The organism is Epibacterium ulvae (genome assembly GCF_900102795.1).
GTDB classification, from domain to species: Bacteria; Pseudomonadota; Alphaproteobacteria; order Rhodobacterales; family Rhodobacteraceae; genus Epibacterium; species Epibacterium ulvae.
Genome location: NZ_FMWG01000007.1, coordinates 173,015 through 229,523 on the forward strand (window position 1 = coordinate 173,015; position 56,509 = coordinate 229,523).

The window sequence follows — 56,509 nt, forward strand, 5'->3', positions numbered from 1 at the left end:
GTTCTGGACAGGCCCACGCCTATGCGGCCACGGGCGAAGATCAGGACCATCTGGCAACCTCATCCGCTGGGCATCTTGGCATTGTCACCGCCTATAACGATATGCTGTCTGCACATCAGCCCTTTGAAACATACCCTGCAAAAATCCGTGACGCCGTGCGCAGCGCGGGCGGCACTGCGCAGGTTGCAGGCGGCGTGCCTGCAATGTGTGATGGCGTGACCCAAGGGGAAGCGGGGATGGAGCTGTCCTTGTTTTCCCGCGACGTGATCGCCATGGCAACGGGCGTCGCACTTAGCCACAATGTGTTTGATGCCAGCGTCTATCTGGGGGTCTGTGACAAAATCGTGCCCGGGTTGGTGATCGGCGCGCAGTCTTTTGGCCACTTGCCAGCCGTGTTCCTGCCCGCAGGCCCGATGACATCGGGTCTCAGCAATGATGAAAAGGCCAAAACCCGCGTTGCCTTTGCCAAAGGTGAAATCGGACGGGATGCATTGTTAAAAGCCGAAATGGCCGCCTATCATGGCCCCGGCACCTGCACCTTTTATGGTACGGCCAACACCAACCAGATGCTGATGGAGTTTATGGGGCTGCATTTGCCCGGCTCCTCTTTTGTGACGCCCGGCACCCCCCTGCGTGAGGCGCTTACAAAAGAAGGCGCAAAACGCGCGCTGTCCCTGTCGGCGCTTGGCAATAGCTATACACCTGTCTGTGATATTCTGGATGAAAAAGCCTATGTAAACGGCATTGTGGGCCTGATGGCATCGGGCGGGTCAACCAACCTGCTGATCCACCTTGTGGCAATGGCCCGTGCGGGTGGTATCATTCTGGACTGGCAGGATTTTTCAGAACTCTCTGATGTGGTCCCGCTGCTCGCCCGTGTCTATCCCAACGGGCTGGCTGATGTGAACCATTTCCATGCTGCCGGTGGTCTGGGATATATGATCGGCCAGCTTCTGGGCGCTGGTTACCTGCACCCGGACACTAAAACTGTGGCAGGCGATGGTCTTGAAAACTATACGCAAGAACCTTTCCTTGAAAATGACGAATTAATCTGGCGCAAGGGCACAGAGAGCAGCCTGAATGACGCCATAGTGCGCCCCGCCACAAATCCGTTTCAGGCAACAGGCGGGCTGAAACGCCTGCATGGTTCTTTGGGCACGGGTGTAATCAAAGTATCTGCCGTTGCCGAAGAACACCGGGTCGTCGAGGCACCTGTCCGTGTGTTCCATGACCAAGATGCGGTAAAGGCGGCATTTAAAGCGGGAGAATTCACCGGCGACACGATTGTTGTTGTGCGCTTTCAGGGACCAAAGGCCAACGGCATGCCGGAGCTGCATTCACTGACCCCGATGCTGGCGATCTTGCAAGGACAGGGCAAAAAGGTTGCGCTGGTCACAGATGGGCGCATGTCTGGCGCATCCGGCAAGGTGCCGGCTGCGATCCATGTCGTTCCCGAAGCTTTGGACGGTGGCCCAATTGCCAAACTGCAAGACGGTGATCTTGTCCGTATGGATGCGATCAGTGGAAACCTTGAAATCCTGACCGACGGCGTGTTGGAGCGCGCAGCGGTCACTGCGGACCTTTCAGCCAATGAATTTGGTACGGGCCGCGATCTGTTTACTGCCTTCCGCCGCAGCGTTGCCTCGGCTGATGAAGGCGCAAGCGTATTTGGAGTATAACCCCATGCCAATCACCCCAACAGAAGCCAGCGCGCAGGCTCGCGAAATCTGCGGTCTTGCGCCAATTGTCCCCGTGCTTGTGGTACATGATGTGACCCATGCCCGCCCTCTCGCCGAAGCATTGGTGGCCGGTGGCCTGCCTGCGCTGGAAGTCACGTTGCGTACACCGGCGGCCTTGGATGTCATCGCTGAGATGGCCAAAGTTGAAGGCGGCGTTGTTGGCGCGGGCACGCTTGTGACCCCTGATGATGTCACCAAAGCAATCGAGGCAGGTGCAAAATTCGGCGTCTCGCCTGGTGCAACCGATCCATTGCTGGATGCCTGCGAAGCACAGGGGCTGCCGCTTTTACCAGGGGCGGCAACGGCGTCTGAAGCCATGGCGTTGCTTGCGCGTGGCTATGACATGCTTAAATTCTTCCCGGCCGAGGCCTCGGGCGGTGCCCCTGCCCTAAAAGCGATTGGAGCACCACTGCCGCAAATTTCGTTCTGCCCAACAGGCGGGGTGAGCCCGAAAAACGCTGCGACCTATCTGTCTTTGTCCAACGTCGTCTGCGCCGGCGGCAGCTGGGTGGCCCCCAGCGATCTGGTCAAAGCAGGCGATTGGGCTGCGATCACTTCGCTTGCAAAAGAAGCCAGCCAGCTGGCCCGTGCATAGAGTGATCTGAAAGAGGCTTTGGGGCGATCTTGCCCCAAAGATCAGGAGGTCGGCCCTGACGTTTGACGCGTCATGAATGGGACCAGCACAGTCAAAAGCAGCAAGCGCGCCAGATGATGCGCTGCAACAAACGCAGGATCCATACCTAAGGCGATGCCGATTGCAGCCATCGCCTCAACTCCGCCAGGGGCAAAAGCAACGATCCCCTGTGGCCAGGACACGCCCAGACCAAATGCCACCACTGCAACGGCCAAAAGCGTCACTGCAATGTTGACACATGTAATCCAAAGCCCTGCCACAACAGCGCGCCGCAGTTCAGCCCATTGCACTCCAACAAAACGACTGCCGATCAAAGCGCCCATGCCCATCAAAGATCCTGCAACGATAAAATCGGGAAGACGTCCTGGGGTTACGTCGGTGGCATGACCAAAGATGCTCACCACCATCCCAGCAAGCAGAAAGGCGGCGGGCAACCGCAATCGGTTCAATACCAAACCTGCAACAACAGCGGCCCCCACAAGCAATGCCATTGGAAGGACCGGCATGAGTGTGGCTGGTAAAATTGTACGTCCTGTTGCGCCAAACAGGCCTGCAACAAGGGCTGGCACACACAGGGTGAGAAACAGCACGCGAATGCTCTGGCTGATGGCCACCATCGGAACATCAAGCCGCGCGTCTGCTGCAATGCTTAGAACATAGCTCAGATGTCCAGGCGCCGCCGCAAGTGTTGCTGTGCGGCGATCATATCCAAACCATCTGCTTAACGTTATTTGCGACACGCTCATTGCAAACACAAGGGCGACGGCCAAGACAGCAATACTCAGCGGCCAATTGATTGCGCTGCGCAGCATCTCGGGGGTAACAGCAGTTCCGATGTTAATGCCCAACAGGCACAAGATGAGATTGCGCACAGGTAGGGGCAAAGGCACGCGTGCGCCCAGCAGGCTGGAAATGGATACGGCAAGCGCAGATCCAGTCAGCGGCGCAACTGGAAATCCAATCTGATGGAATACAAACGCACCAAGGCACGCAGACGCAATCCCGATAAAGGATCTAACAGTGTCAGAGATCTGCATTCAGTATCATTCGCCTTTCGCGCCCTGCTCCTTGGGTTGTGATACCTTGCGCGCCTTACAACGTCCAGTTCTGGAGCATCACGCGAGAGGCGATCTCATCGCGTTTCATACCTAGATCATGCAGCTGCGCATCGGACAAGGCACTGAGATGTTGGATGGTTTGCAACTGAAAACGTGCACGCATGATAGCTTCGATACCCCGCACAACTGCAACAAAAGGAAACACCGTGATCGATGCAATGTTCCACATTGCAGACGGGACAGTTTGGGTCGCAAATGATGTCATGTCACTTTACTCCTCAGACAAATTGGCTCTCCCTGAAAAAGATTTTACATCAATCACCCCATTATGAGCACGCCCGACTTAGTCATAGCCGCCATGCGTCTGGTGGGCTGTGCAACATGAAGCACCAGTTAGACAGCACCGGGTGCGCAAGGCAGCAGCAAGCGCAAGGCTCAGACCCGGTGCATTAGGCGCTCAAAGATACAAGCGCCTCACAGACCCGCTCAGGTGCGTAGACGTCTGGGCGGTCAGGAGACACCAGTGGAACGCTAAGACAGGGGACACAAAACCGGTCTTCAACCTCTGCCCGCTCTTGTGGGGTAACATGCGTCGGATCGCACAGCACCGCGGACAACAGATCCGACACTGCAGGTTGCGCCAAGAAATCAGCACTTAGAACAGACAAAAGCGCCTCGACCTTGGCCGCGAGGGTCATCCCCGGACACTCGGGATCCGTCCCCAATCCGGGAAGATAAAGCTTTGGCCCTTTATGGTCTGCAATTGCCTGCCCTGTCCCTGCGGGCAAAAGCGCTGCAAACAGACTGCTATACAGGCTTCCCGGCGCATAACAAATCAGATCTGCGGCTTGAATATGGGATCGATTACTATGGGGCAGCGGCACAGTTTCACGCGCCACCCGTTGTCCATGACGCATCAGATAGAGGTCTGAAATCGGGGACGCAATCGGGGGCACCTCTTTTCCGGTCATCTGGCGTTGGCCGATGATTTCCTGTCCGTTCTCCAGTACCGCCGCCAGATCCAACGTTTGGTCCACCGCCGCATGAACCCGCCCTTTTACATCCACCAAACGTGACATCAACTGCAGTGCGGGTTCCAATGTCCGGCCCGTCGAAAGATACCCCCCGGTCAGGATCAAATTACCGATGCTTGCGCCAACAAGGTTAAATCCAGCCGGACAAGCTGCGGTGAAGCCGTGCAACAATTCAAGGATCGTCCTCCGCAGCCTGTCATCAATATGCGCGAGCAACGGATGCGTTCCGCGTAAAAGGTCTGAAAACTCAGCCTGCAAGAGGTCATCCGAACTGGTCTTTGGCAATCTATGTGTGAACAGCCGATAGACCTCTGGTTGCCCTGAACCCTCTTCATTTGCGAGCGCCATCAAACGGCTACGCAGGTCACCGACCGCCGGCATATCAAAGGTATTACGCAACACTTGCGAACTGCCACCACTGTCAAACGGTGTGATCAAATGAACCGAATTATATGTGTATTGCTTCAGATTTCTCGCGATTTCATTCAACGCGCTTCCGCCACTAAAAAACAAAAGCTTTGGTCCAAGCTCCGGCTGCGCTTTTGCTTCTGCAATCCGACCTGCATCTGGCACAACCGCCTGACGGTTCAGGGTGATGTTTACCACGCGCTGTAACTCTCCACACCTCGGGCCTGGACCTTCTGCGTGTCTCAAGCACTCATTAACGTCCCCTACCCTAAGGCCTTCCTTCCTGCGCAACAATAGCATCAGCCAAAGGGTGGACGGACATCGGCATCATGTTGCTCCTCCATCAAAAACGCCTGCCCGACACAGGGTCGAGCAGGCGTAAATTTTACATACGTTCAACGTGGTACGTTGAAGACGGATTGGTATCAGTCGCGGCTTTCTGGCGTCTCCACCAGATTGTCCAACTCTGCTCCAAAGGCGTCTTCATCCATAACCGGCGCTGCCAAAGCCGCAGCAGCTGCTGCTTCTTCACGGCGAGCTTCCAGCACAACATTGTCACGCGAGACGGCAACCTGACGCATACGCTGCGTTGCCCCACCCGTACCGGCTGGGATCAGACGGCCCACGATGACGTTCTCTTTCAGGCCAACCAGTTTGTCGCGTTTGCCCTGAACCGAAGCTTCGGTCAGAACGCGGGTGGTTTCCTGGAACGACGCCGCCGAGATGAACGAACGGGTCTGCAGCGATGCTTTGGTGATACCCAAGAGGATCGGCTCGCCTTTGGCTGGGCGCTTGCCGCGCGCAATCGCCTTTTCATTGGCCAGGTCGAACTCTTGTTTGTCCACGTGCTCACCTTTCAGCAGCGTGGTTTCACCAGAGTCTGAGATCTCCCACTTTTGCAGCATCTGGCGAACGATCACCTCGATGTGCTTGTCGTTGATCTTCACACCTTGCAGACGGTAAACATCCTGAACCTCGTCGATCATGTAGTTCGCCAGAGCTTCGACACCCATGATGGACAGGATGTCATGCGGCGCTGGGTTACCATCCATGATGTAATCACCCTTCTGGACGAAGTCACCTTCCACAACTGGGATGTGCTTGCCTTTGGGCACCATGTATTCGACGGTCTCCATGCTTTCATCTGCAGGCTCAATCGAGATGCGACGCTTGTTCTTATAGTCGCGGCCAAAGCGCACGTAACCATCAATTTCGGCGATGATCGCGTGGTCTTTTGGACGACGCGCTTCGAACAGTTCCGCAACGCGCGGCAGACCACCGGTAATGTCTTTGGTTTTTGCACCTTCACGCGGAATACGCGCAACAACGTCACCGGCGTGGATGGTCTGGCCATCTTCACACGACAGAATTGCATCCACAGACATTGGGTAGGTCAATGGATTGCCTAGATCATTGCGAACTGGTTCACCGCTACCATCCACCAGAATAATCTCTGGTTTCAGATCCGACCCCTTAGGTGCTGAGCGCCAGTCGATCACGATCTTCTGGGTCATACCGGTTGCTTCGTCGGTTTCTTCGCGCACAGCAAGGCCAGCGACCAGATCGACATATTTCGCAACACCGGCTTTTTCGGCGATGATTGGAAGCGTGTAAGGATCCCATTCATACAGTTTGTCGCCGCGCGAAATCGCCTGACCTTCTTTGACGAACAGCTTGGAGCCGTAGCCCAGCTTGTGGCTGGCGCGCTCTTCGCCGTGCTCGTCCTGAATGATCAGTTTCATGTTACGGCCAACAACCAAGGTCTCACCGTTCGAGTTTTCCAAGGTGTTGGGGTTCTCGAATACGATCTTACCTTCTTGTGAAGCTTCCTGGAAGGACTGCTGACCACCCTGCGCAACACCACCAATGTGGAAGGTCCGCATGGTCAGCTGTGTACCGGGTTCACCGATTGATTGCGCCGCGATAATACCAACCGCTTCGCCTTCGTTCACCTGCGTACCGCGTGCAAGGTCACGACCATAGCACATGGCGCAGACGCCCTCTTCGCTTTCACAGGTCAGCGGTGAGCGAATACGGGTGGACTGAACACCTGCTTCTTCAACAGCGTCCGCCATGCGTTCGTCGATCATGGTCCCTGCAGCAACAATCACCTCATCGGTGCCGGGGCGACAGATATCATCCGCTGCAACACGACCCAGAAGACGCTCGCCAAGGCTTGCAACCACTTCACCATCATTGACAGCCGCCTCAGCGGTGATCGCACGCTCGGTGCCACAGTCATGCTCGCGCACGATGCAGTCTTGCGCAACGTCAACCAGACGACGGGTCAGGTAACCGGAGTTCGCAGTTTTCAAAGCGGTATCTGACAGACCCTTACGGGCACCGTGGGTGGAGTTGAAGTACTCCAGAACGGTCAGACCTTCTTTAAAGTTCGAGATGATCGGGGTTTCGATGATGTCGCCGTTTGGCTTTGCCATCAGACCGCGCATCCCGCCCAGCTGTTTCATCTGTGTGACCGAGCCACGCGCACCAGAGTGGGCCATCATGTAAACCGAATTTGGTTCCATAACCGCGCCATCGTCATCGCGTTTATCCGCAGAGATGGTGCCCATCATCGCATCGGTGACTTTGTCGTTACACTTTGACCATGCATCGACAACTTTGTTGTACTTTTCACCCTGCGTGATCAGGCCGTCCATGTACTGCTGTTCAAAGTCTTTCACCTGATCGCGTGTTTCATCAACCAGTGTCCATTTGTCATCAGGGATGACCATGTCATCCTTACCAAACGAGATACCGGCCTTGAACGCTTCACGGAAGCCCATGGTCATGATCTGGTCACAGAAGATAACCGACTCTTTCTGACCGCAATAACGGTAGACAGTATCGATGACCTGCTGAACTTCTTTCTTCCGCAGAAGGCGGTTTACCAGTTCAAATGGAGCTTTGACGTTTTTCGGCAGGAGCGCACCCAACAGGACACGGCCTGGTGTGGTTTCAAAGCGTTTTTGAACCTCGTTGCCTTCTTCGTCGATCTGAACGATCCGTGCGGTGATTTTCGTGTGCAGGTGCACTTCACCCGCGTCCAGCGCGTGCTGCACTTCTTCGATCGCACCAAAGACCTTGCCTTCGCCTTTCATGCCCTCACGTTCAAGAGTCACATAGTAAAGACCCAAGATCATATCCTGTGACGGAACAATGATCGGCGCACCGTTCGCAGGTGACAGAACGTTGTTGGTGGACATCATCAGAACGCGCGCTTCCAGCTGTGCCTCAAGGCTCAGCGGGACGTGAACCGCCATCTGGTCACCGTCGAAGTCCGCGTTAAACGCCGAACAGACCAGCGGGTGCAGCTGGATAGCTTTACCTTCGATCAGCGTGGGTTCAAACGCCTGAATACCAAGACGGTGCAGCGTTGGCGCACGGTTCAGCATGACAGGGTGTTCGCGGATGACTTCGTCCAGAATATCCCAAACTTCGGGACGCTCTTTTTCCACCAATTTCTTGGCTTGCTTCACAGTCGAAGACAGGCCTTTGGCTTCAAGACGGCTGTAGATGAACGGCTTGAACAGTTCGAGCGCCATCTTTTTGGGCAAGCCACATTGATGCAGCTTGAGTTCAGGACCAGTCACAATAACCGAACGACCAGAGAAGTCGACGCGTTTCCCCAAAAGGTTCTGACGGAAACGACCCTGCTTACCTTTCAACATGTCAGACAGCGATTTCAGCGGACGCTTGTTGGCGCCAGTGATCACGCGGCCACGACGACCGTTGTCGAACAATGCGTCTACAGATTCCTGCAGCATCCGCTTTTCGTTACGAACGATAATATCAGGCGCGCGCAGTTCGATCAGACGCTTCAAACGGTTGTTCCGGTTGATCACACGACGATAAAGATCGTTCAGATCTGATGTCGCAAAGCGACCACCATCCAGCGGCACCAGTGGGCGCAGTTCTGGTGGGATCACAGGGATCACGGTCATGATCATCCATTCAGGGCGGTTGCCGGATTCCAAGAAGGATTCCACAACTTTCAAACGCTTGATGATCTTTTTGGGTTTCAGCTCACCGGTCGCTTCGGCCAGTTCAGCACGCAGCGTTTCCGCTTCGGCTTCCAGATCAATCATCGACAGCATTTCACGGATCGCTTCCGCGCCAATGTTGGCGGTGAAGGCATCCATGCCGTACTGGTCTTGCGCGTCCATGTATTCTTCTTCGGTCATCATCTGGCCGAACTGCAGGTCGGTCAGACCGGGTTCGATGACAACGTAGTTTTCGAAATACAGAACCCGTTCCAGGTCACGCAGGGTCATGTCCAGCATCAGGCCGATGCGGGAAGGCAGCGATTTCAGGAACCAGATATGGGCGACGGGTGACGCCAGTTCGATATGGCCCATACGCTCACGGCGTACTTTTTGAAGCGTAACTTCAACACCACATTTCTCGCAGACAACGCCGCGATATTTCATGCGCTTATATTTGCCACACAGACATTCATAATCTTTGATCGGGCCAAAGATACGCGCGCAGAACAGACCGTCACGTTCGGGTTTGAATGTGCGGTAGTTGATGGTCTCAGGCTTTTTGATTTCGCCATAAGACCATGAAAGAATACGTTCAGGCGATGCCAGCGAGACTTTGATTTCATCAAAGACTTTTGGCGGCGTCAGCGGGTTGAACGGGTTGTTAGTAATTTCCTGGTTCATTGGATGTCCTTTGCAGGCTCTGTGCAGCTAAAGAAGTGCACTGAATGGGTAATGACTGGGAGAAAACGGTTGGTCTCAATAGGCGCGAAGGACGAATCCTTATCAACACCACAAGCGACACGCACCTTTTTCTGCGCGGTTTCGATTGAAGAGAAGGCCCCGACACGAACCACGCCGCTATCGGAACCGTCTTGAAACTCAATGGCTGTGCAGCCCGAAATTGCGACCGACGCGAAACCAGTCACTAACTTCGGCAACACTGCACAACCAAAGCGTTGCATTACTCCTCGCCCTCCGCATCCAGGAGTTCCATATTCAGGCCGAGGCCACGGACTTCTTTCACCAGAACGTTGAACGATTCTGGGATGCCCGCTTCAAAGTTGTCCTCGCCCTTGACGATGCTTTCATAGACCTTGGTCCGGCCTGCAACGTCGTCCGATTTAACGGTGAGCATTTCCTGCAGGGTATAGGCAGCGCCGTAAGCTTCCAGAGCCCAGACCTCCATTTCCCCGAATCGCTGACCACCGAACTGCGCCTTACCACCCAATGGCTGCTGGGTAACCAGCGAGTATGGGCCAGTTGAACGCGCGTGGATTTTGTCATCCACAAGGTGGTGCAGTTTCAGCAGGTATTTAATACCCACGGTCACAGGACGTGCGAATTGTTCACCAGTGCGACCATCAAACAGGATCGATTGACCGCTTTCCGAGAAGCCAGCACGGATCAGAGCGTCGTTGACGTCATCTTCCTTGGCCCCATCGAAAACAGGTGTCGCGATTGGAACACCACGGGTCACGTTGCCCGCTGCTTCCAACAGCTCGCCTTCGTCCATATCAGCCAGACCTTCAGCGTAGACGTCATCGCCATAAGCATGTGCCATGGTTTCACGTACAGGCGTCAGATCACCCGAGCGGCGATATTCCTGCAGCGCATCGTCAACCTTGATGCCCAGACCGCGTGCGGCCCAGCCCATATGGGTTTCAAGGATCTGACCAACGTTCATACGCGATGGAACACCCAGCGGGTTCAGACAGAAATCAACCGGTGTACCATCTGCAAGGAACGGCATGTCTTCCATGGGAACAACTTTGGAGATAACACCTTTGTTCCCGTGGCGACCCGCCATTTTGTCGCCCGGCTGCAGCTTACGCTTCACCGCGATGAAGACTTTGACCATCTTCATCACACCTGGTGGCAGATCGTCGCCGCGACGGACTTTTTCGACCTTGTCTTCAAAACGCGCATCCAGAGCACGTTTCTGTGCTTCGTACTGCTCGTTCAGAGCCTCAACCACCTGGGCTGCGGCTTCGTCTTCGACGGCAAGCATCCACCACTGACCGCGCGGCAGCATATCAAGCAGCTCTTCAGTGATGGCCGCATTTGGTGCAACACCCCGTGGGCCTTTGACGGCGGTTTGACCCAAAAGCATACCATGCAGACGCGCGTAAATGTTGCGATCCAGAATGACGAGTTCGTCATCGCGGTCACGTGCCAAGCGTTCCACTTCGTCACGTTCGATCTGCAAGGCACGCTCGTCTTTTTCCACACCGTGGCGGTTAAAGACGCGGACCTCAACCACGGTGCCATAGTCACCGGGCTTCACGCGCATAGAGGTATCTCGCACGTCTGAAGCTTTTTCACCAAAGATCGCACGCAGCAGCTTTTCTTCTGGAGTCATTGGCGATTCACCTTTGGGGGTGATCTTACCAACCAGAATATCGCCGGGTTCTACGTCAGCACCGATATAAACAATGCCTGCCTCGTCAAGGTTGCGCAGCGCTTCTTCACCAACGTTTGGAATATCGCGGGTGATTTCTTCTGGGCCAAGCTTGGTGTCACGGGCAGCGACTTCAAACTCTTCGATGTGAACCGAGGTAAAGACATCATCACGTGCGATACGTTCCGAAATCAGGATCGAGTCTTCATAGTTGTAACCGTTCCAAGGCATAAACGCGACGACCACGTTTTTACCCAGAGCCAGTTCACCCATATCCGTTGACGGCCCATCAGCGATGATTTCGCCTTTAACGACAGTGTCGCCTACTTTTACCAGCGGACGCTGGTTGATGCAGGTGTTCTGGTTCGAACGCTGGAATTTGCGCATGCGGTAGATATCTACGCCCGCATCCCCCAGTTCCAGGTCCGAGGTCGCACGAATAACGATACGCTGTGCATCAACCTGGTCGATAATGCCTGCGCGTTTCGCCTGAATCGCAGCGCCTGAATCGATCGCCACTTTTTCTTCGATACCGGTGCCAACCAGCGGCGCCTCTGCACGCAGCAATGGAACCGCCTGACGTTGCATGTTCGAGCCCATAAGAGCGCGGTTCGCGTCGTCGTTTTCGAGGAACGGGATCAAAGAAGCCGCAACAGAGACCAACTGCTTTGGGGACACGTCGATCAGATCAACTGCATCACGGGACGCCATGGTGTAGTCGCCCGCTTGGCGGGTGTTGACCAGCTCGTTGTCAAAACGACCGGTTTCATCCAGCTTCGCGTTCGCCTGCGCAACAGTGTGGCGCATCTCTTCGGTGGCGGACATGTAGTGCACTTCATCCGTCACCTGACCTTCGATCACCTTGCGGTAAGGTGTTTCGATAAAGCCATATTTGTTGACACGAGCAAAGGTCGCCAAAGAGTTGATCAGACCAATGTTTGGACCTTCCGGCGTTTCAATCGGACACATCCGACCGTAGTGGGTCGGGTGAACGTCGCGCACCTCAAAGCCTGCGCGCTCGCGGGTCAAACCGCCGGGGCCAAGCGCCGAGAGACGACGCTTATGCGTCACTTCAGACAGCGGGTTGGTCTGGTCCATGAACTGCGACAGCTGTGAAGAGCCGAAGAATTCACGCACAGCCGCAGCCGCTGGTTTCGCATTGATCAAGTCCTGAGGCATGATCGTGTCGATTTCGACAGAGGACATACGCTCTTTGATCGCGCGCTCCATGCGCAACAGACCAACGCGGTATTGGTTTTCCATCAGTTCACCAACCGAACGCACACGACGGTTGCCGAGGTGGTCGATGTCATCGATGTCGCCACGGCCATCACGCAGATCAACCAGCGCTTTGATGCAAGAGATGATGTCTTCCTTGCGCAGGGTGCGCATGGTGTCTTCGGCATCCAGAGCCAGACGCATGTTCATTTTCACGCGACCAACAGCAGACAGGTCATAACGCTCGCTGTCAAAGAACAGGGTCTCAAACAGTGCAGAAGCGGCTTCAACGGTGGGTGGCTCACCCGGACGCATCACACGGTAGATATCCATGAGCGCGGTATCGCGACCCATGTTCTTATCCTGCGCCATGGTATTGCGCATGTAAGGACCAACATTGACGTTGTCGATGTCGAGAACCGGAATATCGGTGATACCCGCATCCAACAGCTCTTTCAAAGAGCCGCCGATCAGATCGCCGTCTTTGTCATATTCCAGCGTCAGCTCATCACCGGCTTCAACATAGATCGCGCCGTTTTCTTCGTTGATGATGTCTTGGGAGACATATTTACCAACGATATGATCAAAAGGCACCAGCAGTTCAGTGATATTGCCTTCGTCGATCATCTTTTTCACGGCACGAGGCGTAACTTTCTTGCCTGCTTCGCAGATGATTTCGCCAGTGCCGGCATCCACCAGATCATAGGTAGGACGTGTGCCACGCACGCGTTCTGGGAAGAACGGAGTGACCCAGCCCCGGTTCTTTTCCAGCTTAAAGCTGACGGTGTTATAGTAGGCATTCATGATGCCTTCCTGATCCAGCCCCAGTGCATAAAGCAGGGTGGTCACAGGCAGTTTACGACGACGGTCGATGCGCGCGTAAACGATATCTTTTGCGTCGAATTCGAAATCCAACCAAGAGCCGCGATACGGGATGATGCGGCATGCAAACAGCAGTTTACCGGATGAGTGTGTTTTGCCTTTGTCGTGATCAAAGAACACACCAGGAGAACGGTGCATCTGAGACACGATCACACGCTCGGTGCCATTCACAACGAAGGTACCATTTGGCGTCATCAAGGGCATATCGCCCATAAAGACGTCTTGTTCTTTGATGTCTTTCACCGATTTTGCGCCGGTGTCTTCATCCACATCAAAGACAATCAAACGCAGTGTAACCTTCAGCGGTGCGCTGTAGGTCATGTCGCGTTGCATACATTCTTCAACGTCGTATTTTGGTTTTTCCAGATCGTACTTCACGAACTCCAAAATGGAGGTTTCGTTGAAATCCTTAATTGGGAATACGGACTGGAACACGCCCATGATGCCTTCGCCGTCTGTCGGCTGTGCTGCATCACCAGAGCGTAGAAAAAGATCATAAGAGGATTTTTGCACCTCAATGAGGTTCGGCATTTCCAAAACTTCACGGATTTTGCCGTAGTATCTGCGTAGACGTTTCTGGCCAAGGAACGTTTGAGCCATGTCAGATATCACCTTTCGAGTGTTCTCACCAGAACAAGAGCACCGCCGGGCCCCGGCACCTTGTCCATACGAGACAGTGGGGTTGGATCAATTCATGGCCGTCGTCCCGAATGGCGGCCTCCCGATCCTGCAAACCTCACCTTAGAAAAAACCCTTAACAAAAGGCCTTTACTGAGACAGGTTAGGCTGGACCTAGGGTTCCCTAGATCCAGCCAATAACTTGGGAGCATTGCTACAACTTCTAAGCGAAATTGAAAGCGATATTTTCTCCCAAATAAGCGCTTAGGCCAGCTCGACTTCCGCGCCAGCTGCTTCCAGCTTCGCTTTGATGTCTTCTGCTTCGGCTTTATCAACGCCTTCTTTGATCTTGCCGCCTTCTTCAACCAGACCTTTGGCTTCTTTCAGACCCAGGCCGGTGATGCCGCGTACTTCTTTGATCACGTTGATCTTAGATGCGCCAGCGTTCTTCAGAACGACGTCAAATTCGGTTTTTTCTTCTGCTGCTGCGCCGCCAGCGTCGCCACCAGCTGCCATGACAACTGCGCCGCCAGATGCGGGCTCGATGCCATACTCATCCTTCAGGATGGTTTTCAGTTCTTGTGCTTCCAGCAGGGTAAGACCAACGATGCTTTCCGCGAGTGCTTTCAGATCAGCCATTTTATCAGCTCTTTCCGTATAAAGTGTGTGTTTTTCCAACGTGTTGCCTAGGCCCACGCCAGTCATTCAGTTCCAACCGCTTATGCAGCTTCCGACTTTTCTTCGATGGTCGAAAGGATGCTCGCGATGTTGCTTGCAGGTGCGCCAATTGCGCCAGCGATGTTCGAAGCAGGTGCGCCCAGCATGCCTGCGATCTGAGCAATAAGCTCTTCGCGCGAAGGCAGTTTGGAAACGGCTTCAACACCGGCACGATCCAGTGCGTTTTCACCCATTGCACCACCAAGGATTTCGAACTTATCGTTCTCCTTGGCAAACCCTTCCGCGACTTTCGCAGCAGATACAGGGTCTTCGGAATAGGTGAGCACGGTCATCCCTGTCAGCAGGTCAGACATGCTTTCACACGGCTTACCCTCGAGGGCGATTTTGGCGAGCCTGTTCTTGGCAACACGCACAGAGCTGCCAGCTTCGCGCGCACGCGACCGCAGATCCTGCATCTCGGCAACTGTCAGACCAGCGTAGTGGGCTACGACCACAACGCCAGAGCTTTCAAAGATCTGGCCGAGTTCCTCGACCACCTGCTCTTTTTGTGCTCTATCCACAGTTCTCTCCAAGTTTTGGGATACCTAGATATCCCGGCTCATGATTTGCCAGACCTTGTCACCAAGGCCGGGCGTTCAGGTCCGTTTTACGGGATGAGCCAAAATCACCCGAGGGCTAGAAATCCCTCGATCTTTTTGGTCGTTACCCGTCTCAGGAGGGAAATTAAGACCCGATCGACAGGCCACCCACCATCTTGGACGAATGCAGCAGCGCATACGACGAATCGCACGCTCAACTACAAGGCTGTCCTTAACGCCAATTGAAGGTTTTTCCAAGGGGCAATACCGCCAAGAACCACAGCAGTCCCTGATCGCAACCAAAATGCTGCGCTACGCGTTGATCCAACTTCACCACACGCCATGCCGCTGCCATGCGCCGCAACTCTAAACGCGCCAGAGCGCGCAAGGCCCGATGCGGCGCTTTGAGAACTCGCCCCAACTTATCCTCTTACCCTCTCAACCCTGCGTGTCTTGCAAAAGTCACAGCCTCGACACCACAAAAAAGGCGGCACCCTTTTGGGCACCGCCTCGCAAGCATCTATTCAGGAATAGATTACTCTGCTGCTGCGTTGTCGATATCGACAGTCACGCCAGGACCCATGGTCGAGGACAGAGCGATTTTCTTCATGTATGCGCCTTTGGCACCGGAAGGCTTCGCCTTGGAGACGGCCGCAACAAAAGCACGAATGTTTTCAACCAGCTTAGCCTCATCGAAGGACGCTTTACCAACGCCTGCGTGCACAACACCGCCTTTTTCAGCTTTGAACTGCACTTCGCCGCCCTTGGCTGCTTCCACAGCCGCTTTCACGTCCATGGTCACGGTGCCAACCTTAGGGTTTGGCATCAGGTTGCGTGGGCCAAGGATCTTACCAAGACGACCAACGATTGGCATCATGTCAGGCGTTGCGATGCAGCGATCGAAATCCAGGTTGCCGCCTTGTACAGCTTCCATCAGATCTTCTGCGCCCACAACATCTGCGCCAGCTGCTTTCGCTTCGTCAGCTTTTGGGCCACGTGCAAACACAGCAACGCGCATCGCTTTACCGGTGCCGTTTGGCAGACCGACAACGCCGCGTACCATTTGATCTGCGTGACGGGTGTCAACGCCCAGGTTCATCGCGATATCGATGGTTTCGTCAAATTTGCTTGTCGCATTGGCTTTGATCAGCGCAACAGCTTCTTCAACAGTCACCAGGCTTTTGCCAGCGAAAGCTTCGCGCGCCGCGCGGGTACGTTTACCGAGTTTCGCCATCTTACTTCACCTCGATGCCCATAGAACGGGCGGAGCCCAGGATGATCTGCATCGCCGCTTCGATATCATTGGCGTTCAGATCTTTCATCTTTGCTTCGGCGATTTCTTTCACCTGCGCAACGCTCACGGAACCAACAGTCTCACGTGAGGGGTTGTTTGCACCGGATTTCACCTTTGCGGCCTTCTTCAGGTAATAAGACGCAGGAGGCGTCTTGATGTCCATGGTAAAGGACTTGTCCTGATAGTAGGTAATCACGGTTGGGCACGGCGCGCCGGGCTCCAGTTCCTGTGTTTTTGCGTTAAACGCTTTACAGAATTCCATGATGTTGATGCCGCGCTGACCCAGCGCAGGACCTACTGGAGGCGATGGGTTTGCTTTACCTGCAGGAACCTGCAGTTTCATTGTACCAGCAAGCTTCTTGGCCATTTGGTGTTCCTTTCAACTCGGAGAAAACGCGTCTTCTCCAGCTCAATGTTGCGTGGTCCGAACCTTAGGTCGCGACCCAAGGGTCTTCCACAAGAGAATCTCGCCTGAAGACGATGAGGTGCCACTACACGAACAAGCAACGTTTGGCAAGCAAGGCGCTTTACAACCGCATAGAGCCCAATTTTAGAGTTCTGCGATCAACATTAATGCCCGCTTAGCTGGTCACATTTGAGCTCCAACGTTTCTGGCGAAGCCTCTTCTATGTATCGACCAATTTCAGTGCAAAACCGCTAATGGAAATCTTGGCGGCCAACGGACGCATTAACCCACCAATTCCCGGATTAAAGCACTAAGTTATAGGTTGATTAATTTTATTAAATTGCAATTTTAAGTTTAATCAAAGATGTAATAGTTCTATTGCAACAACAGAGAATTCAAATGCAAGAAAACACAATCGCATCCAGTCACTTAGGCATTTCCGACAAGTCCACTCACGCAGCCCCCTCCGCACTAAATATGGCGAACTTGGTCGTGCTACATTGGGCAATCTATTGGGTCATGAACGGCCTCGACAAATTTCTAAACAGAACTGATATCAGCCTCTTTACATGGTTTGGCAAAGACCGCACAGAACAGTTTTCTGGCTATCTCGAGCGGACAGATATATCGATATCTCTACTCGAGCCGATCCTCTACGTGACAGGAGTACTGGAGCTTCTGGTTGCGCTGCCGCTACTTATGGTCCTAACAGCGGCATGCAACCAGCGCCCCATCAGCCGTAGACTGTTTGAACATAGTTTTTTCTGGGGAACCTTAATCTTTACCGGCTTTTCCTTTTTCGATGTTATATTTGGCGACCGAGCTGAACTTTGGGAACATGGAACGTTCTTCATCGGCCTGCTACTTAGCTACAAACTCGCGAAAGAGGCCTATACCGAGAATGGGCAATTTGAGTAGCTGCACTGAAGCAAGCAGAGGCGAGACTATCGCAACGGCAAGAAGTCCCGCAACCAACTGGCTTTTATTTTCCCATAAGGATCAAAGCGCTCCTCAAAAGTAGGTGTGCCTTAAAGTCATCCACGGCTAAGCAGCCACTTACAAGAAAGCAATGAATGGCTGCTTCATCCTGTAAAGCCGTAATAAGCAAAAAACGTCGCGATGCTTCGTGCAACGCGACGTTTCCAATTCTAAACTGCAGTAGGTGGTTAACCCTGCTTTGTAACCTGAGTAAAGTCCAGCTCAACCGGAGTTTCGCGACCAAAGATAGATACGGTTACTTTAAGCTTCTGATTTTCGTCATCCACGCCTTCAACCATGCCGTCAAAGTCTTCAAACGGACCGTCGTTGACCTTAACCTTCTCACCCACTTCAAAGGTGATCAGCGTGCGTGGTGCCTCGATGCCCTCTTCGACACGTCCCAGAATACCCTGAACTTCTGCGTCGCGCATCGGCATTGGGCGACCTTGTGGCCCCAGAAAGCCTGTCACGCGGTTGATCGAAGAAATCAGATGATAGCCATGGTCAGACATTTCCATGTGTACCAAAACGTAGCCGGGCATAAAGCGACGTTCTGTCGTCACTTTTTTACCGCGGCGAACCTCGATCACTTCCTCGGTTGGGACCAGAACCTCGTCGATTTCATCTTCCAGACCCTGCTCAGCCACCGAAGTGCGAATCTGTTCTGCGATTTTCTTTTCGAAGTTCGAAAGCACGCTGACCGAATACCACCGTTTCGCCATGAACTGATCGTCCTTTGTGTTTCTGGCCGGTCTCTGCCGCGCCAACGATTGCAAATATATCGGTCCGAAAACCAAAATCCATGAAATGCGGCTTAACGCTTTTTCCAAGCATAACACGCCGATGTCAAAGGTTATCGGCTGACCTACTCTGCTCCCGCAGTGAGATCAAGAGGGCAACACCCTCTGGCACTGAAAAGCCATCGCAAAACAGGAAAATCTGATAAGATTTCTTAGAACATTCCCAAAATGCCCTGCAGACCGGTGCGGATCAACAGGTCAACAAGGGCAAAGAATACAGCGGTCAGCGCAGCCATGATGAAAACCATCACGGTGGTCAACAGAACCTCGCGACGGGTTGGCCAAACGACCTTAGCGATCTCGGCACGGACCTGCTGGATGAACTGGACTGGGTTGATGGTGGCCATAGGGTGGCATCTCTTTGCTAGGGGATTCACTCAATCTGTTGCGATTTAACGGGTGTTGTCGGAAAATTCAAGTCCCTGACCACAGCCTGCCCCATCACCGCGTAGATACAAATTCACGGTCTCGTTTCATCTGATAATTTATATCAATTCTATCTTAATTTTCACAGCATATACCTAAAGTCATCGCGATCAACCCCGGGTTGGAACCGCATTTGAGTACAGAATGATGACGAGATAGGACAGCATGACCGCTTCAGTATCGATGACCAACGCCCGCAGCCTGGAACAAGATCACAAGCTTGAAGATGCAGCGAAGGCTTATGGTGAAATTTTATCACGTTACCCGCAAAATGAAGATGCGCGCGCTGCGCTCGCCTCACTTCGCGACCGGATGCAGCATATCGATGAGCCGCCACGCGACATTCTGGACACCATCACCAACAACTTTGAACGCGGCGACATTGCTGCAGCGGCAAGCCAATGTGCGAGTGAGCTCAACCGGTATCGCAAATCTTATGCGCTGTGGGCCACTTTGGGGCATTGCCACCTGAAGCGCGGCGCCCTGAACGAGGCAGCAACCTGCCTGAACAAAGCCATTGAACTGGGACCTGACAAGGCCGATGCTTATGCATTCATGGCGCTTGTCAGCCATCGCCAGGGCAATTTGGCGAACGCAACCGCGCTGTATCGCAAGGCGCTACAGCTTGACCCACAACATTTCTTGGCCCTACAGGAGTTGGGGCAAATACTGCTTCGGAGCGACACGCCGGATCAGGGGATCACCCATTTACAATCCGCCTGTACACGCGCACCCGAAAATGCACGTGTCCAATTTGCGCTCGGCTGTGCACTGCGACAAATGGGGCGATTGCAAGAAGCGGAAACCGCTTTTTCCGCCGCGCTGAGAGTAGATCCCGACTACACTGCAGCGCTCGCAAACCTCGGAGAATTGCGCCTGCTGAAAGAAGATTATGAGAGCGCTCTGGATGCCTTTTTACAAGTGTCTCAAAAAGAACCCCAGAATGACCGGGCACGTGCGGCAAAATTTCATGCAATGGCGCATCTAGGCGACTGGTCCTGGACGTCAGAGTATGCCTCGCAACGTCGCTATCTCGGACTGCAAGGTACCCCCTGCAATCCACAACATCTTGTCCATTTAGAGGACAACCCCGACCTGTTGCGATTACGCACCCAGGCTTTTGCCGCTCAGGCTTTTCAGGTCAGCGCAAGTGCCATTCCAACCAAGCCCAGCGCTGCAACCCGTCTCAAACTGGGGTATTTCTGCTCGAATCCACATCAGACCGACACATCAGCGGCACTAGAGACGCTGACATTGGGTCATGACACCTCACAGTTTGAAATCTTCCTTTACACAACTGTAAGCGATGAAGTCGATCAGGATCTTCCGATCGAGGGGGTGGAGCACCACAGAGATTTCTCAGGCGCTGGGGAAGCCGAAATTTTGGCCCAGATCACGGCCGACCAGCTGGACATCGCGATTGATCTCAACGGCTATACCAGCGAAATGCGCAGCCCTTTCTTTTCTCAACGTGTTGCACCACTGCAAATTGCCCTACCGGGGTATCCTGGCACCATGGGCAGCACGCAATATGATTATCTTATCACTGACGCAAAAGCCTGCCCTGCCGGGAGTGAGCGCTATTTTGATGAATTTCTCGTTCGCATGCCCCATAGCGCACATGTGCCGACACCTGATCTAGCGACCGCGGCGCCCAGCAAAACACGCACTGAATGTGGCTTACCTGACGACGGCTTTGTTTTCTGTTCCTTCAACGACGTCTCGCAAATAGACAAAAACCTGTTCGGCACTTGGATGGAACTACTCAAAACCGTTGAGCATAGCGTCCTCTGGCTCGGCCGCACCTCAGAGATCGCACAAACAAACCTGAAAAACGCAGCAGAGAGTTATGGCATTGATACAAAACGGATAGTCTTTGCTGCGGACGTGGAAAGCGAACAACAGCGCCACCTCGCAGACCTGTTCCTTGATACCATTGTCGTAAACGGAACAACAAAAGTAAGCGAAGCGCTATGGGATGGCCTGCCCGTTCTAACCGTTGCAGGCAAACAATTGGCGGCACGCACCAGCGCAAGCAAACTTCAGACCCTGCAGCTGCATGAGCTGATCGCGACTTCGCTCAGCGCTTACAAAACCGCAGCGCTGTCCCTTGCGAAAAACCCCGAAGAACTCAAATCCCTGCGCAGGCGCCTGGCACAGAACAAAGCGATAAGCCCTCTCTTTGATCGCCGCCAGTATCTGAAAGATCTTGAGCGTGCTTTTGACACAATGATCGCGCGTCATCGCCAAGGTTTACCGCCAGATCACCTTGATCTTGTAAAAGCCATGCCTTCCGGCGCTGTAGCGCCTTTGTCACGCATTGCCTGACGCAAGCAATCACAACATAAATCATTGGACAGAAGACCCCGCTGCTCATGCAACGGGGTCATTTTCGTGCCGTCCCCGAAAACTCCGGGAAACAGGCCGCATCGACGACCGCAAATTATAACCGAACCAACATTGCACAATTGGCCTGCAAGCCTGTCGCATTGTGGCGCATTCAAGAGCAATTCGTTTGGCGGGTATTTATGCAGGTAAACGCCTTAAGACGCCAATTTATTCAATTTTTTCAAGCATGAATGGCGGAAACGAAGGGATTCGAACCCTCGAGACGGTTTCCCGCCTACTCCCTTAGCAGGGGAGCGCCTTCGACCACTCGGCCACGTTTCCGCTGACCCGTATATTGATCAACGCTCAGAGAAACAAGAGCTATTTTCCATTTTATTCGGTCAGATTATCAGGGCTCGAAACACCGCAGTTTATCAGATCGCACCCTCTCTCATAACGCCGCCTTAGAGGCGTTCACGTGGAGGAACAAACCGGTAGAGATACACCACAAGGGTCTCGGAAGAGGTTTCAAATTCTCCCCGGCATCATCCGCGCCGCGCGCGTTGGCTTAATCAGGCGCTTTGACCGCTTGAAACAAAAAGCCATCAAAAGCCGGGTCATCCACATCTGAAAGATCCATCAGCGTTTCTCGAACGTGGTCTAGATGTTGCCACATCGCGGTTCGCGCGGCATTTGGGTCTTTTGCACGCAAGGCCGCGAGGATTCGTTGATGATCCTCCAGCCAATTGCGCCGATAGCCCACATCAAAGATCCGGCTGTGAAGCTTTGCCCACATCGGGCTTTGATCGCGCTTGAGCCAAAGTTCATTTACCATATCAACAAGCACTGAATTTTGCGTCGCTTCCGCGATCAAGCGGTGAAACAGTTCATCTCCTGAATGATCCGCGCTGCCTGTTTCGATATCCTTTCGCTCCAGATCAAGAGCGTCGCGCATGCGAATAATGTCATTTTTCGTGACCATATCCGCGGCAAAAGCGGCAATTGCGCTTTCCAGTAACTGCCTTGCCTGCAGCAGTTCAAATGGGCCAATATCATCCTGTGACTGCGTCACTGGCTTTGTGGGGGGCTTTGCCAGATAGGTACCAGAGCCTTTTCGAACCTCCACAAGAGCATCAATTTCCAACATCAATAATGCCTCTCGCACCAGCGCACGTGAGACAGAGAGCCGCTCTGCCAGCTGGCGTTCAGGCGGCAGGCGATCCCCAACATCCAATCCAGTCTCATGGATGAGATCCTTCAACGCATTGGCGACGTCTTGATATCGGCGATGGGCGCTCATGATTGCTGTTGATCTCCTACAATGTGAGGGATGGCGTGTATTTTGAAAACTCAATTCATGACAAAAGGTACTCTGCCCCAATTGGTCAACCAAAGAGTATGCAATCTACCTATATCGGTCATCATTGGAAAAATTAAGCTGCAACTTACCTCAGGCTTCTGAAATTGGTTGACCAATTTTGAACCATGCATAAGGGTGTGCGAGATGAAAAGGGATCGCTGAACGGTACCGGATGCCGAAAACTTATTTCGCGCCACTGTTCAGATTTCAAGCGCGTGGCAAGACCGACATGATCAGTATATTCAACCTGTACGGCCCGTCCCTCTTTGGCTCTGAAATATGGCCAAGCTTTACCCATGACAGGAGAGCACAATGAAGAACCTAAAATCATGGGTGCTTGAAACGCGCAGGGCGAACGGTGTCAGCCTACGGGTGGAGCAAAGTCACCTGCTGCACATAGATGTGCTTGACGAAACCCTATTTCGGGTGTCGTTGCAAAAGGATGCCACATGGCGGCTTTCGCGGAGTTGGACGATTGCACCGGTAGGAATAGAGGCGCCATGGGACGGGCGCAGTCGGGATGATCTTACAGGTTTCCCCTGCCCGCGCCCCGAGATCGTAACACATGAGACAGAGATCTGCCTTTCAACGGATACGTTGCGGTTGAAAGTGAAACACCCGTTGCAAATGATCTGGGAGGCAAAGATTGACGGGCAATGGCGTGAATTTGTAAGAGACCGTGCAACCGGTGGCCTTCACCTAGGTCTTCGCGATCATGCACATGCGCATTATCTCGACCGTATCTCGGGTGAACCCGTCTTTGGTCTGGGTGAGAAAACCGGCCCCCTCAATAGAACGGGCAAGCGGTATGAGATGCGAAACCTCGACGCTATGGGGTATGATGCGGAACATACAGATCCACTGTATAAACACGTCCCCTTTACGATGACACGAACCCAAAACGCCGGGTGCTGGTCGATCTTTTACGACAACCTTGCCGGATGCTGGTTTGATCTGGGAAATGAGCTGGACAATTATCACGCGCCTTATCGTGCTTATCGCGCAGAAGATGGGGATCTTGATTTCTATATGTCATGGGCACCAGAGCTTTTGGAGCTGGTCAAACGACAGGAACAACTGACAGGCGGAACAGCATTTCCACCACGCTGGAGCCTGGGGTATTCTGGCTCTACCATGTCTTACACCGATGCTGATGATGCACAAGCGCAGCTTGAAGGGTTCCTATCAAAGATCAAGACCCATGACATTCCCTGTGATAGCTTCCAGATGTCTTCAGGGTATACGTCAATCGGTGACAAGCGGTATGTTTTTAACTGGAATGATGGTAAGATGCCCGATCCCCAAGGGATGGCCAAACGCTTTGCCGATCAACAGGTGCATTTGATTGCCAATATCAAACCCTGTCTGTTGCAAGATCACCCGCGCTATACTGAGGTGGCAGAGGCAAAGCTGTTCATTCAGGCAAGCGCTGAGGCCGATCCACAAGAAGGGCCAGAGCGGTCTGTGTTTTGGGATGATGAGGGATCACACCTTGATTTCACCAATCCTGATACCGTGCAATGGTGGAAAAGCAATGTCACATCCGCACTTTTGGAGCGTGGTATCGGCTCAACTTGGAATGACAACAATGAATATGAAATCTGGGATCATCATGCACAGTGTTCTGGGTTTGGCACCGGCATCGATGTAGGCCTGATGCGCCCGGCTATGCCCATCCTCATGACCCGCGCCTCATTAGATGCACAACAGGCATTCGCGCCTGAAAAGCGGCCGTATTTGATCAGCCGCTCTGGCGCGCCGGGTTTGCAGCGCTATGCACAGACCTGGAGCGGGGACAATCGTACCGAATGGAAAACACTGCGCTGGAATCAGCGCCTTGGTCTGGGGATGAGTCTGTCTGGCTTCTACAATATCGGGCATGATGTCGGCGGATTTTCAGGCCCGTGCCCTGAGCCTGAACTCTTTGTGCGCTGGGTTCAAAACGGTGTGTTCCACCCTCGTTTTACGATCCATTCTTGGAATGATGATCGCACTGTAAACGAGCCTTGGATGTATCCTGAGGTCACCGATCTTATTCGGGACGCGATACGCCTACGCTATCGTTTATTACCCTATATCTACACCTGTCTCTGGCAAGCTGCCACGCAAAGCGAACCAATGCTGCGGCCCCTGTTTCTGGATTTCGGCCATGATCCAGAAACCTGGAACGAAAGCGATAGCTTCTTATTGGGGCGTGATTTACTGATCGCAACCGTACTCGACAAAGGGGCGCAGGCACGCGCCGTTTATTTGCCCCAACATGAGGGCGGCTGGTGGGAGTTTCACAGCGGTATATGGCATGCAGGCGGACAATGGATCGAGGTGCCGGTGACGCTTGCAACAATTCCTGTATTTGTGCGTGGTGGTGCCGTGATCCCAATGGGCGAAGGTGCTGACCGCGCCTCTCCAACCTCTGAAAAGAAACGCATTCTGGCCGCGTTCCCTGCGAAAGGCACGGCACTAACATCCAGCCCGCTCTATGAAGATGACGGCATATCGCGCACGCCGGAATGGTGTGTAACCCATATCGATTTGGAAAGCGACGCGACAGGCTTGCACCTTTCCACACGGCGTGACGGCAGTGGAACACCTGTTTTGAGCGACGCGACGATCGTACTGCCCGCAGATGAAACGCGCGCACTTGTGACACCCAAAGAGATCTGTTTATGAGCCGTACCCTGCCCCAATCCCCCTACCCGCGCGATAGGTTGAAACCACGTATCCTGCATCTTGGGTTTGGCGCCTTTGCCCGCGCGCACCCTATGGTTTACCTGCATCATGGGCTGGCTCAAACTGGCGGCGACTGGGGGGTGGTAGCGGCACGCCTGAATTCCGGTATTGAAGCGCTAAGCGCTCTGGATGCAGCGCGCGGGCTTTATCATGTCGCAGAAGCCGACGGCGATATGACCTGCCTGCACCAGATCGGCACGGTGATTGGCACCTGCCATCCGGCGCGGGATGGCGCGATGGCTGTGCCTGACTTAATCGCCACGCCTGACCTTTCAGTGATTTTGCTTACCATTACTGAAAAAGGCTATTGCAGCCACGATGGCAATTTGGATCTGTCTCACCCCGGTGTACAGGCTGATCTTGCCGGGAATACGCCATGCACAGCAATTGGAACCCTTGTCGCAGGGCTAAGACAACGCCGCGCTGCTGGGCACGGCGGGCTGACGCTTCTGTCTTGCGATAATCAGCCGGACAATGGCGCCCTTACACGTGCTGCTGTTGTTGGCTTTGCCAAAGAACAGGATCCGGCACTTGCCGACTGGATCGAGGCTGAAGTGCGTTTCCCTTCATCTATGGTGGACCGAATTGTACCGGCAATGACACCAGAAAGCTATAATGTGATTAAGGGCTCCCTTGGTCACGCTGATAAGAACGCCATCCTGTGTGAACCCTTTCGGCAATGGGTAATCGAAGACAACTTCGTCGGCACCCCACCGCCTTTTGAAGCAGGTGGTGCGCTTCTGGTGAAAGGTGTGCAGCCCTTTGAAGACATGAAACTGCGGTTGCTGAATGGGGCGCATACCACGCTGGCCTGGCTCGGTCCGTTTTTGGGGTATGAAACTGTTGCAGACTGTATGTCGGATGCGGACCTGCCTCAAGTTTTGCGGCAGTTGATGTTGGCAGAGCAGGCATCAACACTGACGTTGCCCGAGGGAATTGATGTTGAACACTACGCTGACGAATTGCTGCAGCGGTTCACAAACACGCGTTTGCAACACAAGCTTGTGCAAATAGCGGCCGATAGCAGCCAAAAAATGCCACAGCGTCTGTTCGCTCCGATTGCCTGCAATGTTGCTGCTGATCGCCCTTGGCCTATTTCTGCCCTCGCAATTGCAGCTTGGATCTTGGGGTTGCGAGATCTTGCACCAATCGCCGATCCCCATCAGACGCCCTTGCGTGAGGCCGCACAGCAATATGACCCTGTTGCGGCTGTTTTGGCCCTGCCGGGTCTTGTGCCGGATGCGCTGCGCACCAATGCAGCGTTCATGTCCAACGTCAACCTAGCCTTTGCCGCCCTCGCCCGCGATCCGCGCGCTGCAATCAAACAGGCCCTTTTGGAGGATCACGCATGAGCCAGTTTCTAAATCAGGATTTTCTGCTGGATACCTCCACCGCCCGTCGCCTGTTTCATGACGTCGCACGCGACCTACCAATTGTGGATTATCACAATCATTTGCCACCAGCTGAAATCGCCGCGGATCGCCAGTGGGACAATTTGGGCGAGATGTGGCTCGCCCATGATCATTATAAATGGCGTGTCATGCGATGGGCCGGGATCGAAGAATCCCGTGTTACTGGCGCTGCGGGGTGGCGTGAAAAATTTGATGCCTTTGCCGAAGCAATGCCACGCGCAGTTCTCAATCCTGTGCATCATTGGTCGCACCTTGAGATATGGCGCTATTTTGGCCTTGATGGAACGGCTTTATCGCCAAAAACGGCTGACAAGGTCTGGCAGGTTTCAAAAGAACAACTGGCGATGCAGTCATGTTCGGCACAAAATCTGTTACGCCGTATGAAGGTTGAACTGGTCGGAACCACAGATGATCCGATCGATGATTTACGCCATCATGCAGCGCTTCAAACATGCGATATAAAAGTGGTGCCAACCTTTCGCCCAGATAAATCCGTGCAAGTTGAGGCAACCGGGTTTGCGGATTATATCGCACAGCTCGAAGCCATAACCCATCCCATCCAGAGCTTTGACGATCTGGTAGCCGCGCTGATACAGCGACTTGATCACTTCATTTCCCACGGCTGTCGAGCGGCAGATCATGGAATTTCTCTTTTGGATGCGGCGGAGATACCCGGTGCGCACGCACTGGATGCAGCATTAAAAACCGCGCGCGCGAGGCAGCCCGTTACACCGGAACAGGCCGCCAGTCACCGCGCAGCTTTGTTTGATGCACTGGGGCGCGCCTATGCAACACGCGGTTTGGTGATGCAGTGTCATATGAATGTCGTGCGCAACGGGTCTTCTCGATTGTTGACAACCCTTGGTCCAGATGCCGGGGGGGACAGCCCGCGCGATACAGACATGGCCGGCCCTTTGAACCTTTTACTGGATCGGCTCGACCGCGATGACGCACTGCCACGTATGGTGCTTTATGGTCTGGACCCGGCGCGCAACCCCATTCTGGCGGCAACAGCAGGCACATTTCAAGACGGTTCAGTGCCGGGTAAAATTCAACCCGGCGCGGCATGGTGGTTCAATGACACATTGGAAGGAATGGAAGCACAGATGCGCACGTTGGCACAGGTTGGACTGTTGTCGACTTTCTTGGGAATGCTGACCGATAGCCGATCCTTCCTGTCATTCCCCAGACATGAATATTTTCGCAGGCTAGCCTGTGGCATGATCGGCCGTTGGGCAGAAATGGGTTATATGCCTTCTGACCAAGATACGCTTGATCACCTTATACGAGGAGTTTGCTATCAAAATGCACGCGATTGGTTTTTGGATACATAGCTATCCATTATCTCACCGGGTTAAGCGATTCGCTATCAGACTATAAAATGTCGATTTTCAGAACGCTGTACGTAATTTCCTTGCGCCAGATCGGTAGATTTTTGCCAATTTGACGCAAAGATATAAATACAACTAGATCGCCCTTTTTTCCAAACGGCATCTCTTTCCAGGCCAACGCATAGCGTTTTCACTGTGCGCGTATTCCAATCACCTTATGGATTTGTTTTACAAAGGAAATACAACCAAAACTGCTGCAGTGATTTTTGAGCCTTACTCCCTACTTCGTGCCAACGTTACGTTAGCGAACCTGTACAAACGCAATGCCCCATTTAAATCATGCCTTTCAAAATCATCATAAACTTAACGTAGTTGTTAAGATTTTCGCCAGCTTTCAATGATCATAACGGTGCAAGTGTAGATTTGTTGTCGATGGAGTAAAGGCGTGTTTTTTAGATCTCGAAAAACTGCAAAAGAAGGCTCAGCCGAAAGTGTTGACGTATCACTTTTGGTCATGCTCGACCGAACACAGGCCACCATTCAATTTGAGCCAGATGGAACTATTCTGTCTGCGAATGAGAATTTCTTGACGGCACTCGGCTATACTTTGGATGAGATTGTCGGCAAACATCATTCGATGTTCGTCTCGCAAGAGATTTCCCAGTCTGAAGAATATCGCACTTTTTGGCGTGATCTCGCAGGTGGGAAAGACATGTCAGACCAATTCCCACGCGTGGCAAAGGATGGCCGAACGATTTGGATACAGGCGACCTATGCTCCAATCTTTGATGATGCTGGGAATGTTACCAGGGTCGCAAAAATTGCAAGCGATATCACGAAGCGTCGGGAAAGCCTTGCAACGATTGCAGAAGGCCTAGAAGCCCTAAGCGAAGGCAACTTATCCCATCGCGTTGAACTATCCGATTTCCGCGACGTTGCATATCTGGGCCAGGCGTTTAATAGCTCGGTTGAAAAGCTCGGACAGACAATGGGGACCGTATCAGAAGTGGCAGGCGCGGTGCAGCGCACGGCTGGCGAGATCGGTCAATCTTCTGGTGACCTTGCGCAGCGTACCGAAAGTCAGGCTGCAACCTTGGAAGAAACCGCTGCCGCGATTGAGGAGCTCACCGCGACGGTGCGCTCTTCTGCGGAAGGAGCTCGCCAGGTCGAAGATATTGTCAGAACTGAGCAGCAAAAAGCCTCTGAAAGCGGTGAGATCGTCACTCAGGCAATCAACGCTATGTCTGAGATTGAACAATCTTCAGATAAAATCGCAAATATCATCTCTGTGATTGATGACATTGCTTTCCAGACCAATCTTCTGGCCTTGAATGCGGGTGTTGAAGCCGCCCGCGCTGGTGAAGCAGGGCGCGGTTTCGCGGTTGTTGCATCTGAGGTCCGTGCCCTTGCGCAGCGGTCATCTGATGCTGCTGGCGAAATCAAAAAGCTAATCAGCGACAGTAATCGTCAGGTCTCTAATGGCGTTGATTTGGTTGGTCAGGCAGGACAAGCGTTGCACCAGATTATCGAAAGTGTCAGCGCGATCTCAAGCCATGTTGGCAGCATTGCCACGGGCGCGGAAGAGCAAGCAACAACGCTTAATGAGGTAAACAGCGGCATGACCGAGTTGGACCGCGTCACACAACAAAACGCTGCGATGGTTCAAGAAAGCACAAGCGCTGCACAAACGCTCAACAATGACGCGCAACGGCTTGGCCAAGAAGTGTCCGTCTTTAGTGGGCAGGCCTCTCGTCCGGCAACCCCTTATGTCAATGAAGTGCCTGAACGTATTGCAGTGAATGACCCTCAGCCACCAGCTCCGACAGCGCACGGTTCGCTTGACAGTGCTGTCGGCTGGGACGATTTCTGACCCATTCGACATCTCAACGAGAGATTCCACGGTATTTCGCCTAAGCGAAATACCGTTTTTCCTAAGCTGCGACGCGCAGCAAAGCGATGTCACATTGACAAGGTGATTATGGCAAAGATGATCAATGGACTTGCTCGCATACATGAACACAGACAGTTTTAAATTGCCTTCCCGTTCATCTGTAGAACTGTAGGTCATCATACTGGCTCACTTAAGAATACCTCAGGGCCTTTAGGACCAGAAAACTATCAATGCAGATCACGACGACATGAGCCCTGTATGATAGCGCTTGCGTCAGGTTTAGCTTGCCCAAATCGCCTGCACTCAATGGAAACATTAGACTTCGTCTCTGATGCCTTCGCAGATAGCCAGCGATTCCGCGCTCTGTGCATCGTGGAGGATTGAACACGATAAGCCTTGGCAACGCAGGAACGGATTCTACACCACACTGGCCCGGATCAGTGGACTGGGTCACGCATTGCAGGGCGAAAATAAACGCGCTTAACTTCAAAACAATGATGCGGTAGCCTCCAATCCAAAATCGTATCAGCGATACCACATGCACTGACGACGGGCAGGTCGTGGAAATCGCAACGGACTCAATCAGGAACCAAACGCCTTTACGGTGCTTGCGCCACCGTCAATTGCCACAACTTGTCCAGTGACAAAGCTCGCACTAAACGATGTGAGCACGGTCGCCATCGCAGCAACTTCGCTCAGGTGGGCAACGCGGTTACTGGGTGTCACATCAAGCCAACCTTGTCGTGAACGGGAATCCGGGCTCATCCCGCCATCAATCGCACCTGGCGCAAGGACATTGACACGAATGTTTTGTTCCGCAAGTTCAGCAGCCATTACGCGCGCTAAAGAGGCGATCGCCCCCTTACTTGCGGCATATGCACTACGGCCTGGGACCCCAAGTTGCCCATGGATCGATGTTATAAATACGATACGACCCCCATTGGGTGACATATGTTTCACTGTGCGCTGAGCGACCCGGAAAGCGCCCATCATATTGATATTCAAGTGTTCAGCCAGTTCACCATCATCTAGGTCACAAAAAGCAGCGGTTTTCATAATTCCAGCTGCGTGTATGAGAACGTCGACACCTCCGAGCTTGTTGACTGCCGCGTCAATCGCACCGTTCACTGAAAGACGATCCGCCACATCCACTTCGATGAAATCTGTATGCTCACTGCGTGGAGGGCGCCGATCAAGACAAATCACCCGATCTCCTCGCGCAACCAGCGCAGATATAATTGTCTGACCTAAGGCGCCAGCCCCACCGGTCACAATCGATCTTAATGGGTTTTCATCGTTCATAATTTCGACAACCTTTCCAACAGTCTTATCACCTGAGAATGCTAGAAATCATATTATGATAAAGATCACCATATCATTATCTATTTACACCGCACTATTTCCTATCCTAGGGTGTCAGAAATTCACCGATAAGATCCTGGAGAGGGGTTGTGCAGAAACAAAAGTCAGTCATTGCGGCTTTATCGGACGAGTTGCGCCGAGACATCTCTCTTGGGGTAATCAAACCGGGTGACCGATTAAACATCGAGAGCTTAAAGCGCAGCTATGGCGTGTCCCATCCATCAGTCCGCGAAGCGCTCTCGATGCTGGTTGGTGAAGGCTATGTATTCTTTGAGGAATCAAAAGGATTTCGCGTACAGCTGCCATCGAAGGATGAGATGCGTGATAGTATTCGTGTCCGGGCAGAGCTTGAAGCGTTGGCATTCGAATGGGCCATCGCGCGCTCGGATCTGGATTGGAGATCTCGGATTGTGGCCGCGCATTACGCGCTTTCAGAAGTTGAAGAGCAAATGGTTAAGAATTCGCGCGACATGGTTCTGGAATGGGATATGCGCAATCGCGAATTTCATATGATGATTTCTGGCAACTGCGGATCTCAGAAATTGATAGAATTGATCAAAATGCAATATGATCAAAGCCGACGCTACCGGCTGATGGCGCATGCAAACGACCACAGTGAAGTTTCTCGGTCACGCTGGATTATCAAAAGTGGTGAAGAACACCGCTTACTCAAAGATGCGGTTTTGGCCGCCGATGTCGTTGCCGGTCAGAATGTTCTGAAGAAACATATTACCAAAGCCCCACTGCATGTGGTTGATGAGCCGAATTCTCAGTTAGATAATACAATACAAACAAGGGCATAACGCGTTTACAATAAAGCCCTCAACAAAGGAGGATCACATGATCTCGAAACTAAAATCCCTTGCCGTTGGCGCAGCATTGTCGCTGGGCCTTGCAGGTGGTGCTGTCGCACAGGACATCCAGTTCTTTAGCATTGGTACTGGTGGCACAGCCTTTACATATTACCCAGTGGGTGGCGTAATCGCGAATGCGATTTCCAAACCTCCAGGGTCACGCGAATGCGGTGAAGGCGGTTCTTGTGGTGTTGACGGTCTGATCGCATCAGCTGTGTCCTCTCGTGGTTCCGTTGACAATGTGAACGCAATTCTTTCTGGCCTGCGTAACTCTGGTTTCGCACAGTCTGATGTAGCCTATTGGGCCTACACCGGCACTGGCACCATGGAAGGCAACGAGCCTGCCACAGAACTGCGCACCATTGCGGCTCTGTTTGAAGAGCACATCCATCTAGTGGCTCTGGCTGACAGCGGCATCAACTCGGTTGCGGATCTGGCGGGCAAAGCCGTATCTCTGGACGAGCCAGGCTCTGGTACGTTCGTTGACGCATCCCTTATTCTGGGCGCAAACGGCCTGAGCATCGATGATGTCAAAGCCGAAGCACTGAAAGGCAATGCGGCAGCAGAAGCCCTGCGCAACGGTAAGATTGACGCGTTCTTCGCAGTCGCTGGCTACCCAACCGGTGGCATCGTAGAACTGGCATCTTCTGCCGACATCAAACTGGTTCCAATCGATGGCGCAGGCGCTGCGGCTTTGACCGAAAAATACGGCTTCTTTGCTCAATCTGAAATCCCAGCGGGTGTCTATGAAGGTATAGATGCCGTGTCCACCGTATCCGTTGGCGCGCAGTGGTTCACGTCTGCGAAAGAAGACGAAGAGCTAATCTACAACATCACCAAAGCTTTGTGGAACGATGAGTCCCGCAAACTGCTGGATGTAGGTCACGCAAAGGGTGCGACCATCACGCAAGAAACCGCACTGAACGGTGTCGGTGTGCCACTGCACCCAGGTGCAGAGCGTTTCTACCGCGAAGCTGGTCTGCTTAAATAAGATGTAAACATATCTGGAAAAGGGTCTGTGCGGTTTGCTCGGACCCTTTTTCATATGAGAGTGCGTGTCGATCCCTGTGTGACATAAAGGGCGTTTCGAAACGCGAAAGTCCGCAAATTCAAAGGATACCCGAATGAGCGACAAAGAACTCACCGCCGAAGAACTCGCGGCCATTGAGCGGAAGTATGATTCTGAATCTGCTTTCCGGCCGACGGGTTCGAAAATCGGCAAAGTGATCACTGCTGCTTTGGTGGCGATGACCCTCTATCATGTGTACCAGGCTGGATTTGGCACCACCAACGAGCTGATGCGTTTCGGCGTGCATCTGGCCTTTGTTCTAGGCCTGACATTCCTGCTGTTTTCCTGGCGACGCAGCCCCGATACGTCTATGCCACCAAAGGTGTGGTACCGCATAGATGGTGTCAACATTCTTGATATTATTCTCGCGCTGTTGGCGGTCGCCGCCGCGATGTATCTGCCCTTGTTGCCGCTTGACGTAGCCGCAGCTCGCGCGGGTAATCCGAATGCGATGGATACCTTTATGGGGTCGGTCGTGTTGCTGTTCACACTCGAAGCCGCGCGCCGCTCGATTGGTCCAACTCTACCAGCGATTGCGCTTATTTTTGTGCTTTATGCAATCTTTGGACGCTACGCACCCGGACCGTTGATCCATGCCGGCGTCTCTTGGGCAGGCTTTGTTGATGGGATCTATGGCGCGCAGGGCATTTATGGCATCGCGATTGGCGCGATGGCAAAATATGTGTTCCTATTTGTGGTCTTTGGCGTCCTGTCAACCCGCATTGGTCTGGGGGCTTTGTTCATCGATATGGCGACCGCTTTGGCGGGACGCTTTTCTGGTGGCCCTGCCAAAGTGGCGATCTGTGCATCAGCCTTTATGGGCTCGATCTCTGGTTCCTCAATTGCCAACACCGTGACGACGGGTTCATTGACCATTCCAGCCATGAAAAAAGTCGGCTACCCGCCGCATTTCTCAGGCGCGGTAGAGGCAACGGCCTCCACCGGTGGACAAATCACCCCACCCGTCATGGGGGCTGCCGCCTTTATCATGGTTGACTACCTGAACATTCCACTACGTGATGTTCTGGCCGCGGCCTTGTTCCCCGCCTTGCTGCACTATTTTGGCATCTTTGTCATGGTGCACCTGGAGGCGAAAAAGCTGGGCCTGCGTGGCCTGCGCGCCGAAGAGCTGCCCAAAGTTGTACTGGTGCTGAAAGAGCATTGGATGGCGCTGGTCCCGTTGATCGTGTTGATCTACTCAATCTTCTCGGGGCGGACACCTGATTATGCTGGTGTGAATGCTATCATTGCCTGTGTGGTCGTAGGGTTTCTGAAGCCAAACAATCGACTGACTATACCCGACCTTTGGGACTCCCTTGCGGTGGGGGCACGCAATACAATTGCAATTGGGACGGCAGCAGCCTGTGTTGGCATTATTGTCGGTGTAATCACATTGTCTGGCTCCGGTTTCCGGATTGGTGCAATTGTGATCACCACAGCCAATGACCTAGCTGGATTCTTCTCGGCATTGCCATTGTTCAATTACTTTGAATTGCAACAATGGGCGCTGTTCTTCTCATTGGTATTGGTCGCGATGGCCTGTATCGTGATGGGCGCAGGCGTACCAACCACGGCAACATATATCATTCTGGTCTCGGTAACAGCAGGTGCTTTCCAGATTCTGGGGGTTGAACCACTGGTCGCGCATTTCTTCGTGTTCTATTACGGAGTTCTGGCCGATATCACACCTCCCGTCGCATTGGCAGCTTATGCGGCAGCTGGAATCGCTGGATCCAACCCATTCAAAACCGGGAACACCGCGTTCAGACTGGGCATCGCAAAAGCGTTGGTGCCTTTTGTGTTTGTTTACTCGCCTGCACTGTTATTGGTCGCAGATGGGTTCACATGGGCCGCTTTCACCATCACACTGGCGGGTGCTATGATGGGGATCGCATCCTTGGGTGTGGCCTTCTCGGGCTATCTGATGGCGCCATTAAGCAAGCTAGAACGCTATTGGATTGGTCTGGTTTCTGGCCTGTTTATCGCACCGGGTCTGGCCACTTTTGTCATTGGCCTTGCACTTCTGCTCCCAGTCATAATTTTACAGATGAGAGCGCGCAACAAGCAGCACTAAGAAAACAACTACAAACCCTGGACCTATTCCCAGGGTTTGTAATTATCCGAATAGTTATTTGTTGAACAAAATTTCCAGCTTTATGCAAAAATTGTTGACGCAGAATTCGCGTGCTCACGACTGTGGAGTGGTGGCTGATGGCACGACATTTAAATTCAAGGAAGCAACCTATCGTGTGATAGCGTTTTCAGACAGTCAACAATCGGAGCGACCTTGGCAGTAATCACAGTTTAAACCTTAGGGGTCGCATAAAACAGGTTGGAGGCAGCACGCAAACAGTCGACATCTTTCCTAGGCTTAGGCACCTCTATTATTTGTACGAAACTGGCCTTTAAGCGCTGTTTCAGCGCGAACACGCGCATACCTTCGGCGGCTCACCGGAATAATATCCCCATTGTCTAGCTTTGCCCGATAAGCGCTACCGTCTACATCAATTTGCAAAACATGACGGTATCGAACCCAATGAGACCGATGGCATTGAATACCCCGAAATCCCGTTAGAACCTTAACGGCTTGAGAAAACGGCATATGGACAATTGCCTGCCCTGCTTTGGTAACAACAAGAATATAATGATCCTGCGCCTGAATTCTTATGAGATCTTGTTCAAGATGATGTGGAACTTGTGGCAACACAGTTTGCAGGACCGGCTCTGTGCTCACTTTGTGCACCAAGGATTCGCGTAGTTTTTTGGTGAGCGTCACTGTGCGCGCGGCGAACAGAACGGTTATCGCAGCAAGGCTAATGGCGGGATGAAGGATGTCCAGCACTTCTTGCAAATAGGCGTAAACTAAGACTGTATGCTCTGCCTCCTGTTCCTCAACGCCAATTACGGTGTCAATCATCAGTGAGGGAAAGGCCAATATGAACGGCAGCGAGATCACAGATAGGATTAAAGTCCAAGGTGCCTGCAACCCCGCAATGATCCCGATTGAGTTTACCGAAATCATGATCATCATCGACACAAATAAGTGCAGGAACCAATGCACAATGGCTGCGACAAAACCCAACCCTTGCGTCCCTTCAGGGCCAAAGCCGGACAACGTAACCGCTCCGATCAGGGAGTAGAGTGTCGCGAACTTCAGCAAGTCGGGCCAACTGGTAAAATTCTCAGGGATCGTAAAATGATCCGCAACTTGCTTTAGGGCAATTGGCACGATTGATGCCAAACGTTTGGAAAACTTCATATCTTTGATGCGCTCGCTTTTAGAGAACCTAACTGCGCCAATGGTTCTCAAATATACACATAGCAATGTTTATTTCGCCAGCGGTAGATAACTGACCGTTCGCGCAAGCCGTTGGCGAGTTGACGCATGAAAGCGACCACAAACGAAACTTACCTAGTCTGCCCCCAGAATTCCCTGACATGTCGTTAAGCAATCAGGACCTCCTGATGCCTCGTATTTAGAAAACCATCCAAGTGGAAACATGAAAATGGGTTACCCTACTATGTCGATCGGAGTTGCGCTTGTCGCAACGTCGGTTGCAGCAACACAAGTCGTCGCACAAGAAGTGGAGTCGAGTTGGGAAGGACACATCGGTATAGGCCTACGCCACGAACCCGTCTATTCAGGTTCAGATAAAACCGAGAACTCTGCAGCGTTGGATATCAATCTGACGTGGAACAACTTGCTGTTCGTGAGTTCAGAAACTGGCGTTGGTGCTTACCTGCTAAACGCTGAACGGACAGGCGGAGATTTCACACTGGGGCTCGCCGTCGGATATGACGCCAATGAGCGCTTGGTTGCGGATGATAATCGCCTAAGCGGCCTGCGAGATGTCAAAGGCAGCCCAACGCTACAATTGTTAATGGAATATGATTTGGGGCTCGCTGACGTCGAGCTGAACGTATCGCGCGCCTTTGGTAGTGATGGCCATGAAGGGCTCACGGCGGAGTTGAGCGCCAACTTCGAATATCAACTAAGCACACGAACCTACCTTGGCTTTTCGCCCTCAATTACATGGGCCAATTCCAACTATATGACTGCGCTTTATGGTGTTTCTTCCGGGCAAGCCGCAAACAGCAGTTTTTCCAAACACAAAGCGGGATCTGGTATCGAGAACGTCGGCGTGGAGCTAAGCATAACACATTTGCTCAACGACAGTTTCGGCCTTTATGGCGCTGCGGAGTACAGCGCGTTGCAGGGTGATGCGAAAAACAGCCCGGTCACTTTTGACTCGTCACAGCTAGAGCTGACCACAGGTATCGTATTCCGGTTCTAACATTTCTTTGCCAGAGCAGCCGAAGGCGCTCTGGCGTGTTCTCCCTGAATTTAAGAGACGCAACGGGTCCTATCTGTGGCCTCGTCACTGGAGTAGTCAGCTATGGCGCAATTTTCTCTTTCCGATTTGTATGGGTACTTTCGCTTTCTGCGGATACCTATTATCGTTTTTGGGCTTTTGTATACATTGACCGACACCAGAATTGGTGTGCATGCGGTTTTTGAGGTGATCAACTTTGTTTCACCAGATGAGCACCCGCAATATATGCCGACCAACCCAGCAGTGCCGGAAACAGCGACACTTAAACCTGTTGGGATTCTCGATTTACCAGATAGCGTCGAACAGCCCTCAGGGCTGAGTGTTGGCGAAGATGAAAATCAACTTTTTCTCGTGACAGATCAGGCCGAACTATTTGAACTGAAAGGCGATACGCTGACCGTCGCATCACGTGTTCTGATGAAAAACGTTCCCCTGGTATTTCGACAGGGAACAATTGAAACAGTAGCTATCGGGGCGGGCAAAGTCTTTGTCTCAGGAGATGGCGGCACTATTCAAGTTTGGAAAAAGCTAGGTGTGCATTGGCACCACCAAAAGGACATTGTTCCCAGCGGCCCCGATGCGGCCCAGGTAACGTCGCTTTCAGCGATGACCTATGATGAGAACAGTCAGATGTTGCATTTTGGGACTGAAACTGGCGTGCTGGGCGCAATTGACACGCGCAATGGTGAGGTCTCTATCCTCGTCCTAAAAGGCGCGAATAAGCCTGAACGTAGCCTTCGAGACCTAGAATTTGTCGGCATGGACATTCGTGATGGGCGTTTGTTTGTGCTAACAGCCACGATCCCGTCAATTCTTGAAGTAGATCTGGCAACCGGCTGGATCAACAACCTCTACCTTATTGCAGGTAATTCAGACCCAGCAGGTTTAGCACTTGTGAATAACCTGGCTCTGGTTTTGCAGGATCACGAGTACACAGAACCCTCCCCCGGCATCAAGGCTTATCAGATCCCCAGCCTACGTGAGGGTGGGACAGGTTCATGATTTTGGGAACCTTCCGAACGCAAAAAAACCAAATAAATGATCTCACGCAGAAAAGGAATTTAGCCGTGAAACCCTTAAGTTCAGCTGCAACTTTTCAGCCGAGCTGTTGCACGCCTCAGATTGCGGAACCCCCTGTGAATATGAGTGGAATGCCACGTCAGGCAATTACGCTGTCACGATATGAGGTGATGGTGTTGCTGGGTGGGCTAATCGTCTTGGGCTGTGTTCGACTGGTTGGAATGTTCCTTGTTCCACTCACCGATACAACCGAAGCGCGTTATGCAGAAATTGCCCGAAAAATGGTAGAGACACAGGATTGGATTACACCTCAGTTTGATTACCAAATTCCGTTTTGGGGTAAACCACCACTACACACCTGGCTTTCAGCATTAGGAATGGAGCTGTTTGGGGTCAACGCATTTGGGGCGCGTATTTTGATCTTTACTTGCGCTATTGTGCTCTTGTTTCTGCTCTTTCGATGGGTTCGTCAAAACCTCGGCTCTGGCGCTGGATTATGCGTGGTTTCTGTTCTGTCCAGCTCAATTCTGTTTTTTGGAGCCAGTGCATTTGTCATGACAGATCTGGTGCTGGTTTTTGGAACAACCCTTGTAATGATGTCACTGTGGCAAGCGATGTGTGCCGAGGCCCCCCGGTCGCGGGCAGCATGGCCTGCTTTTGTAGGCCTCGCTATTGGGTTGTTGGCCAAGGGACCAGTCGCGTTGGTTTTGTGTGTAATCCCGATTGCTCTCTGGGCTCTGCTCAGCGGGCAGACTCGTAGCCTACTCCGCGTGCGTTGGGGCACTGGAGCGTTGTTAACCCTGCTCTTAGCTTTACCTTGGTATGTTCTGGCAGAGCTGAAAACCCCCGGATTTCTAAACTACTTTCTTGTTGGTGAGCACTTTGAGCGTTTCACTGTTCCTGATTGGCAGGGAGACTTGTACGGATCAGGGCATGAACGCCCGAAAGGGGCGATCTGGGCAGACTGGACGCTAGCATTTCTGCCATGGTCTTTATTCCTCATTCCACTGATTTTAAAACCCTCCCGTCTCAAATCAGCATTCGTTTCGGACCGATCCGGTTGGCTATTGTATTTGCTGTGTTGGTCGCTATCGCCGATGATCTTGTTTACTTTGTCGGCCAACATCCTGGCCGCTTATACCCTCCCCTCTTTGCCAGCAGCCTCAATTCTGATTGTCTGCCTGTATTCTGTTATATGGTCAGGCGCTGACCAAAGCATAATACGTGTGTGTTTTGCGGGTGGTCTTTTAGGCATCCTAGCGGTCTGGACCATCATGGTCACCTTAGCGCATGTACAACCTGATGCGCTGAAATTGCGGAGTGCAAAAGTGCTGGTCAGCACTCTAGGCCAGATTGATGAAGACGCAACGCTCTACTATTTGGGCCGCCGTAGCTACTCTGGTGAATTTTACACACATGGCCACGCGCAGGTTATACCGGATCTCTCCCAACTTAACGATCACATACAGGCTCTTGCGGTTCCACTACACAATGAAGCGTCTGATCTTGAAAAAATCGCGGATGATTTTGAACGCATCGGACAATTTGGCCGCCACGTTTTATTTTATCGCTCTCTGCCTGCATCGGAGGTCAAACAATGAATTATTCAGAGCAATCTCTGTTGCAATTTCCAGCAGCCCTGCAGGACACAGATCCACAGCCTGATTTAAGCTTTGTTATTCCGGCGTATAACGAAAGCGAAAATATCCAAAATACTCTATTTGGTATTTCTGAAGAAGCGAAGCGACTGAAGAAATCATTTGAAATTATCGTTGTAGACGATGGAAGCACCGATGATACTTTCGATCGCCTGATCTGTCTTGGCGACGAATTACCATTATCGGCTATTCGTCTGTCGCGAAACTTTGGCAAGGAACAGGCCATGTCTGCAGGTCTGATGCGGACATGCGGCAAAGCCGTCGTCATCATGGATGCAGATTTGCAGGAGCCTCTTTCGACCTTGCAATGTTTGATCGAGCGTTTCGAGCAAGGATACGATGTGGTCTATGCGGTACGGGCTCATCGCGATGACGAGAGCCAATTGAAACGGTTTTTAACAACCGGATTCTACCGCCTTCTCAGTTTGGGAAGCGAGTGCCCTGTCCCGCCCAACGCCCGGGACTACCGTATAATGGACCGACGCGTCGTCGAGGCGTTGGTTGCGCTGCCTGAACGCAACAAGTTCATGAAAGGGTTATTCAGTTGGGTTGGGTTTAAAAGCTGTGGCGTACCAATCGAATTGCGTTCCAGACAGGCAGGTTCCAGTAAGTTTAGCTTGCGGAAGTTGTTCAAGCTTGCCCTGACCGGGTTAACGGCGTTCTCAGACTGGCCGCTACGTATTTGGACGGTGATTGGCTTTATCTTCGCCAGTATATCCATGCTGTTCAGCTTTTGGATTGTCATTAAAACCTTGCTCTGGGGCGTGGATGTTCCAGGTTTTGCAACGACGACCACCGCGATTTTCTTTCTTGGCGGGCTGCAGTTGATTTCTATTGGCGTGATCGGAGAATATCTTTCTCGTGTGTTTTCTGAGGTTAAACAACGTCCCGGCTTCATCATTGCCGAAGAATACAAATCAAACTCTGAAATATGAAAACTCTATTTCAAATTATACGATTTTGTATTGTCGGAGGTGCCGCAACGATGCTGCACTATGGAATAGCCATATCCATGTTGATGCTGGATATGGCTGTTTTTTGGGCCAATTGGATCGGCTTCTTAAGTGCGTTTGGATTGGGTTTTGTCGGTCATGTGTTTTTCACTTTTCATGACTGCCAGACCCGAAAATTGAGTGCACTGACCAAGTATGCTTTTGTATCAATCACAAGCTTTCTGTGTGGCCAATCCCTGCTGACAGTGGCCATGCTTTTTTATAGGATGCCCGATGATTTAGCGCTGTCTCTTGTGATCATATTGACCGCGACAATCAACTTTGTACTTAGTCGCAACTGGGCTTTTGCAGTGGCTTCACGACCTGGCAAGGGGGCTGACTGACCTGAGCCCTTAAAGTATCAACAACGTCGCGAACTTGGCGAACAGCGCAACTGACCACGCCAGTCTCGTCGCAGGAACATTGGGCCATAAAGCGTCTCCCTCGTCTGAGTGTTTGGACAAATGGCTGGTTCAACTAAGAGAGCGTTACGCTTAACTGGTCGTTTTGCTCTGGTGTGGCGAATGATACGCGTCGCAAACACGGCAGTTCACGTATTGCTCACATTTAGCTGTGTACACCCATTTGTGTGGTGCCATAGAGACCCTTTGACAATACTTCAGTTGTGCACCCGTTGATAAGAGGTATCCATGCTTCGCTTTCTTTTCTGCGCACTCATTGTGGCAACCCCGGTACAGGCGGATAAGCTTGATGCCTTTGCAGCTGAACGCTTGAAAGACGCTGTTCTGCTGTTCGATCAAGAATTCCGCAATGACGAAACCGGGCAGTATTTGGATTCGATCCGATTGGACGACAGGAACGGATCACCGCTCTCCTCTATTGCGGCCAGTGGTATGGGCCTAATCAGTCTGGCTATCGGTGATGCAACCGGAGTAATCCCGGATGCCGAAATCAAGGCCGAAACGACATTAAAACATCTATTGGGCTTGAACAACGATACCGATTTTGCGGTCGAACGCTCTGTAAACGGTTGGTATCGCCATTGGTTCAATGTCAACACAGGTGCTGTGCCAAAAGGCAGCACAGAAAAGTACTCGACCATTGATACAGCAATTCTCAGCGCAGGCGCGGCTATCCTTGGGAATTATCTGATCGACCAAGCTGAACGAGACAACACTCCAATTCCACAGGCCGCTCTTCTGGCACAACAACTGGTGATGTCGATCAATTGGACAACAGCGATCCGGGATCCTCAACGGGGCTCGATACATCTCGTATTTTATGGAGCCGATGCCGAGCGTCCAACCGACAACGTCGCGACCATTCCATTTGATGAATACGCTCTGTTGCCCTGTATGGCAGCCCGTTTCGAAAACCTAACCCGCAATGAAGGCGATGCAACGTTGTTCTGGCACAGCCACTTTGGCGATGTTGAAGAACTCCCGATGCCGCAACACGAAAACTTCACCCTCTTGGGAAAACCGAGCGGCAACGTGCCGTCACATTTTACCCATCAATTCGCGTTCTATCTGTGCGGCGACTATGCACGCGATCCAGCCTTTCTTGATGAATTGCGCGAACTTAAGAAGGCCGATCGCCAATGGTTTGAAAGCAAAGGTGCAACGGCGGGTTTGTGGGGACTGGGTGCCGGATCCGAGATTGTTTTTGATCAACACAACCGTATTGAAAAATACCGATATGGGGTGGCACGACTGGGGCAGAATCCCAATAAAACTGCATCGCCTGCGATCATGGCTGGCTTTTTACCTGTGGACGTGACGGACGGCACGCAGACCATCTTGGCTGAGCTTAAAGCACTTTGGGATACTGGTGCTTGTCGCTACGAACATGAAAACCTTGAATTCATGTGGAGATGTTCGGTCAAGGATCCCAGTCTACAAGTCAAACGGCTTGAAGCGATAGATTTTTCGACCTGGATGTTAGGGCTTGCGACAGCGCATCCAAATGTCGGGCTGGAATTTTTTCAGGATTACGCCTTTTGAAATCCTGTCGCAGCGAACTGCGGGTCCAAGGTCATATCGCGTAGGATCATATCTTGCTTGAACTGTTTTGAGGCAAGATATGACAGCTCATCTGGCCTGCGAATGGCAATCGGATCCAAGACATCTGCGGTCTTGGGATAGCCCGGGTGACACATGATCAACGCTGGCTTTCCTGATTTGTGAGCTGCATCCAGCCAGACCCGCATCATGTGGCCAAAATCTTGCCCCGGTTCAAAGTCGTTAACGCCATAAAACACATCGTTGGTTGGCACGTGGTGGCGCACCAACGCTCGCTTTAATCGCCGCGCAAGGGCAGAAATGATTGCGGCACGCTGTATCGAAACTCCCAATGTCAGAATGCGGGGGTAAGACAGATCACAGGATCGAACCCAAACACCACGTGGCATGTTCAATACAGCAGTGATGACCTCATCGCGAATGCCGGGTAATATATGTGCGTGTTGGTGACCATCGATAAAATCGGGAAGTCTACCGAAGGTTTCAGTAAAAACCTGAATCTGCCGTAAAACCTGTTCGGCGATTTCATCCTTGTGCAGCTGACGCAGATGAGCCTTTTGAATTAATGTCCCGATCGAGGGTAAAATTCCATCCGGGGCTAGATGCGGCATCAGGCCGACGGGCGCATATTCTGTAAATGTCAAATGTAACCCAATCTGCACGGGCGTCTCGGTCGCAGCCTGCTGCAATCTACCCGCGTTTTGAGCCAGCGTGCTACCTCCGCTCATACAACTGACTGCATTCAAGCGTCCGGCCTGAACAAGTTCGATAATCCCGTCATCCGTGCCCTGATGCAGTCCAAAATCATCCGCACACAGCGTGAAATGTATCATTGTTACGTTTCTCCAGCTATTGTCACGTGATGTTGAGAGAGCTTGAACGCCCATCATTCGACTTTGTAAGTGCTATCCTTTATTCGCAAATGACAGGCATTCCAAGATGCCACCATTTGCGTTTAGGCGGGGCTTCCAATGGCATTCAGTTCTGATACTTCCCGATGCGGTCCTGAGGGCACTTCCCCGGTGCTGTCGATCATTGTCCCAATGTTTAACGAAGCTGACAACGTGGATGAGCTGTTAAACCGGCTTGTCAGTGTGGTCAGCGAGATCGACCCGCAGTACGAGATTATTCTGATCGACGATGGCAGTCGTGATGCCACGGCCATGCGTATCGTTGAAGCTACTGAACAAAACGGTCAGATAAAATGTCTTGTTCTAAGCCGGAACTTTGGCAAAGAGGCGGCCCTGAATGCAGGGTTGTCACATGCTTCAGGGCAAGCTGTGATACAGATTGATGCGGACCTACAGCATCCCCCCGAAATCATCCGCACCTTTTATGCCGAATGGAAGAACGGTGCTGAACTTGTTTATGGTCAACGCACATCCCGGGACGGCGAAGGCGCCGCCCGCAGCTTTATGACCCGCAGTTTTTACAGATTGTTTGCCGCGGTTTCAGATGTAAAGCTGATGAAAGGCCTTGGGGACTTTCTACTGATGGACCGCAAAGTGGTTGAGGCACTGCTGTCTTTGCCTGAACGAGAGCGGTTCACCAAGGGCCTCTATGCATGGGTTGGCTTCAAACGCGTCGCTGTCCCGTTTGAAGTGGCCCCACGTGCGCAGGGCCAATCCGCCTGGAGCATTCTGCGTTTATACCTGTTCGCGCTTGGGGCTATCACATCATTCTCAACAGTACCCCTGAAAATCTGGACCTATATCGGACTGTGTCTTGCGCTCCCATCCTTTGCCTATGGCGGGTTTATCTTTGCCAAAACAGCAATCTTTGGGGTGGACGTGCCAGGCTATGCGTCGCTGATGGTAGCTGTGTGCTTTTTTTCCGGTATTCAACTTCTTGGGCTCGGCATCATCGGTGACTACATGGGCCGGGTTTTACAAGAAGTAAAACAACGCCCTTTGTATCTGATCAGCACAAAACATGGCTTTGAGCAGACCCGTTCTCGCAACCTTGAGGTCGCTGATATCAAGCGCCTGCGTTCCTGATCCTGAGCAGGTTTCATGATAACGAATAACCGACGTATCACGGCCTTTTGCCTATTGGCCATCATTGCTATCTGGGGGATCTTCTGCTGGCCTTGGCTTTTAGATGGTCGGATCATCCCATATGATGCCAAGAACCATTTCTACCCGATGATCCGCTTTGTCGCTGAGGCATGGCATTCAGGCGCAGATTTCGGCTGGAGCCCGCATCATTATGGCGGCTTTCCCATGATCGCAGATCCGCAATCAGCGATCTGGACTCCGACGTTTTGGATCCCCACCTTTATCAGTGCCACGCCCAGCATGCACTTGGTAGACGCAATTCATCTGCTGCATCTTCTGGTTGGTGCATTTGCAATTTTTGGGTTCGGTAAAATCAGTGCCTGGCGGTGGGAAGCCTCGCTGATTGCTGCTTTGATCTACATGATGGCAGGCCCGTCAAGCTTGCGGCTTGAACATATGCTGATGACTGTCAGTTATATGTGGCTTGCGGTCGCGCTATGGCGGCTTAAGGCGGTGTTGGTCCATGGCGGAGCATGGCGCGGCATAGCCTTTGGTATCGCTTTGGCGCTGCTGCTGATTGACCGCAACCATGTGGCTTATCTAGGAGCGTGGCTGCTGTTTATCTACTGGTTGGCTGCCGTGTTTAGCGATTTCAAGCAGCCTCGTCCGAACGCCTTGCGGCGGGTTCACCTGCCCATTACCATCGGCGGCATCCTTGCGCTGGTCCTGATTGCTGTGCCTGTGATTTTACTTCTGCAACTGGCCAATGACAGCAACCGACCCGAGTTTTCATATCTGCAAGCCAGTTGGCAATCGCTGCACCCGGCAGCGCTATTCTCCTTTGTCCTGCCTGAATATTTCGGGTCTTTGCGTTTGGACGGGGGTAAACACTGGGGCCCACCCAGCACCATTTGGGGTGAAAAAGGACTAAAGATCCATCGTGGGATGCTGCACATGTATTGCGGCATGGTGCCTTTGGTCGCGATCATATGGTTCGGTATTCTCAAACGCCAACTGCTTCGAGGCGAGGCTCGCTTTTTTACGATCGCCTGTCTTATCTGTGTGCTCTATGCACTTGGTCGCTATACGCCGGTATTCCGAGTGCTGTACGATGCCATCCCCGGCGTCGATCTCTTCCGCCGCCCGGCGGATGCCCTGTTCATCTTTGGCTTTTCGCTGGCCTTGCTAACCGGAGCCTTAGTTCAACAGGGTCTGGCCATGCGCCCGTATAGCCGAAGTCTGTGGCTGACCAGCACGGTGATACTGGCACTGATTGCACTGTTTGCGGCCATGTTCAGGCTGGCATACAGTCTTGATCGGCTGGCCGATTTTGCCAATAGCCTAATCGTGCCCACCGCCGTGGTTGCGGGCAGCATTCTAGCGATGGCCTTGACGAAACGCTCTGGGAAGCAAAGGCAGTTGGCCCTAATCGCATTGGTTGGGATCGTCGCTGCGGATTTAGTCTATCACTCGTCTAACACGCGCATCAACGCCCGTCCGTCCGAGGCCTATCAGGTACTGGAGCGGGCTGAAGAACATCCAATCTTTGCGCACATGCTACCCTTGCTGGATAAGACCGACCCGCTTGGGATACCTTGGCGAACCGAGATCATCGGGCTCGGCCCGGTGGTTCAGAACCTACCACAAATCATCCATTCACAGGGGCTGCTCGGATACAATCCGCTGCGTCTGTCAGGATTTGAACAGCACATCGCGCCCGACATGCAGAACAATGCCAGTCTAAAACGGAATTTCGGTGACCGTATGACAGGCTATAGCAGCCCATTGGCCAACCAGCTCGGCCTGCGCTATGTGATCAGTGGTGCACCACTGCATCAGATCGACCCAGCATATGACAGCGATCATTTTACCCTGATAGGCACCGCCAAATATAAATGGCGCACAGCTTATTTCTATGAAAACACCCGAGCACTGCCGCGCGTGGCTGTCGTGTCCGATACAGGCACCTCATTAGACCGCGAGATCTCGGTACTGGCCTATGAAAACACACACATCGCACTGCAAGTTAAGGCCGGAGCTGCCGGAACCTTGGTGCTGCGCGACTTCCATTATCCTGGTTGGAGCGCTACAGTGAACGGCCAAAAAGTACAGGTGAGCAAGCAGGATGATCTGTTCCGTGCAATTCCTCTCCCTGCCGGGTCTAGCCGCGTCGAGTTCCAGTTTAATCTGCTCACACGTGAAAACCTGCTTGGCGCAGCCAAGGCGCTAGCTTCGGCCCCTTAAAGTTGTCATGTCCCGTAAACGCTCCTCCTTGCTGCGCCAGCTCATCACGTTTTTCGGTGTCGGTGCGATTGCCACAACTTGTCATTATGCGGTGTTGTTTGCTTTGGTCGAAGGCGCCAAGGTGCTGCCGACAACAGCTTCGCTATATGGCGCATTGTTTGGAGCCATCATCAGCTATATCCTGAACCGTATCTACACGTTTCAATCCACCGCCCAACACCGTAAAACCGCACCAAAGTTTTTTGTGATCGCAGGACTGTCAGTCGTGCTAAACACGGTCTTAATGGGCATCCTGACTTTATCGGTCGGGTTGCCCTATCCGGTAGCTCAAATGCTTACAACGGGGGTACTGATCGTCGTTACCTTTGGCCTGAACAAAGCCTGGTCATTCCGAGAGTGACTTTTCAAAGCGCGACACATGTATCTTATAACGAGTGCACCCACGCTCCCATTCTCTAATTTCGCTGCTCAAATATCGCAACCAAAGCCAGCGGAAAATTGATCCTTTTGATCTTCACAACAGTCCAACGAATTCAATTAATTGAATTCCATTGACTCTGACGTCCCCTTATTAATAATGAATATTCATTATTAATAAGGGGACCCAATGACGCGATTAACCAAACTTGTAGCGACAGTAGGTATTGCCGCATCCATTTTCATCATTCCTGTCTATGCAGAAACGAATGACGCAGGTCCTCAAGCACAAAATGACAGCTTAATCGAAAACACGCTGAAAGCATTTGCCTATGACTGGTATGCGCGGTTCGACAACGGTGCCACGATCGAGCGGCTTTCGCCGAACCTGCCGGATACGTTCGAGTTCACCTATCCGCAAGCCACCGTCACTTCACTCAAAGCATTCGCACCATTGCACAAAGCTGTTCAAGATGGATCAATTGCCAGTGCACATGACATCGAAGAGATATTCGTCCACCCAACCGCAGATGAAACACTTTACGAAATCGTCACGCCGCACACCTTTTGGATCGCACGCAAAGATGGCACTTTCGGCGATATCGATATCGTCAGCCGTATGCGTGTGCGCCTGAACCAAGTGACGGATCGAGACCCCGGGGGACACCTGCCAAAGATCGAGAACTACACCGTCCTGTTTGAAAGCGTTTCCGACAAAAATGTTTCGCAAAAAATTGAGAATAATCGCATTGGTACGATCTCGGATAACGATGTGAAATCTTTCGTGCACCAGTGGTTCACCGCAGCGGATGCGCGTGACGCAGATGCCATGATCGCACGCACATCGAACGGCCCGCTGAACGTAAACCTGTTGGAGGTCGAAATTTCATCTGCGGATGAGCTGCGCACTTACTTAGAAAGTAACAGCGCCGCACAGATTTGGGCGACACACAAGCCGCACAATATTTCGGTCACACATACCGAAGATGGTTTCGCTGTTCGTTTCATCGTACACTTTGAAGGTAGCATTAAAGGTGTCGGAGAGATGAAACTGACCAATGTTACCAACTGGTTGTTGATCGAAGAAGATGGTGAACTACGTCTTCGCGACTATGCATTGACCATGCTGTAAGATAAGGTCTGGCCGATGCCTCGATTGACGAAAGATCAAACACGTTCAAAACTGCGCAACGCTGTTGTTGCAGAAGCCATCGAACGAGGATTCAGCGCCACTTCGGTTGCTGGTGTGGTCAAACGTGCCAAAGTGTCGGCTGGCACAGTATATGTGCATTTTGCAAACAAAGACGACATGCTTCAAAAGGTCTTTCTGGAAATAAAGACTGAGTTCCACGCGACGATGATGGGTGCAAAAGCCGAAGCCAATTCGGCTGACATGATCCGCCGCATGTGGTTTGATATGTTCGCCTTTGTGGGCAAGCAGCCGTCGGATTTTCTATATCTGGAATATGGAAATTCGGCACGCATTCTGACGCCAGCGCAAGAAGAGCAAACGCTTAAGATGACAGCCGAGATCAGCGAGATGCTTCAACAAGGGATCAAAGACGGCACCCTTGCAGACATCGACGTTGAGACCCTCTCGCTTCTTCTAGTTGCGCCAGCAATGCAATTGGCCCGCCGCGCCGTTTTGTCAAACCAGCCGATATCAACTGCAACGACAGAATTGGTGTTTCAAAGAATCTGGCGCGCCATCGCCGCCTGAAGCAAACGCACAGTTTTCCAAACTTTAAGCCGAACTTTCGGTTTTCAATATCCGTTGCTCGGCTGGCCCGAGATGCGTTTACAATTCCTATTCTGAGGACACGAACATGAGCAAAATTATCCTTGTCACAGGCACTTCAACGGGTCTGGGCATTTCAATTGCAGTACAAGCTGCCAAAGCTGGACACATCGTTTACGCAACCATGCGCAACCTTGCCAAACGCGAGGAGTTAGACGTGGCTGCAAAGACAGCCGGCGTTGTAGTCAATGTCATGGCGTTGGATGTGCAGTCGCCTGAAACCATCGCGGCAGCAGTTGAGCAAATCATTCAAGAGCATGGCCGTATTGATACCTTGGTCAACAACGCAGGTTCGGGTTTTGTACGCAACATCGAACAGGCCGGAGATGCCGAAATCCAGCAGGTCATGGATGTAAATTTCATGGGAGTGGTACGTTGCACCCGCGCGGTTCTTCCGCAAATGCGCGCTAAGAAATCGGGCCATGTCATCAACATCTCGTCCGTCGGTGGACTAGTGGGACAACCTTTTAACGAAATTTATTGCGGAGCAAAATTCGCAGTAGAAGGGTTTACAGAAGCACTTGCAAGTTATGTAACCCCCGGCTTCGGCATCAACTTTACAACCATCGAGCCTGGTGGCATCGCCACAGAATTTTCTAATAATGTGCTAAAACAGGTCGCCGAAACGGGCGGCATGCTGGACGATGACTATTTGCCATTGCTGCAAAAATACGTTGGCGGCTCGCAAAACCGTCAGGATGGATCAGACATTTATCAGACTGCTGATCAAGTGGCCGAAGTTGTGATGAAAGTCATTGACGCAGAACACCCACCACTGCGTACTCGCACGTCGGCATGGTCGGAAGAGTTTACCAAGCTGAAAACCGGCCTCGACCCGGATGGTCGGAAACAACGCGATCTCGTGGTCGAAAGCTTCCTGAACTGATCTCCAAAGGCGGCGGTCATCAGATCGCCGCCAGGCCCAACGGTGTCGCGTTGCAAGCTGATGAAATAAAAAATGCCCTTTTTCCAAGTGGTTTGGCTGCTATGGGGCTTTGTTTCACAAATCGAGCTGAGGATACATTCGATCAATCCGACGCTATACCCAATATCATGGGCACTTGAATCATACGAAGTACAAGGCTGGGAACTGTTCTTCACGAAGTGATGACCGCATTTCATCGACACGGATTATGCTTGGTCGTATCTGGCTCTGGAACGGTCTAGCTCCCTGCAGCAGACTGGTAAGTGTTGTACACGTCGCATGCACAAATTCATTATGCTGACTCATTTTCCGCATAGGTGAGGACATGATAGACCAAATCACATCAGCCCCTCCTTAAAGCCGTATTTGGTTGCCTGTGGCGTGACCAGCTATGAATGTGCTTCCATCACCCTCAGGGCTTAGCAGGACTTCCAATCAGCTCAAGGAGAACAGATGATTCATCGTCAGAAACGACGACTACACGTAACTGGGCCAACTCTATGAACCACACCTGAAACCGATGGGCGTGTGCCGCAATTTGACCGTGACACCGTTGGAATTAGTCAAAACCGGCTTCTCGAAGCATTGAAAACTTGACCTTTCACTTAATAAGCGACTTTTCGCAGCGAAAGCGGAGGGAGTGGCCAAAATACCGAATATTGCTACCGATACGAAGTCCACTCCTAGTCGGGCGTTTCACCTAGAAGACAAATGTCTCACGATGGCGTCGTGTCTCTTCAACCTCCAATTCAGTAAGCATTGTTTCGCTCCTGTTCATCAAGCCGTCGGGTCCACACATAAACACCTCACGTTCACTCAGGTCTGCAACGGATCGGATATCATCAATCCCCATGCGTCGCTCTTCGATTTTCAGTATGCTATCTGAAATCGTATCACGCAAACCATCCCGAGTGCTTCGCGCTATGGAGGCGGACCCGCTCACGCTTTGCAGGGCAAGGATGCGAAGCGTCACGTGATCCGGAAGCGTGCCATGCTGCGATCCAAAGTGCCTCAAGACATTAATATCGTCATCTCGCCCTGCAAATAATAGCACGATGTCGGTCGAAACCTGATCTGGGTTGGCCTTTGCCAGCTCAAGAATACCGTCCCACATCGCCATGAAAGGCGTAACGCCAACTCCGCCTGCGATCCAAAGCATCTTTGGCGGGAGAGTTAGGGGCATACCGTCGGAGCCCCCTGAGAAACAGGTAAACCCGGCGCCAGTCCCCTTGAAGGCAACCGGCAGATTGTTCGCGATGAACTGGTCGGCATTGTCGTGCAGTACGTTAGACATCAATCCGCCCGGTTTGCGTTTGACCGTGATACTGACGTGATCAGATGAACGGAAAGTCTTGGTATTCGGATCAATCCTTGGCGTGCTGGAAAGTGTCCATGTGCGGACAAAATCCTCGTTCACCAGTTGGGGGTTGGCCTCGTTCATGTGGCTGTAGCCACGGTCCAGAAGGCCAGAGAAGTCAAAGATGCCAAACCCACCGGGTAAGAGGGCCGAGATAGGCGTTGAAAGCTTGAAGTTAAAGGTTTTGATATTGTCCGAGAGAGCTTGAGTTGAAACGAGCGTGGCCGAAATCGCTTCCGCGTCGTCACTGGGAACCCGCCCCATCTGCTCTAATTCCCGCCGCAAAAGTTTCACGGGCGGATTGTAGGGCGAGAGTTGCTCCCCGGAGGTGAGTTCCAGATTGAGGGCCGCTTTGATCAGAAGCGCCCCCGTCACCTTGACGCGCGTCAGTAAGCCAGTGCGCGGCATCAGCGCCTCTGCATCATCGTCGAGCAGGTTCTCGGCCTCTCCCGTGACATAAAACACATCGCCCGTGGCAAAATCCGGGAATACGAGCCCGACCTGAGGGTCTGTCTCGATATTGCCCAAAGACTGATAAAAGCGATTGCCGGAATGGTCTGGCAAAACCAGATAGGTTGTAACTGCGTCCCCGTCGGTTTCTTCGTAGATACGGGTAAAACCCGGCGCACCACCGCGATGGTTCACGCCCATATCGGTCTGTGTGCCATTCGTATTGCCCTGTGCGGTGTGTTTTGTCGCCAAAAAGACGGTGCTGGCGCGATCCACCACGGCTTTGGCCTCGGCCGGCAAGACAGATGCGTTACCCTCAAAGCTGTCATATGACAGCTGAGCCAGGCGCCGTGTGGGTGCCAAGTTGCGTACGGTGATGTATTTCGGACAATTCCCCAGATGCTGGTCAGACAGAAGCCGAAGCTGGACTTTTCCTGTCTCATCAACGGAGGCATCCGCAATTGATCCAGCTATTTTGTTGCGGCGACGGTTGCTAAAATCAACACCAACGCCTGCAAATAATCGTGCTTCACCCGCAGAGGCAGGCACTTGCTGCAAAGCACGTGCAAAGGGGTCATAGGGATTGGTCTGGGCTATCACATCCGTTGTATTGCCACCTAACACCTTGATCCCGACGGTTGGGTCGTGATCCGAGCGCGTGACCAAAAGACTGACCCATGGACGCCCCTGCTGGTCGAGCGTTGCCAGAGGCAGGTAGGACAGGCCAGCAAAGAAATCCGCGTGCTGCTGCGGCATGTCACTGCTGATATATTGCGGAATGGAATCTGTGAGCTCTTTGGGTGTATTGCGCCGCTTTTGCAGCAGCAACTCGCCCTTATGAGACCAATGTATCTGCGTCATTGCCTGATCCTTTCGCCTTTTTTAGGGGGCATTCACGGGCCTTTTGGTGCTCCGGAATGTTGGAATAGAGACCCAAATTGTTTGGGTTTAATTAATCGTTCGGACGGTGCCCAAATAGCCTGTGCATTCGCCAGTCTGCGTTTGCAAGCAGATACGCATTGATACCAGAGAACCGGCGATCCAAGTCGCCATGCTCATCCAATTACCAGTTCACATTGCCGTAAGCCCCGTACCTGTTACCGCTATGTTCGGAAAAGCGAACCTTTTCCACGGCCGTTGCGGCCTTAACTGGTGGTAACGGATGGTACGGGGCTTGAGGGGTCATGTCATCGTAACTTATTCAGCTGCCAGGCCAACAGCGGTTGCTGGCATTGCTTCAAACCCGGGTAAGGCTTCGAAACGGGCAAGCCACGCACGAACATTAGGATAAGCCTCAAGCGATACGTTCCCTTCTGGCGCATGCGCCGTATACGAGTACGTCGCCACATCAGCGATTGTCGGGCGATCACCGACCAGCCATTCGCGGCCCTCGAGCCCTTGCTCCAATTTCTGCATCGCTTTCTCAGCAGTTGCGATCGCGAAATCGGCATCCAAAGGTGCACCAAAAACAGTGATCAAACGTGCGGCACATGAGCCAAATGCAATTTCACCGGCAGCGAGTGTGAGCCAGCGCTGAACTTCAGCCTCGCCAATGGCAGTGCTTGGCATCCAGTCAGGCGCATAAGCACGTGCAAGGTAAACAAGGATCGCATTCGAGTCTGACACTATTGCTTCGCCATCTTCAAGAACAGGAACTTGGCCATTCGGGTTCATCGCAAGAAATTCAGGCGACTTATGCGCGCCAGCAGCAAGGTCAACGGGTACGGCTTCATGTGCAATCCCTGCAAGTTTTGCGAACACCAAGGCGCGATGTGCGTGACCTGATTTAGCGAAATGGTGAATGCGAACGGCGTTTGACATGGGTGTCTCCAATCATTTTCGATTTTCTGAGACAATCATATTTGTTGCGTTGATTGAGGATAATTGCCAATTTTGGTGTAACTTTAGGTCCTGAAAGGGCGCAATAATATGGACAAAATTGATCGTATGCGCGCGTTTGCGCTGGTCGCACAAAACGCGTCATTCACCATCGCAGCGCAGCGGATGGGTCGGTCCGCGCGTCTGGTCAGTAAATACGTAGCCGATCTGGAAAATACCCTGGGTGTGCAATTGCTAAACCGCACGACCCGCAGCGTGGCTTTGACCGATGCAGGTGCAACATACTTGGCGCTGTGCACCCCCCTTCTCGACGGATTTGATGAGCTTGAAGAACGCGTCAGAAATGAACAAGCATCACTGCGTGGCACGATCCACATCTCCGCGCCCACAGGGTTTGGCGCATTGCGACTCGCCCCATCCCTCGCTCTATTTGCAGCGAAACACCCAAACGTGGACCTTGATCTACGGTTCTCAGATCGACGGGTGTCGATCGTTGAGGAAGGGATCGATCTTGCAATCAGGATAGGGCCGATGCGGGATAGTTCGCTAAAAGTGCGGCAGCTTGGCCGCATGCCCTTGGTCGTTTGCGCATCACCTGCCTATTTGGAACGAACGGGAACGCCCAGCCACCCACGCGCGCTGGTCACCCACGAGTGCATTATTGATGGCAATATGACAGAGCCGACTGTTTGGAGGTTTGACATCGACGGCCACGAAGAAGCGGTACAAGTGAACGGACGCTTTCGAATGAACACGCCCGCGGGATCCGCCCGTATCGCCGCATCAGGCGCTGCAATCGCGCGCTGCCCGGCCTACACAGTCGCAGACGCCTTGAAATCCGGAGACCTGGTAGAGCTTTTTGCAGAGCACCGTGTCACACCTTATGTTGTGGCCGCACTTTTTCCACAAAACCGGCACCTCACGACAAGAGTACGTACTCTAATTGACCACCTCGCAGGTGATCCGACATTATGTCCTGACGATGCATGACCCCGTTCTTATTATCTGGTTGTAGGCGCGAATACGTCCTTAAAATCGCAAAGGGCGGATGACATTCATCATAGATAATGTCTTAGTTGCACAAATCAGGTGATGGATTCATTATTTGAAACCAGTGAGGTAGCAACGGTGCATGAGCCGTTGGTCTCCCCGCGAGGTATAAGACAAAAAACGGACGACCATATCATTTGGCGTTAAAGCGGCGCGGTTCTCTGTCGATCCGGTTTGATCCTGAGATGCATTGGCAGGCGGCGCCGACTGACAAACGGGACCGCCACCTTGTATGTCTTTGACCTTTCAACGCGAATGCCATTCTCACGCAGTGACGAGAGTTCCGCACATGATCCCGGGGATCATTTGTTGGAATACGATCTGCCGCTTCCTTGACGACATCAGCCCGAATAGCGGGCAGCGTTTCAAACGGCACATCCGGCATTGCAACTGTGCCGCTCCAGTGATCAGGGTGTTCATGGCTGAGCACAGCTTTGGCGACAGGTTTACCGATATGTTTAATCAAATCTGCAACTTCTGCACCAGTTTCGGGAAAGAAAGTAGCATCGATAAGCAGTACTTCGTTTTTAAATTCAATGACATGCGCCGTTGCGCGCAAACCACGATCGGGAGAGACATAAGTGTGAAACGTTACACCATCTCGACTAAAGCGATGCACTTCTCCTTCAGTCTGAGGGCAAGCTCACACGCGAGAAAGAAAAGATCGTGCAATCGATCTGCGACGGTGGTGAGCTAGCAGAGATGCTGAAAGACCGTGCAGTCTTCGCTCAGACCGTCTCAAAGAGTTGGGACATCTTCTGAGCAATCAGCCTGAGGAACAGGTGATCTTCCACCCCAATATGAGCGCCTACTACAAGCAGGAAGTCTCAAACGTCATGGCAACGCTCAACAGTTCTGAGCGACGTACTGAGGCATCACAACACCTTAGAGCAATGATCGATAAAGTTGTCCTGACGCCCAATGAAGCCGGGGACGAGCTGACCATTGATTTAATTGGCGATTTGGCAGGTCTT

The 56,509-nt window shown here is 52.4% G+C and carries 44 protein-coding genes, 1 tRNA gene and 3 pseudogenes (1 of these 48 only partly in view); 27 read left to right on the top strand and 21 right to left on the bottom strand.

Annotated features, from left to right (window positions below; translation table 11 throughout):
- A protein-coding gene (edd, locus tag BLP79_RS12570; protein WP_090219463.1) for a phosphogluconate dehydratase crosses the window boundary here: on the top strand, positions 1-1,679 show its 3' portion. 130 nt of this gene lie to the left of the window's left edge; the window shows 1,679 of its 1,809 coding nt (coding positions 131-1,809); the start codon falls outside the window, past its left edge; the stop codon is at positions 1,677-1,679.
- A 4-nt stretch (positions 1,680-1,683) separates the two neighbouring features.
- Complete coding sequence (gene eda, locus BLP79_RS12575; RefSeq protein WP_090219464.1) at positions 1,684-2,334, top strand: bifunctional 4-hydroxy-2-oxoglutarate aldolase/2-dehydro-3-deoxy-phosphogluconate aldolase; 651 nt, start codon at positions 1,684-1,686, stop codon at positions 2,332-2,334.
- Between the two features lie 41 nt (positions 2,335-2,375).
- On the opposite strand, the gene BLP79_RS12580 is transcribed toward eda, so the two are convergent.
- The 6 genes from BLP79_RS12580 to rpoB all read right to left on the bottom strand — a co-directional run bounded on the left by BLP79_RS12580 (position 2,376) and on the right by rpoB (position 13,957).
- Positions 2,376-3,410 carry an AbrB family transcriptional regulator gene (locus BLP79_RS12580; RefSeq protein ID WP_090219466.1) on the bottom strand — a complete coding sequence of 345 codons (1,035 nt, stop codon included), beginning with the start codon at positions 3,408-3,410 and terminating at the stop codon, positions 2,376-2,378.
- A 55-nt stretch (positions 3,411-3,465) separates the two neighbouring features.
- The gene (locus BLP79_RS12585; RefSeq protein WP_090219468.1) at positions 3,466-3,696 is read right to left on the bottom strand and encodes a DUF1127 domain-containing protein; all 231 of its coding nucleotides are present in this window, start codon (positions 3,694-3,696) and stop codon (positions 3,466-3,468) included.
- Between the two features lie 184 nt (positions 3,697-3,880).
- On the bottom strand, positions 3,881-5,071 hold the full coding sequence (locus tag BLP79_RS12590; protein WP_232716461.1) for a GAK system CofD-like protein: 1,191 nt from the start codon (positions 5,069-5,071) through the stop codon (positions 3,881-3,883).
- Positions 5,072-5,298: 227 nt separating this feature from the next.
- Positions 5,299-9,540, bottom strand: coding sequence for a DNA-directed RNA polymerase subunit beta' (rpoC, locus tag BLP79_RS12595; RefSeq protein ID WP_090219471.1), 4,242 nt, complete (start codon positions 9,538-9,540; stop codon positions 5,299-5,301).
- Positions 9,537-9,821: a hypothetical protein gene (locus BLP79_RS12600; protein WP_090219472.1), complete on the bottom strand. Its 285-nt coding sequence runs from the start codon at positions 9,819-9,821 to the stop codon at positions 9,537-9,539. The genes rpoC and BLP79_RS12600 overlap by 4 nt, the downstream gene beginning before the upstream one ends.
- Positions 9,821-13,957, bottom strand: coding sequence for a DNA-directed RNA polymerase subunit beta (gene rpoB, locus BLP79_RS12605; RefSeq protein WP_090219473.1), 4,137 nt, complete (start codon positions 13,955-13,957; stop codon positions 9,821-9,823). The genes BLP79_RS12600 and rpoB overlap by 1 nt, the downstream gene beginning before the upstream one ends.
- On the opposite strand from rpoB, the gene BLP79_RS19705 reads away from it, so the two are divergent.
- The gene (locus tag BLP79_RS19705; protein WP_157843986.1) at positions 13,956-14,102 is read left to right on the top strand and encodes a hypothetical protein; all 147 of its coding nucleotides are present in this window, start codon (positions 13,956-13,958) and stop codon (positions 14,100-14,102) included. The genes rpoB and BLP79_RS19705 overlap by 2 nt on opposite strands.
- A 137-nt stretch (positions 14,103-14,239) precedes the next feature.
- Here BLP79_RS19705 and rplL read toward each other — a convergent pair whose 3' ends face one another.
- The 5 genes from rplL to rplK all read right to left on the bottom strand — a co-directional run bounded on the left by rplL (position 14,240) and on the right by rplK (position 16,892).
- On the bottom strand, positions 14,240-14,614 hold the full coding sequence (gene rplL, locus BLP79_RS12610; RefSeq protein ID WP_090219556.1) for a 50S ribosomal protein L7/L12: 375 nt from the start codon (positions 14,612-14,614) through the stop codon (positions 14,240-14,242).
- Positions 14,615-14,694: 80 nt separating this feature from the next.
- Positions 14,695-15,213 carry a 50S ribosomal protein L10 gene (gene rplJ / locus BLP79_RS12615; RefSeq protein ID WP_090219475.1) on the bottom strand — a complete coding sequence of 173 codons (519 nt, stop codon included), beginning with the start codon at positions 15,211-15,213 and terminating at the stop codon, positions 14,695-14,697.
- Between the two features lie 250 nt (positions 15,214-15,463).
- Positions 15,464-15,652, bottom strand: a complete 189-nt coding sequence (locus BLP79_RS12620; RefSeq protein WP_090219476.1) for a hypothetical protein — start codon at positions 15,650-15,652, stop codon at positions 15,464-15,466.
- 114 nt (positions 15,653-15,766) lie between these two features.
- Positions 15,767-16,465 carry a 50S ribosomal protein L1 gene (rplA, locus tag BLP79_RS12625; protein WP_090219478.1) on the bottom strand — a complete coding sequence of 233 codons (699 nt, stop codon included), beginning with the start codon at positions 16,463-16,465 and terminating at the stop codon, positions 15,767-15,769.
- A 1-nt stretch (position 16,466) separates the two neighbouring features.
- Positions 16,467-16,892 carry a 50S ribosomal protein L11 gene (rplK, locus tag BLP79_RS12630; protein WP_090219480.1) on the bottom strand — a complete coding sequence of 142 codons (426 nt, stop codon included), beginning with the start codon at positions 16,890-16,892 and terminating at the stop codon, positions 16,467-16,469.
- A gap of 438 nt (positions 16,893-17,330) precedes the next feature.
- Here rplK and BLP79_RS12635 point away from each other — a divergent pair, with 438 nt between their 5' ends.
- Positions 17,331-17,849 carry a hypothetical protein gene (locus tag BLP79_RS12635; protein ID WP_090219482.1) on the top strand — a complete coding sequence of 173 codons (519 nt, stop codon included), beginning with the start codon at positions 17,331-17,333 and terminating at the stop codon, positions 17,847-17,849.
- A gap of 248 nt (positions 17,850-18,097) precedes the next feature.
- Here the strand turns inward: BLP79_RS12635 and nusG are convergent, their stop codons facing one another.
- Both nusG and secE read right to left on the bottom strand, forming a co-directional pair.
- Positions 18,098-18,631 carry a transcription termination/antitermination protein NusG gene (nusG, locus tag BLP79_RS12640; protein ID WP_090219483.1) on the bottom strand — a complete coding sequence of 178 codons (534 nt, stop codon included), beginning with the start codon at positions 18,629-18,631 and terminating at the stop codon, positions 18,098-18,100.
- A 230-nt stretch (positions 18,632-18,861) separates the two neighbouring features.
- The gene (gene secE / locus BLP79_RS12645) at positions 18,862-19,056 is read right to left on the bottom strand and encodes a preprotein translocase subunit SecE (RefSeq protein WP_090219485.1); all 195 of its coding nucleotides are present in this window, start codon (positions 19,054-19,056) and stop codon (positions 18,862-18,864) included.
- Between the two features lie 244 nt (positions 19,057-19,300).
- Here secE and BLP79_RS12650 point away from each other — a divergent pair, with 244 nt between their 5' ends.
- Positions 19,301-21,463, top strand: coding sequence for an O-linked N-acetylglucosamine transferase, SPINDLY family protein (locus BLP79_RS12650; protein WP_090219486.1), 2,163 nt, complete (start codon positions 19,301-19,303; stop codon positions 21,461-21,463).
- A gap of 252 nt (positions 21,464-21,715) precedes the next feature.
- Here BLP79_RS12650 and BLP79_RS12660 read toward each other — a convergent pair.
- Together BLP79_RS12660 and BLP79_RS12665 are read right to left on the bottom strand one after the other, a co-directional pair.
- Positions 21,716-21,805, bottom strand: a tRNA-Ser gene (locus BLP79_RS12660).
- A 226-nt stretch (positions 21,806-22,031) separates the two neighbouring features.
- Positions 22,032-22,763, bottom strand: a complete 732-nt coding sequence (locus BLP79_RS12665) for an FCD domain-containing protein (protein WP_090219489.1) — start codon at positions 22,761-22,763, stop codon at positions 22,032-22,034.
- Positions 22,764-23,135: 372 nt separating this feature from the next.
- Between BLP79_RS12665 and BLP79_RS12670 the strand changes: the two genes are divergently transcribed.
- From BLP79_RS12670 to BLP79_RS12685, 4 genes are all read left to right on the top strand, one after another.
- Positions 23,136-25,493 (top strand): glycoside hydrolase family 31 protein, encoded by a 2,358-nt coding sequence (locus tag BLP79_RS12670; RefSeq protein WP_090219491.1) that lies wholly within the window; start codon positions 23,136-23,138, stop codon positions 25,491-25,493.
- Positions 25,490-26,905 (top strand): mannitol dehydrogenase family protein, encoded by a 1,416-nt coding sequence (locus BLP79_RS12675; RefSeq protein ID WP_090219493.1) that lies wholly within the window; start codon positions 25,490-25,492, stop codon positions 26,903-26,905. Before BLP79_RS12670 ends, BLP79_RS12675 begins: the two co-directional genes overlap by 4 nt.
- Complete coding sequence (gene uxaC, locus BLP79_RS12680; protein ID WP_090219495.1) at positions 26,902-28,299, top strand: glucuronate isomerase; 1,398 nt, start codon at positions 26,902-26,904, stop codon at positions 28,297-28,299. Before BLP79_RS12675 ends, uxaC begins: the two co-directional genes overlap by 4 nt.
- A 442-nt stretch (positions 28,300-28,741) precedes the next feature.
- Entirely contained in the window at positions 28,742-30,166 is a 1,425-nt protein-coding gene (locus BLP79_RS12685; RefSeq protein WP_090219497.1) for a methyl-accepting chemotaxis protein, read from the top strand.
- A 603-nt stretch (positions 30,167-30,769) separates the two neighbouring features.
- On the opposite strand, the gene BLP79_RS12690 is transcribed toward BLP79_RS12685, so the two are convergent.
- On the bottom strand, positions 30,770-31,489 hold the full coding sequence (locus BLP79_RS12690; protein WP_090219499.1) for an SDR family NAD(P)-dependent oxidoreductase: 720 nt from the start codon (positions 31,487-31,489) through the stop codon (positions 30,770-30,772).
- Between the two features lie 149 nt (positions 31,490-31,638).
- On the opposite strand from BLP79_RS12690, the gene BLP79_RS12695 reads away from it, so the two are divergent.
- The 3 genes from BLP79_RS12695 (at position 31,639) to BLP79_RS12705 (ending at position 35,546) form a co-directional block, all read left to right on the top strand.
- Positions 31,639-32,352, top strand: coding sequence for a GntR family transcriptional regulator (locus BLP79_RS12695; RefSeq protein WP_090219500.1), 714 nt, complete (start codon positions 31,639-31,641; stop codon positions 32,350-32,352).
- Between the two features lie 37 nt (positions 32,353-32,389).
- Positions 32,390-33,394 carry a TAXI family TRAP transporter solute-binding subunit gene (locus BLP79_RS12700; protein ID WP_090219502.1) on the top strand — a complete coding sequence of 335 codons (1,005 nt, stop codon included), beginning with the start codon at positions 32,390-32,392 and terminating at the stop codon, positions 33,392-33,394.
- A gap of 133 nt (positions 33,395-33,527) precedes the next feature.
- The gene (locus BLP79_RS12705) at positions 33,528-35,546 is read left to right on the top strand and encodes a TRAP transporter permease (RefSeq protein ID WP_090219504.1); all 2,019 of its coding nucleotides are present in this window, start codon (positions 33,528-33,530) and stop codon (positions 35,544-35,546) included.
- 297 nt (positions 35,547-35,843) lie between these two features.
- Here the strand turns inward: BLP79_RS12705 and BLP79_RS12710 are convergent, their stop codons facing one another.
- Positions 35,844-36,731, bottom strand: coding sequence for a LytTR family DNA-binding domain-containing protein (locus tag BLP79_RS12710; RefSeq protein ID WP_090219505.1), 888 nt, complete (start codon positions 36,729-36,731; stop codon positions 35,844-35,846).
- A gap of 247 nt (positions 36,732-36,978) precedes the next feature.
- On the opposite strand from BLP79_RS12710, the gene BLP79_RS12715 reads away from it, so the two are divergent.
- The 6 genes from BLP79_RS12715 to BLP79_RS12740 all read left to right on the top strand — a co-directional run bounded on the left by BLP79_RS12715 (position 36,979) and on the right by BLP79_RS12740 (position 43,440).
- The gene (locus BLP79_RS12715; protein WP_157843985.1) at positions 36,979-37,767 is read left to right on the top strand and encodes a MipA/OmpV family protein; all 789 of its coding nucleotides are present in this window, start codon (positions 36,979-36,981) and stop codon (positions 37,765-37,767) included.
- 102 nt (positions 37,768-37,869) lie between these two features.
- Positions 37,870-38,808 (top strand): hypothetical protein, encoded by a 939-nt coding sequence (locus tag BLP79_RS12720; protein ID WP_090219508.1) that lies wholly within the window; start codon positions 37,870-37,872, stop codon positions 38,806-38,808.
- Positions 38,809-38,948: 140 nt separating this feature from the next.
- Complete coding sequence (locus tag BLP79_RS12725; protein ID WP_232716483.1) at positions 38,949-40,427, top strand: ArnT family glycosyltransferase; 1,479 nt, start codon at positions 38,949-38,951, stop codon at positions 40,425-40,427.
- The gene (locus BLP79_RS12730; protein ID WP_090219510.1) at positions 40,424-41,419 is read left to right on the top strand and encodes a glycosyltransferase family 2 protein; all 996 of its coding nucleotides are present in this window, start codon (positions 40,424-40,426) and stop codon (positions 41,417-41,419) included. Before BLP79_RS12725 ends, BLP79_RS12730 begins: the two co-directional genes overlap by 4 nt.
- The gene (locus BLP79_RS12735; RefSeq protein WP_090219511.1) at positions 41,416-41,820 is read left to right on the top strand and encodes a GtrA family protein; all 405 of its coding nucleotides are present in this window, start codon (positions 41,416-41,418) and stop codon (positions 41,818-41,820) included. Before BLP79_RS12730 ends, BLP79_RS12735 begins: the two co-directional genes overlap by 4 nt.
- Positions 41,821-42,126: 306 nt before the next feature.
- Positions 42,127-43,440: a hypothetical protein gene (locus BLP79_RS12740; protein WP_090219513.1), complete on the top strand. Its 1,314-nt coding sequence runs from the start codon at positions 42,127-42,129 to the stop codon at positions 43,438-43,440.
- On the opposite strand, the gene BLP79_RS12745 is transcribed toward BLP79_RS12740, so the two are convergent.
- On the bottom strand, positions 43,428-44,291 hold the full coding sequence (locus tag BLP79_RS12745) for a ChbG/HpnK family deacetylase (RefSeq protein ID WP_157843983.1): 864 nt from the start codon (positions 44,289-44,291) through the stop codon (positions 43,428-43,430). The two genes, BLP79_RS12740 and BLP79_RS12745, sit on opposite strands and share 13 nt — an antisense overlap.
- 138 nt (positions 44,292-44,429) lie before the next feature.
- Here BLP79_RS12745 and BLP79_RS12750 point away from each other — a divergent pair, with 138 nt between their 5' ends.
- The 6 genes from BLP79_RS12750 to BLP79_RS12775 all read left to right on the top strand — a co-directional run bounded on the left by BLP79_RS12750 (position 44,430) and on the right by BLP79_RS12775 (position 50,800).
- Positions 44,430-45,455 carry a glycosyltransferase family 2 protein gene (locus BLP79_RS12750; protein ID WP_090219516.1) on the top strand — a complete coding sequence of 342 codons (1,026 nt, stop codon included), beginning with the start codon at positions 44,430-44,432 and terminating at the stop codon, positions 45,453-45,455.
- A 15-nt stretch (positions 45,456-45,470) separates the two neighbouring features.
- Positions 45,471-47,699, top strand: a complete 2,229-nt coding sequence (locus BLP79_RS12755; protein WP_090219518.1) for a glycosyltransferase family protein — start codon at positions 45,471-45,473, stop codon at positions 47,697-47,699.
- 7 nt (positions 47,700-47,706) lie between these two features.
- The gene (locus BLP79_RS12760; RefSeq protein ID WP_090219519.1) at positions 47,707-48,099 is read left to right on the top strand and encodes a GtrA family protein; all 393 of its coding nucleotides are present in this window, start codon (positions 47,707-47,709) and stop codon (positions 48,097-48,099) included.
- 207 nt (positions 48,100-48,306) lie between these two features.
- Complete coding sequence (locus BLP79_RS19840) at positions 48,307-49,248, top strand: P-loop NTPase family protein (RefSeq protein WP_090219520.1); 942 nt, start codon at positions 48,307-48,309, stop codon at positions 49,246-49,248.
- Between the two features lie 15 nt (positions 49,249-49,263).
- The gene (locus BLP79_RS12770) at positions 49,264-49,836 is read left to right on the top strand and encodes a TetR/AcrR family transcriptional regulator (protein ID WP_090219522.1); all 573 of its coding nucleotides are present in this window, start codon (positions 49,264-49,266) and stop codon (positions 49,834-49,836) included.
- A 106-nt stretch (positions 49,837-49,942) separates the two neighbouring features.
- A complete protein-coding gene (locus tag BLP79_RS12775; RefSeq protein ID WP_090219523.1) occupies positions 49,943-50,800 on the top strand; it encodes an SDR family oxidoreductase in 858 nt (285 codons plus the stop codon).
- A gap of 739 nt (positions 50,801-51,539) precedes the next feature.
- Here BLP79_RS12775 and BLP79_RS12780 read toward each other — a convergent pair.
- Entirely contained in the window at positions 51,540-53,507 is a 1,968-nt protein-coding gene (locus BLP79_RS12780; protein ID WP_090219525.1) for a pyridoxamine 5'-phosphate oxidase family protein, read from the bottom strand.
- Between the two features lie 336 nt (positions 53,508-53,843).
- A complete protein-coding gene (locus BLP79_RS12785) occupies positions 53,844-54,467 on the bottom strand; it encodes a glutathione S-transferase family protein (protein ID WP_090219526.1) in 624 nt (207 codons plus the stop codon).
- A gap of 108 nt (positions 54,468-54,575) precedes the next feature.
- On the opposite strand from BLP79_RS12785, the gene BLP79_RS12790 reads away from it, so the two are divergent.
- Complete coding sequence (locus tag BLP79_RS12790) at positions 54,576-55,475, top strand: LysR family transcriptional regulator (protein WP_090219528.1); 900 nt, start codon at positions 54,576-54,578, stop codon at positions 55,473-55,475.
- Positions 55,476-55,617: 142 nt separating this feature from the next.
- Positions 55,618-55,759: pseudogene (locus BLP79_RS19990) on the top strand (IS5/IS1182 family transposase); the annotation flags it as partial.
- 179 nt (positions 55,760-55,938) lie between these two features.
- Here BLP79_RS19990 and BLP79_RS19995 read toward each other — a convergent pair.
- Positions 55,939-56,154: pseudogene (locus tag BLP79_RS19995) on the bottom strand (MBL fold metallo-hydrolase); the annotation flags it as partial.
- Between the two features lie 127 nt (positions 56,155-56,281).
- Between BLP79_RS19995 and BLP79_RS12800 the strand changes: the two are divergent.
- A pseudogene (locus BLP79_RS12800) lies at positions 56,282-56,509 on the top strand (recombinase family protein); the annotation flags it as partial.

Coding starts and splice junctions, on each gene's coding strand:
- BLP79_RS12690 (WP_090219499.1), bottom strand. CDS start 31,489: ATGAACGATGAAAACCCATTAAGATCGATTGTGACCGGTGGGGCTGGC.
- BLP79_RS12770 (WP_090219522.1), top strand. CDS start 49,264: ATGCCTCGATTGACGAAAGATCAAACACGTTCAAAACTGCGCAACGCT.
- rplL (WP_090219556.1), bottom strand. CDS start 14,614: ATGGCTGATCTGAAAGCACTCGCGGAAAGCATCGTTGGTCTTACCCTG.
- BLP79_RS12585 (WP_090219468.1), bottom strand. CDS start 3,696: ATGACATCATTTGCGACCCAAACTGTCCCGTCTGCAATGTGGAACATT.
- BLP79_RS12675 (WP_090219493.1), top strand. CDS start 25,490: ATGAGCCGTACCCTGCCCCAATCCCCCTACCCGCGCGATAGGTTGAAA.
- BLP79_RS12705 (WP_090219504.1), top strand. CDS start 33,528: ATGAGCGACAAAGAACTCACCGCCGAAGAACTCGCGGCCATTGAGCGG.
- rplK (WP_090219480.1), bottom strand. CDS start 16,892: ATGGCCAAGAAGCTTGCTGGTACAATGAAACTGCAGGTTCCTGCAGGT.
- BLP79_RS12780 (WP_090219525.1), bottom strand. CDS start 53,507: ATGACGCAGATACATTGGTCTCATAAGGGCGAGTTGCTGCTGCAAAAG.
- BLP79_RS12750 (WP_090219516.1), top strand. CDS start 44,430: ATGGCATTCAGTTCTGATACTTCCCGATGCGGTCCTGAGGGCACTTCC.
- BLP79_RS12775 (WP_090219523.1), top strand. CDS start 49,943: ATGAGCAAAATTATCCTTGTCACAGGCACTTCAACGGGTCTGGGCATT.
- BLP79_RS12755 (WP_090219518.1), top strand. CDS start 45,471: ATGATAACGAATAACCGACGTATCACGGCCTTTTGCCTATTGGCCATC.
- BLP79_RS12760 (WP_090219519.1), top strand. CDS start 47,707: ATGTCCCGTAAACGCTCCTCCTTGCTGCGCCAGCTCATCACGTTTTTC.
- BLP79_RS12785 (WP_090219526.1), bottom strand. CDS start 54,467: ATGTCAAACGCCGTTCGCATTCACCATTTCGCTAAATCAGGTCACGCA.
- BLP79_RS12740 (WP_090219513.1), top strand. CDS start 42,127: ATGCTTCGCTTTCTTTTCTGCGCACTCATTGTGGCAACCCCGGTACAG.
- BLP79_RS12725 (WP_232716483.1), top strand. CDS start 38,949: ATGAGTGGAATGCCACGTCAGGCAATTACGCTGTCACGATATGAGGTG.
- nusG (WP_090219483.1), bottom strand. CDS start 18,631: ATGGCGAAACGGTGGTATTCGGTCAGCGTGCTTTCGAACTTCGAAAAG.
- secE (WP_090219485.1), bottom strand. CDS start 19,056: ATGGCCACCATCAACCCAGTCCAGTTCATCCAGCAGGTCCGTGCCGAG.
- BLP79_RS12650 (WP_090219486.1), top strand. CDS start 19,301: ATGACCGCTTCAGTATCGATGACCAACGCCCGCAGCCTGGAACAAGAT.
- BLP79_RS12730 (WP_090219510.1), top strand. CDS start 40,424: ATGAATTATTCAGAGCAATCTCTGTTGCAATTTCCAGCAGCCCTGCAG.
- BLP79_RS12635 (WP_090219482.1), top strand. CDS start 17,331: ATGCAAGAAAACACAATCGCATCCAGTCACTTAGGCATTTCCGACAAG.
- BLP79_RS19705 (WP_157843986.1), top strand. CDS start 13,956: ATGTCAGATATCACCTTTCGAGTGTTCTCACCAGAACAAGAGCACCGC.
- BLP79_RS12670 (WP_090219491.1), top strand. CDS start 23,136: ATGAAGAACCTAAAATCATGGGTGCTTGAAACGCGCAGGGCGAACGGT.
- BLP79_RS12715 (WP_157843985.1), top strand. CDS start 36,979: ATGGGTTACCCTACTATGTCGATCGGAGTTGCGCTTGTCGCAACGTCG.
- rpoC (WP_090219471.1), bottom strand. CDS start 9,540: ATGAACCAGGAAATTACTAACAACCCGTTCAACCCGCTGACGCCGCCA.
- BLP79_RS19840 (WP_090219520.1), top strand. CDS start 48,307: ATGACGCGATTAACCAAACTTGTAGCGACAGTAGGTATTGCCGCATCC.
- BLP79_RS12745 (WP_157843983.1), bottom strand. CDS start 44,291: ATGATACATTTCACGCTGTGTGCGGATGATTTTGGACTGCATCAGGGC.
- BLP79_RS12580 (WP_090219466.1), bottom strand. CDS start 3,410: ATGCAGATCTCTGACACTGTTAGATCCTTTATCGGGATTGCGTCTGCG.
- BLP79_RS12790 (WP_090219528.1), top strand. CDS start 54,576: ATGGACAAAATTGATCGTATGCGCGCGTTTGCGCTGGTCGCACAAAAC.
- BLP79_RS12600 (WP_090219472.1), bottom strand. CDS start 9,821: ATGCAACGCTTTGGTTGTGCAGTGTTGCCGAAGTTAGTGACTGGTTTC.
- BLP79_RS12665 (WP_090219489.1), bottom strand. CDS start 22,763: ATGAGCGCCCATCGCCGATATCAAGACGTCGCCAATGCGTTGAAGGAT.
- uxaC (WP_090219495.1), top strand. CDS start 26,902: ATGAGCCAGTTTCTAAATCAGGATTTTCTGCTGGATACCTCCACCGCC.
- BLP79_RS12735 (WP_090219511.1), top strand. CDS start 41,416: ATGAAAACTCTATTTCAAATTATACGATTTTGTATTGTCGGAGGTGCC.
- eda (WP_090219464.1), top strand. CDS start 1,684: ATGCCAATCACCCCAACAGAAGCCAGCGCGCAGGCTCGCGAAATCTGC.
- rplA (WP_090219478.1), bottom strand. CDS start 16,465: ATGGCGAAACTCGGTAAACGTACCCGCGCGGCGCGCGAAGCTTTCGCT.
- BLP79_RS12710 (WP_090219505.1), bottom strand. CDS start 36,731: ATGAAGTTTTCCAAACGTTTGGCATCAATCGTGCCAATTGCCCTAAAG.
- rpoB (WP_090219473.1), bottom strand. CDS start 13,957: ATGGCTCAAACGTTCCTTGGCCAGAAACGTCTACGCAGATACTACGGC.
- BLP79_RS12700 (WP_090219502.1), top strand. CDS start 32,390: ATGATCTCGAAACTAAAATCCCTTGCCGTTGGCGCAGCATTGTCGCTG.
- BLP79_RS12720 (WP_090219508.1), top strand. CDS start 37,870: ATGGCGCAATTTTCTCTTTCCGATTTGTATGGGTACTTTCGCTTTCTG.